Raw genomic sequence first — 55,766 nt, forward strand, 5'->3', positions numbered from 1 at the left:
AAGAAACGATACTAATTCTCAATGATCAATTAAAATTCTCTCGCCTGGTCAAACCACTGCGTTATTTTCTCTTCCTCAATAGCAAAAGACGCTACTTCTGCTAGCTGACATACAGCTTCGTAGGTGTCCTCTCGCTCAGTAGTTTCTATATTAGGCAACCCGTTGATAACTGCGATAAGCCCCTCTAATAGGCTCCTAACTTCTTTTTCCTCTTTAGCTTTTTTTACTGCTTTCAGGGTTTCCTTATAGGCTTTCATTGCCTCTCTACCGTTCTTGCCTTCCCACGAAGCAAAAGGAATGTTGAACTCTGTAGCAAACCAACTCTTAGGGTGCAAGTTAGATACTGAAGCATATTCACTCAACTCTCGCGTTTTCTCCAATTCTTTCAGTTCTTTTCTCAGTGCCTTACCTCTTACCTCTTCCACATTCCAGAAAATACAATAGCTGAAGTCTGCCCAAGTACTCAAAGGGGGTAATCCAGTCATATCAGGGCAATACCGCACCTCAATACCGCTAAGGTTTAGTTTACCCAAAGCCTCCATATTACACATATTTCCATACAATCTCACAGTCTTCAGTTTTTTGAACTGCAACAGGCTCCCGCAGTCAAAGGGTTGTCCCCCTACAGGTGTGCTTATATTGATAGTCGTAAGATCTTTTAGCACTTCAAACTCAGGCAAGAATACAGGGGTGTTGTTCTTCTTTTCAGTACTGATACGAAACGAGATACTCTTCAAAGGAACTGCCATCTCAAGTGTTATCTTATGCGGATTTCCTTCCAAACTAAGCCCCCTCAGCCACTTGTTACCGAGTTTAATATCAAGAGGATAATCATTATTGTCTACCGATAAATATTCAATCTTTGCTTTAGAGAAATCTACTGTTGCAGGAGCCATTAGCCTCCAGTCAAAGCTCTCCATTTCGCGCTGTTCTGTCCATTCTATAAAGCGAGTGTCATTCCCCATATAGTCCATCACACGAGGCCAGTTGCCTCCTGCGGGTACTTTAAAATCGTTGAAAACCTCCCATTGTATAGGGGTGTCAGCATCTACATAAGCATCAGCTTTCTCTCCCGAGGTCTTAGGGGCTATAGTAAAGCGTCCTTGTCCTGGGGTAATATTTACTTTATGACTGTCCTTTCCTGTGAGCGATAGTGTAAATTTTCCGTAAGTTTTTGGCATCTTTTACTTATTTAATTTTTTAATTTTCCCTTTGATCTTAACGGGCGCTTGCTCTCTATCTACCTGATAGTCAACCACACGAGAGGTGCGTATATATACCCTTCTCCCTATAAGCTCTGCTTCTATCTTAGCTGTCTTTTCTGGTTGTTTTAGTAGCAGATAGGGATATCCAGCATTAAAATTCCCTTTTAGAGTAAGCGGTGTTCCTTCACGCAACACACTTATCTGAGTAGGGTCGCCTGCTTTTTTCTTAGCCATATACAGCATTGGCGACATGGGAGAGGTGATACTATCACGCTCCAAGGAGAGAAGTATATCTCCTTGTTTTACTCCTAAGCGCTTGGCTGTTACTGTATCATTTTTGAATCCAGCCACTTTGAGTCCCTTTCCCTGATAAGTATAATCATACTTGAGCCCCAAGTCGGCCTTATTGTTCTCTATACGTACCTTGGGATAAGGAACATGCCAAGAAGCCGGCGCTTGATCCAGCGAAAGAGCAGAGAGCCGCAACCAACCTATGCTATTGATTTTGCTAATATTAGCTGTTTCCCATACAATATGTGTCAGTGGCTTACGTGTATTCTCCTTGATAAAAGTCACCAAGGAGGTCTGCTCTTCTGGTAAATAGCTCAAAAAATGATTCCCTTTGGGAGTTCTAAAGACTATATGAGGGTTATCCCTCTTAAGAAAATCCACCGCAGGAATTATCTGATCCAAAGGATAGAGTATATCCTCAGTCGTATTGAGTATATACAAGGGCTTCTGATTCATATTACAGGGGAAAAGCGCTTCTTCGCCCAACATACTGGCTACCTTTAAGCTCCCATTCATTGCGATAAAACCTGCAAAGGGCTCAGGCTGGGTCATAGAAAAATAATATACCCCTGATCCTCCATCGGAAAAACCAGAGAGAAAAACCTTGTTCGGATCAATCGCATATTGTTTTTTCACCTGAGCAATTTCGTCCATAACCATCTGCTGCCCAACATGATCAAACCAAGTAGCCCCCTGCTGTCCAAAGGGAAAAAGCACATAACAACCCGCAGCATTGGCGAATGACAAGAGCGGTGATTTCTGTACATACTCCTCGGGATGAGCCTTGAGTTCAGGTGAGGAAATGGCTCCATGTAAAAAAACAAGTAATGGCTTAGGCGCCTTGCTCTCCCCCTGAGGGGAGTAGACTACATAGGGACGTACTTTCCCATCAGCACAAGTGTGATCAAAGGTCTTGACAGACTGTGCCTGTAACCCTATACAGAAGAATAGGGAACATATCCATCGGAACATAGTTATTTGTAATTAGTTGTTTTTGCGTTTTTTATAAGTCTATTTAAGGCTTTCAGGTACCTCAAGAATCTCTATACTTTTTACCCTTATGGCATTTTCTACCAAGTGCTTGGTGTACTCTGGATAAGGCTTTCCTGCAGCTGGGGCTCCCATATTACATTCTCCATCAGAGCCTCCTCCTCCGTTAATCCACAGATAGGCATCGGCATGAGCACCCGTAGTTTTGGAGGTACTACGAGGACCTAAAGCGGCATTGAAATTGTTACATGAGTTGTAAGGAGCATTGGCATTCTGATGCTGAGGTCGGTTTATACCACTACGCCCTGTATCTATCACATAGTACTTGTCCTTGAAGCCTTTGGAGGCTAAGTAAGCGACAAACTTCTCCGCTCCTTCCTGTTCCTCAAGCGTTCCTCCCAATCCTGATACATTTAGGGCAAAACCGCGCATATATTGTAAACCTCCGTCTATAATCGCTTGGGCAATCGCTTCGGGGTGATTTGTCGTCAGTACTGCATTGCCTGCATGGATATAAGTGGCTACATTAGGGTTATTTTTTTGTAGGATTCGTCCTACATAGGAGAGCAATTCAGCTCGTTCGTTATAGGCTTGGGTACCCTTTTTATGCCCGCAATAATTAATGGCATCAGGCTCTACGATCACCACAGCACGGCGTTGCCCTATAATGGCACTAACCCTATCTATCCAAGCCTTATAGGAGGCCGCAGTGGGGTGTCCTCCCTTAGAGAAAGAGCCACAATCGCGGTTCGGAATCCCATAAAGCACGACAATAGGTGTCTTCTGAGCCCTCTCTGCGCCCTCTACAAAATTTTTCAGCCAACCCTCATTCTTTGCTGCATTGGGACTTACCCCATCATACCAGCCCCCACAGGGGGTGCCATATACTTGATAATAGAGTTTTTTAAGTTCCGCATTGTGTTCGTTCTTTACCACATTGAGGCGGGAAGGCTCCAAGTAGAAATCCCTGTCATAAGCCGCTGGTTTTTGAGTGGGAGCAGGAGGAGTAACCACCGGTGGAGAGGGGGGTACCACTGGTGGAGTAGGTGTCTGTGTAGTGGAGCCATTGTTGTCTCCTGATTTTTCGCAGGCTACCACAAGCCCTAGAAAAGCTACAAAAAATAGTGATTTATACATATTTTTAGATTTTAGTTGTTTCTTTATATTTTTGTCATAGGTACTTCTCCTATCACAAAGGTATGTTTGCCCTTGTCGGCTATCTTGGTGATCGTTTCCAAATATTGCAAAAACTTAATATTTTCATCTCCTTTTACCAGTTCGGAAGCATTCTTGAGAGCTCGGGCGGTGGCTACTGCTGTACGTGCATTTTCGAGTTCGGAGGTAGCCCGTATTTTACTTTCCAAGACACGAGAAAAGAGCTCTTGTACACTTCGAGGAAACGTAAGGTCTATTAGTTGTGCCTTTATGATCTTGAGTCCCAAAGCAGCGACTTCATTGCAGAAAGCCTCTTCTTTGAAGTTGGTGATATCTTCTCGGCTTTCGTTTAGTTTTTCACTATGAATAGCCGCAATCTTCTGGCGTAATAGCACCTGTGCTATGGCCACCATCTGTTGTTCTGCTATAGCAAAATTATCCGCTCCTACTCCGAAATTATCTACAAACAACTTGGCATTATCCAACTTGTAGGCTATATAAAAGGAAAAGCGCAAAGCAATATTATCAGCCGTTAATACCTCCTGATTGACCACTCTTGTACTTCTCAGTTTCTGCGATAGGGATATGATTTGTACTTTCTCCCATGGGCTAAACTTATAAATACCCGCAGAAAGTTCTTGCTGAAAAACATTCTTTTTGAATAAGAGCCCCACACAACCAGGAGCTACCTCTAATTCTTTGTAAAACATACAGATACAATTAGCAATTAGTAAAATTGAGAAAGAGAAGACCTCTAAACAGAGGGAAAACCAATTAAGTCTCTCAAAAAGTGAAAGGCGGTATCCTCAGCTTTGCAAACTTTGTTTAGAGTGAGCCACAGCCCTGTCTTGTCTTTCTTCCCAATAATGAATACAATGGAGTCATTCCCCTTTATTACTCCGCAATACCTTATTATGAGGGGAAGACAATTTTTATATAATAAGTGGCGGTTTGTTGTTTCTAATATTTTCTCCTTAGAAGTTTAAAACTACGAAATTTCTTCTGTACATCTTGTACAATGTATATATGACACTATCTATTTCTCCTGATAAAGCTTGCCTAAATTCATTGCTTTAGGATATTGCGCCAGTGCAAGGCAAGGGAGAAAAAATAAGAATAAATGGAACATAGGTTTTAATAGTATTATAGTACGTGATTGTTTTGATGAAAAAACTATTTTCTCTGCCATTTTTTCAGTTCTTCCTTTGTAAGAAGATTCTTTAATGTTATATTTTGCTCCCAATTGGTTTTATAGTCACAGTAATTATAGTCATTCACAATGGATTTACTATCTTTCAAATCAAGTTCTATTTCTATATCATCTAAAAGGATATTGGATTTTATTTTTGTTCTTAAGATAGTACCATTATGTCGCCTAACGATACGATGATAGGTTCTTTTACCTATCCCTTTATCTTTGAAAATAGCCTTTTTACGACTGCGAGACATAAAATTATATTTTCCACCCCGCAAATATACAAAAAATACTTTGCTAAAGTCAAGATTTTAGCAAAGTATTTTTATCAATCAGTAAGTCTTGCGACTATTTACTCAAGTACATCTTCCTTCTCGTATAAATCTCATAGAAAGCATCATCTTTAAGGCTATCTATAAACAAAATACTTTCGCCAGTAGATTTCATTTCAGGTCCTAGCTTCTTATCTACATTCGGGAATTTGTTGAATGAGAAGACAGGTTGCTTAATAGCAAAGCCCTCTAAGTGTGGATTGAAATGAAAATCAGTGAGTTTCTTATCGCCAAGCATTACCTTGGTAGCATAGTTCACATACGGCTCTTGGTAGGCTTTAGAGATAAACGGTACCGTACGCGAAGCACGTGGATTGGCCTCGATGATATACACTACATCGTCTTTTACAGCAAACTGTACATTGATAAGCCCTACCGTATTGAGTGCCAAGGCTATTTTATGCGTATGGTCTTTGATCTGTTGGATCACGAACTCACCCAAGTTGAACGGCGGTAAGGTAGCGTTACTATCACCTGAGTGGATACCGCAAGGCTCTATATGCTCCATAATACCAATGATATACACATTTTCGCCATCGCATATCGCATCGGCTTCGGCTTCTATAGCGCCATCGAGATAATGGTCGAGTAAGAGCTTGTTGTTGGGTATCTTGCGCAATAGGTCTACCACATGAGCTTCCAACTCTTCTTTATTGATAACAATCTTCATACCCTGTCCTCCTAATACATACGAAGGACGTACCAATAATGGGAAGTCAAGTTCATCGGCGAGTTTGAGCGCCTCATCAGCCGTTTCAGCTACGCCAAAGCGTGGGTAAGGAATGTTATTCTCTTTCAGTAAGGTAGAGAAACTTCCTCTGTCTTCTGCCAAATCCAAGGATTGGAAGCTGGTACCTATGATCTTAATACCATATTTGTCTAATTTCTCGGCTAACTTCAAGGCTGTTTGTCCGCCGAGCTGTACGATCACTCCTTCGGGCTTTTCGTGTTGGATAATATCGTAGATATACTCCCAGAACACAGGCTCAAAATAGAGCTTATTAGCCGTATCAAAATCGGTAGATACCGTCTCAGGGTTACAGTTGATCATTATGGTTTCATAACCACATTCTTCTGCAGCCAATACCCCATGCACACAGCAGTAGTCAAACTCAATTCCCTGCCCTATACGGTTAGGTCCTGAACCGAGTACTACCACCTTCTTGCGATCGGTTACTACACTGTCGTTAGCTACGTATTCCTTGCCGTCAGCCGTACGGATAGGTGCCTCAAAGGTAGAATAATAGTAAGGAGTTTGTGCTTTGAACTCGGCAGCACAAGTGTCTACTAATTTGAATACACGGCGTATATTGAGTTCTTCACGTTTTTTATGCACCTCACTCTCCCAGCAACCAAGCATATAGGCAATTTGTCGATCGGCAAACCCTTTTTGCTTAGCTTCAAAAAGGAGCTGCTTAGGGAGGGTATCTATTTTATAGTTGGATATTTCTTTCTCAAGCGCACAAAGTTCTTCATATTGTTTGAGGAACCACATATCTATTTTGGTGATCTCATGAATACGGCTTAGCGGAATACCCATCTGTACGGCATCATATATCACAAATACTCTATCCCAGCTGGGGTAAGTAAGTTTTTCAATGATTTGTTCGTAGTTCTTCTCACCCTTACCATCGGCTCCCAAACCATTGCGCTTGATTTCGAGCGATTGGGTAGCTTTCTGTAAGGCTTCTTGGAAAGAACGACCAATACCCATGACCTCTCCTACTGATTTCATTTGCAAGCCAATAGTACGGTCTGAGCCTTCAAACTTATCAAAGTTCCAACGTGGTATCTTCACAATCACATAGTCCAAAGTAGGCTCAAAGAAAGCAGAGGTGGATTTGGTGATTTGGTTTTGCAATTCGTCCAAATGATAGCCAATAGCAAGCTTAGTGGCAATCTTAGCAATAGGATAACCTGTAGCCTTAGAGGCCAAAGCCGAAGAACGCGATACCCGTGGGTTGATTTCAATAGCGATAATATCTTCCTTTTCATCAGGAGATACAGCAAACTGCACATTGCAACCACCAGCAAAATCGCCTATACTACGCATCATCTTAATAGCCATATCGCGCATACGTTGGAAAGTGCGGTCAGATAGAGTCATAGCAGGGGCTACGGTAATAGAATCGCCAGTGTGGATACCCATAGGATCCATATTTTCAATGGTACAGATGATCGCCACATTGTCGTTCTTATCGCGCAAAAGTTCCAGTTCGTACTCCTTCCAGCCTAAAAGCGCCTTATCGATAAGCACCTCGTGGATAGGCGAAGCTTCCAAACCGCGATTAAGCAGCATATCAAAATCTTCTTTTTTATAGACGATAGAAGCCCCTGTACCACCCAAAGTAAAGGACGGACGTATTACAAGTGGAAAACCAAAGCGTTGGGCAATTTCCTTTCCCTTTAGGAAAGAAGTAGCTGTTTCGGACGGTGCCATAGGGATACCGATTTCATCGAGCAACACGCGGAACTTCTCGCGGTCTTCAGTGATTTGTATTGCATCGATATCTACCCCAATGATTTCCACCCCAAAGTCCTTCCAGATGCCTTTTTCGTCAGCCTCAATACAGAGGTTAAGCGCTGTTTGTCCGCCCATAGTAGGGAGTACCGCATCTATTTCGGGGTGTGCTTTAAGGATTTCCACCAATGATTTAGTGGTAAGAGGTTTGAGATAGACGACATCCGCCATAGAGGGGTCGGTCATAATCGTAGCGGGGTTAGAGTTGATAAGGATGGTTTTGATACCATCTTCGCGCAAAGAGCGCAACGATTGCGAGCCTGAGTAATCAAATTCGCAGGCTTGTCCGATGATAATAGGTCCTGACCCGATGAGCAGAACACAATGAAGGTCGTTTCTTTTTGGCATTTTGTTAAGCGCTTTTATTTTTTAATAACTTATCCTGTAACTTTTCAAAATCATTAGCTTTTTATCTATACCATCATAATATAGTTTCTTATAACTAAGCATTCTTACTTATTGAGTTTTAAAAAAATAGCTACATTTTTCAAAAGAAAAATATAGCTATTGTATTAATAATAAAAAATATCGTTGCCCTGCGTATCTCTTGTGAGTACTGCTTAAGGAGGAAAAAGAGTGTGTTTGTGCAATAATGTTACTAAGTATATTCATTGGGTGCTAATGATGGGGCAAAGATACTAATTATTTTTGAGATAAAAGACCTACTTTCCTTAAAAATCTTATTCCCTATGATACTAAGGTGTGTTAAGCAGGGAATCCCTTGCAGAGATTGCTAAAAACAACAAAAATAAGGAAAAGCATTTCATATACTGTAGTTTTACGGATAATACTCTATTTCTCGTTCTTCTATAGTTTTTATACCCTGCGCTTTGATTGTATCAGAGGTATCCTCATATTCTTCTGTTTTGAGGATTACATTTCCTTGCTTGTCAAGCGTGGTGTTGTACGTTGCTAAGCGAATAGGTGTTCCTTTCTGATTATATACCGTTTCTTGCTCTTTTCCATTATCATAGGTAAAAATAGATTTCTCAAACAATTTATTTTGCTCATACCTCTGTGTCTCTATAAGGAGCCCTTTTTTATAAATATCTATTTTCTCAATATCACCTTGTCTGTCATATTCAGTATATTTTCTGAGGTTCCCTGCCGTATCATACTCATATAATTTCATAAAAGATCGCTCTGACAGCCCCATATCAGTTTCAGTTTCTTTTAATGCTTTCATATAAGCAAAATCATACTTTTTAACTAACAATCTCCCCTGACTATCATACTCATACAAATATTTATAGTTTCCATCTCCTTCACTCTCTTCGGATAGTAAGTTTCCTTTGTCATTGTAGATATAATAAAGCGTGGAATTCCCAAAATCACTTTTCCATTCCTGTTTTACAGTATTATTAGGGAGGTAAGTGAAAATAATTTCATCCCTTTCACTGTATATTTTGGTTAGTTTACCTTGCCGATTATAGGATAGTTTCTGGTGCAGACCATTATCTATATGAGTGAGCAATCCTTGCTTGTTGAAATGAAAAGTCTCACTATAATCCCCATTATAGTAATGGAGCGTTTTTATTTTCCCTTTCAAATTGGATTGGGATAGGTAAGGCTTAATGTCGTGTGGATTATCTTGTCCATACACCTGATTCTCTGGAAAATTAGAGGAACAACTATAGAACAATAGAGAAATAACTATACTTTTCAAAAGAAAAATATAATTACTGAGCAAAACGGGTGTTTTTGAAAGATATTTCATATAAATAAGCGCTGTTAATAAGTAAAAATGAGAAAAGGCTTATATCCGCCTGATGTATGTTGTCCATATATAGTAGCAAGAGATAAAAAGATAAGTGATAAGAGTATTTGCTTCATAATGATAAGAAAAGAGCTACATTTTTCAAACGAAAAATATAGCTATGATTATTAAAAAAGAGCGAAAAACGGGTCTCGAACCCGCGACCTCAACCTTGGGAAGGTTGCGCTCTACCAACTGAGCTATTTTCGCTTATCATTTTATGCTGCAAAGATACTAATTATTTTTCAAATAGCCTCCTTCTCATCCCTAAAATCTCACATGTTACAGTGCTAAAATGTGTAAAAAAATAGCTATACTTTTACAAAGAAAAGCATAGCTATTGAGTATATTCTCCAAAGTAAGTTACTACTTATTTTGCAGTATCCTGAGATTGTGTACTATCAGGAGTTTGCGGGTTAGGGTCCTTAGGTTGCTTTTGTGCCTTGATATCCTCTTGAGAAAGAAGTCCAAAGGATACTGCCTTATCCTGAAGGCGATCTATATACTGCTCATATATTTTATACTGCTGGTCATAGAAAGACTTATCTTCAGCTAAAATCGGCAGCATAGCATCATAGCGCCTTAGGTCTCGGCTTACATCCTCATACAGGTTGATAAAGTCACTTGCCGAAAGGGTGAGATAGTACTCTATATTCTCTTGGTATTTCTTGGCTACCTCAAGGAATAGCTTGCGGGCTTTTTCGTTTTCCTTCACCTGATAATATCCTGTGATAAAAGGTTCTACCGTGAAATAATACCCGAAGTGGCTTACTGGAATACGCTTGGTGGCCAGATCAAGGATATCCTTTGCCTTCTGTATTTTCCCTTCATTGATAAGGGTTTCGGTAAGGCGGGCAAGGTTACCACGGAAGACGATACTATTGCGCCGTGTCTCGGGATCATGATAGATATTAGGATCATCCATATTGCCCCAATCCCAGCTCTTTACAATCTTATACATCAGGTCGGAGTCTATACGCCCCATATCATAAGGATTGTCCTTATCAATAGGGGTTCTGATAGGTACCAACTTATAAGCCAATCCGTCGAGCTGTAGGTAATCACGCATCCAAATATATTCGTCGTCACTATAGCTACCTCCAGTGAAGTAGATAGGGCGCTTCCAATCATTATTGGCAATGATATCAAGCATCATCAGGCGGTTTTTACCCATACCAAAAGGCAATTTGATATCGATATAATCCACAATCTTATCAGCATCTTCGGGTTTTACGACACCACTCTTGAGAACATTTTCCTTATTGACAGGAATACGAATCCTATCGGTAGGATAGCTGGAATAAAACTGAGAAGGAGCTCCCTCACGCTCTATCTCCAGCTTGGTACTCGGATCATCACTGCTTACCCACTTCATAAAGTCCTTTATATTCCATATCTTATCGGTTTTCTGATCGAAATAGATCGCATCGCGTACGCCATAGGCATATTGGCTATGAACAAGCTGAGAAGGAATAGGATCACTGGTATAGGCCTTACACTTCATCTGGTCTATATACCAGTCGGTACCCAGAAGAGAGGTATTGATCACCCTGACATCGGTACGATAATGCTCCACTTCCTGCATATACCACATGCCAAAGGTATCATTGTCCCCTATGGAGAAAATCATAGCTCCATTGTCCTTGGAGACAGAATCCAAATAGCTCTTAGCCAAGGCGCGTGCTGTATAGCGGTTAGAGCGATCATGATCATCCCAATTCTCGGCAAGCATTCGAGCAGGTACCGCAAGGGTGCATACTCCAATTACTGCAGGTGCTAAGCCCTTGAACTTGAAAGAGAGTTTTTCCTCCAAAAATACATAAATAGCATATACTCCCATCCCTATCCAAATAGCAAAGGTAAAGAAAGAACCTACCAAGGCATAATCTCTTTCTCGAGGTTCAAAAGGACGTTCGTTCAGGTATACTTTTAGTGCCAATCCTGTAAAAAGGAAGAGGGTAAAGGCGACCCACCACTGGCGCTTACTAGAAGATAACTGGAAGAACATCCCTACCAAGCCCAAAAGGAAAGGTAGGAAGAAATAAGTATTGCGACCTCGGTTGTCCCTTGCATCGGAAGGGAGGTGCTCTTGAGGATAGCCTGTATGCCAATCATCTATGAAAGAAATACCAGAAATCCAGTTGCCATGATTGTTATAGATCTTTCCCTGTATATCATCTTGGCGACCTACAAAGTTCCATAGCAGATAGCGTAAGTACATATAGTTGAACTGGTAGCTGAACATAAAAGAGAGGTTGTCCCAGAAGGATGGCTTCTCTACTATGATTCTGCCTTGTCCTCGGCGGAGGAGGTATGCATATTGTTCGTAATCCCCTGCGGCTAAGGTTCTCTGTAGGGCTTGATTGAGCTGCTGTGTCTGCTCATCATTTCGTTCGGGATTGATATGGTACTTTAGTGGAGAGGTAAGCATCATATAGTTAGCTGCATGTTCCGAGCTCCACATACGGGGCAACAAGCCCACATGCTCCGGATTGGGAGCATCCAAAGCATCCTTGTATTGATTAACGATGATATACTTTTGTTGCTTATAATCTCTTTCGTATTTAGGCTTTTCATCCATATAATCATCCCCTGTAGGCGCAAAAGCATCTGAGTACATAGGCCCTTTGAAGAGATAGGTCTTCTGGTATTGTTCCAAGTTGTAGTAAGCCAGTAACAAACGCGCATCGGTGGGGCTGTTCTCATTGATGACAGTACCTGCATTGGCACGTATTGGGATCATCAGCCAAGAGGAAAAACCTACGAAAACAAAGAGCAGACAGAGAGTAGCAGTCTGTAAGAGACGCTTTTGGTGCTTCTGTGCTTGCCATAGAGTAAATACAAACAAAGCTATAATAGAGATTCCTGTAAAAATAGTTCCAGAGTTAAAAGGCATGCCCAGTTCATTGACAAAAAACACTTCTGTGTAACCGAACAACGCCAAAGTATAAGGAAGTATCAGCTTGAATATCAGTAGCAATATAGATATAGAAATCACATTGGCCAAGATAAAGTTCTTGATATTCTTCTCAAAATGAGATTTAAAAAAGTAGAGCATCCCGATGGCCGGAATAGTAAGCAGTGCCATAAAGTGTACTCCAAAAGAAAGTCCTACTACTAAAGCGATGAGTAGCAACCACTTATCCCCCCGAGGACTATCTAAGTTGTCTGTCCACTTAAGCCCTAACCAAAACATGGCTGACATGAAGAGCATCGCCATGGCATATACCTCCGTCTCGGTGGCATTGAACCAAAAGCTATCTGAGAAAGTATAGGCCAAAGCCCCCACTACCCCACTGCCATACAAGCCTATCACCTGCGCATTGGTAAGGGTCTCTTTGGAGGACAGAGCAATCTTCTTAGTAAAATTGACAATAATGAAATATAAAAATAATATGGTAAAGGCACTGGAGAATACCGAAATAAAGTTTACAAAAAGAGCTGTCTTCTCAGGCGAAGGAGAAAAAGAAGCAAAGAAAGCCCCTACCATCTGGAAAAAAGGTGCTCCAGGTGGGTGACCCACTTCGAGCTTAGCCGAGGTAGCTATATACTCTCCACAGTCCCAGAAACTTACAGTAGGCTCTACTGAGAGCCCATAGGTGAGTAAAGCAATGAGAAATACCCCCCATCCTGTAATGAGATTATACTTATGAAAGTCCTTTTGTAAATCCATTTTTTATCTTTTTAAAAAAACGGAGCGAAGTTACACATTTTTATTGTATCTACCTAATAAAATAAAGAGAAAAAAATTTTTTTTATTTTTTTAAGGCAAACACTTGCAGGTTTGAAAAAAAGTTGTACCTTTGCACCGCAATTGAGAGATGGTCTATGGTGTAATGGTAACACAGCAGATTTTGGTTCTGTTATTCAAGGTTCGAGTCCTTGTAGACCAACTTTTTCAATCCTATTTTTTTGAATTGGGTTAATCATATTATTATAGTTTAAAGTTATTTGGAAAAAGCAACTGTAAAAGGTTGCTTTTTTTATTGCGCATTTCAAAAAAAAGTCGTACCTTTGCCCCTGCAATAAAGCAATGGTCTATGGTGTAATGGTAACACGACAGATTCTGGCTCTGTAATTCAAGGTTCGAGTCCTTGTAGACCAACTTTAAAGAGAAGAGTGAAAAATGATAGGAATATCATTCTTCACTCTTTTAATTTTTCACTATATGCCCACCTTCACTCACTCGGTCAGATACTCGCTCATAGCGACTTTACTTTTGCTCTAAAAGACGGATATTTGTGTCTGCATAGTGAACCCTTCCAAGAATTTTACCCCTCGGTAGGAATTACCTTTTTCATTCAGGCGTGGACTCCATACCGCGATGGCATAGTGACCAGGCATGATGGCCACAATGCCTCCTCCTACCCCACTCTTGCCAGGAAGACCTACTCGGAAGGCAAATTCCCCTGATTCATCATAGAAACCACAAGTCTGCATAATAGCATTGATACGCTTAGTATATATATGGGGGAGAATGCGATTTCCTTCGTGTAGGGTGATCCCATCATTGGCCAAGAAAGTGAATACATAAGCCAAGGACTCACAAGTAAGCTCTATAGAACAAAGCTTAAAGTAGAAGTCCAAAACCCTTTCTGGGTCATTCTCTATATTGCCCAAGGACTTTATATAATAACAGAGGGCAAAGTTGCGATACCCTACCTCCTTCTCTGAAGAAGCTATGGTCTGTGAATACTCTATCGTAGGATCATTGGCAAGCTGACGAACAAACTTAATAAATTCTTCTTCAGCATTCTCAAAGTGAGAAAGCAATATATCACAGATGACAATAGCTCCTGCATTGATCAGCGGGTTACGCGGGATCCCATTGTTGGCTTCAAGCTGTAAGAGCGAGTTAAAAGAGGTTCCCGAAGGCTCCACCGACACCCTCTCCCAAATACTATCCCCAAAGATATTGTATGCCATAGATAAGGAAAGCACCTTGGCAATACTCTGTATAGAAAACTTTTCTTGGTAATCACCTATACCAAATTTTTTTCCTTGTAAAGTATGGATAGCAATTCCAAACTTATCAGGATTTATATTGAGTAGTTCAGGGATGTAAGTGGGTATTTTCCCTACATTTTTTCCCTGATACACCTTGTTATATATACCAGTGATGGTCTTAGCATAGGCCGTTTGCTCGTTCATGGTAGAAAGAATTAGACTTTTTTAGAATGTGTTAATGGTTTTTCGTATTGCTACAAGGCGGGTAAGAAGTCCCTCCAGCAGGTCGAGATGTAGCATATTCGCCCCATCACTCTTGGCATTGGCTGGATCGAAATGTGTTTCCACAAAGATTCCATCTACATTGTTCACCACTCCTGCTCGCGCGATAGTTTCAATCATATCTGGCCTACCTCCTGTTACCCCTGAGCTTTGGTTAGGCTGCTGGAGTGAATGAGTAATATCTAAGACCACAGGAGCATACTGCTTCATGGTAGGAATTCCTCGGAAGTCCACAATCATATCCTGATAACCGAACATAGTTCCTCTATCGGTAATCCAGACTTGATCATTGCCACTATCCAATACCTTCTGTACAGCATGCTTCATACTCTCAGGACTCATGAACTGCCCTTTTTTGAGATTGACTTTTTTTCCTGTTTTTGCGGCAGCCACGACTAAGTCTGTCTGTCGAACCAAAAAAGCAGGAATCTGTAGTACATCGACATACTCCGCCGCCATTTCTGCATCTTTTATCTCATGAATATCCGTTATAGTAGGTATGCCAAAGGTCAGAGATACTTTTTGGAGTATCTTCAATGCCTTCTCATCCCCTATCCCTGTAAAAGAATCTATACGACTGCGATTGGCCTTTTTGAAACTCCCCTTGAAGGTATAAGGAATATCAAGAGCAGTAGTGATTTTTACAATTTTTTCGGCTATACGCATAGCCATATCTTCTCCCTCTATAGCACAAGGCCCCGCCAAAAGAAAGAAATTATCTGAATTTTTCAATGTACTAATATTAATGGTTAACAATTCTTCTTAATCTCTATTACTTCCCATAAGTCTATACACCCAATAAAGAAGTTGTGCGAGAGAACCCAAAGCAGCCACTACATAAGTACGAGCTGCCCACTTAAGCGAGTCCTCTGCTCCTGCATATTCCTGCTGGGAGACGATATTCTTATTCTTAAGCCAAGCCAAAGCACGATTGCTGGCATCATACTCCACAGGTAGGGTAATGAAAGCAAAAGCCGTAGTGACAGCAAAAAGAATCACCCCTATCAAGGCTACCCAATATCCAAAACCTACCTTGGCAGCAGCCCCTAAAAGGAATCCTCCTAAAATAAGCCATTGGGAAAGATTGGAGGAAACATTCACTGCAGGAACCAGTTTGGAACGTAGTGTGAGCCAAGAATAAGCTTGAGCATGTTGCACCGCATGCCCACACTCATGAGCTGCTACTGCAGCGGCAGCGGCATTACGTTGGTTATATACCGCCTCACTGAGGTTCACTGTCTTATCCACAGGATTATAGTGATCAGTGAGCCTTCCTGGAGTTGAAATTACTTTCACATCACGGATGCCATGGTCTTCAAGCATCTTTTGGGCAATCTCCGCCCCACTCATCCCATTGCGCAAATGCACTTTGGAATAATATTCAAACTTGCTCTGTAGGCGGTTGCTCACCAGCCAACTTACTAAGGCTATTGCGCCAAGAATTACATAATAAATCCACATAATTGTCAATTGTTAATTTTTATATTGTATACTACTATAATTTTATAGATAGCCAAAACCATGCCAAGTTTTATAGGCAATGGAAGAGTAATAGTTTGTCGAAAAGAATCCTAAAAATAGCCTCCTTTTTTTCTATCTTCCATAGCCGCTTCGGTGACACGGTCATCGATACGGGTTTCTCCACGTTCGGAGATACGGGAGGCTGCTATTTCTCTCACCACCTCTTCAAGAGTAGCAGCATCACTCTCCACAGCGGCAGTACAGGTCATATCGCCCACGGTACGATAGCGCACCCGCTTATTGACGATTTTATCATTCTCATCTATTTGGATAAAAGGAGAGACGGCTATCAGACGACCTTCGTGCTCAATCACCTCGCGATCATGGGCAAAATAGATAGAAGGTAGCGCTATATTTTCCTGCTCAATATAGCTCCATACGTCCAATTCTGTCCAATTGGAAATAGGAAACACACGCACATTCTCCCCCTTGTGGATACGCCCGTTGTAGATATCCCATAGCTCTGGACGTTGCAACTTAGGATCCCACTGACCAAACTCATCACGTACCGAGAAAAAACGCTCCTTAGCACGTGCTTTCTCCTCATCACGGCGTGCACCTCCTATACAGGCATCAAAGTGAAATTCCTCAATAGTATCCAAAAGAGTATGCGTTTGTAGCCAGTTGCGGGAGGCAAACTTACCTTTGGGTTCAGTCAGCCCCTTCGCCTTGATGGTATCTTCCACTTGGCGTACAATAAGTTCCGCCCCGATGCGCTTGGCTAAGGCATCGCGGTAGGCAATTGCCTCAGGGAAGTTGTGCCCTGTGTCGATATGTACCAAAGGAAAAGGAATCTTCATAGGGGCAAATGCCTTGATAGCTAAATGTACCAAAGTAATAGAGTCCTTACCTCCACTAAAGAGTAGGGCAGGACGCTCAAACTGCGCGGCTACTTCGCGCATAATATAAATACTTTCCGCTTCTAATTGCTTAAGATGGTTCATTCTTAATGATTAATGACAAGTGATTATTCTTTACTTTTCACTCTATTCGGTGATTCTAAATACGATAGGATAGTTATAGAGAATATTTACAGGCTTGCCTCTTAGTAAGGCTGGGGAGAGCTGAGGGAATCCGTCAAATATCCTACAGGCTTCTTCTTCCAAGAGGGGATTACGCCCTATAATTTCTTTTATAGAAAGAATACCCTTTTTATCTATCCTAAGGGCTACTATTACTCTGCCTTGAATCTTTTTTTCTACAGCTTCCTGAGGGTACCTAAGATTCTTTATTACCAATTGATCTAAAAAATTCTTAAAAGGTATTTCCTTTGTTTCTCTTGTAATTGTATCTGTTTGTACGTAATAAGGGTGTTTCTCTATCCGGAAAAAAGGAACCTCCTCCTCTTCTTGGGCATATAAAGAGAAAGCTCCGAAGAGCATTCCTATAAGAAATAAATACCTAATAGCTGTCGTCATATATTTCTGTATTGAAAGGCAAAAGTACAATTTATTTTCTATATAAAGTGGTTAGTAGTCAATTTTGAATCTAATAGGATAGCCAATGGTAATGCTTACAGGCTTACCTCCTTGTAGGGCTGGGAAGAGCTGAGGAAATCCATCAAATACCCTACAAGCTTCTTCTTGTAGGAGAGGATTACCCTCCCTTATTTCTTTTATAGAAAGAATCCCTTTTTCATCTATTGTGAGTATTACAATTACTATGCCTTGAATCTTTTCTTCTATACCTCTTTCTGGATATTTTAATTTTTTTGTCACCCATTGGTGTGCAAAATTACTGAAAGGGATTTCCTTTTTCTCTCCTGTAAGGGTATCGATTTTTAAGTAATAAGGTTGCTTATCTATCCGTGTAGAAGGAATATCCTTCTCCTCTTGGGCATATAATGAGAATGTCCCCAAGATCATTCCTATAAAAAACAAGTTTCGGATTGTTCTCATATTTCTCTCATTAGCGAAGGCAAAAGTACAATTTATTTTCTATATACACAAGTCTGTAATCTGTAATCGGAGGTCAGTATTCAGTGATCATTATAAAAAGATCTCATCAAGGGTAAAAGTATGTACCCCCTCAGTGGCTGTGGCTACTTCACGGCGCATTCTCTGAGCCAAAACGTTCGTTGGCATAGGGCGATACCGCTTGAAAAGTCCTATTTTGTTGAGCAGTACAATCATTTTTAGTCCGAATTGTTCCCCTTTCCTATCCGACCCTTTGCGCACTAAAACTGAGGGTTGGAAGATAAGTAATCGTGTAAACTCAAGGGCTTTCACAGCCTCTTCCAACTGCCCTTTCATTCGATTATAGAACAACTTGGATTGTGCTTTAGCTCCTGCTGCCGAGACGAGTACAAAGGTGGGTACTCCATTGACTTTACACTGCTGGGCAAAGGCGTACTGATAGTCGTAATCTACCCGCCATTGGGCTTCTTTGCTACCTGCAACGGCTAAGGTGGTGCCTAAGCAAGAGAAAGCCACATCGCCTTGCAACAAGTCTGCCCACGCCTCAGGGGTATCAAAATTGACCACGTGAGCGTGTAGCTTGGGGTGGGTGAGGGCTAAGGGTTTGCGCACAAAGCAATGCACTTCGGTATAAGTGTCGTCGTTTAATAGTAGTGTTACTAAATCTTTTCCGGTGGCGCCTGTAGCGCCGATGATAAGTGCTTTCATTTTTAGGTAAGAGATAATTTTCTACTTGTGTTGGCTTAGCAACCAATCGCGTACGGTTTTTAGCTGATAAGCATAGTCAAAGGCATACATGTGTTCACCGGCTTCGGCTTTTTTTGTAAATCCGTTGGGCAATACGGTGCCTTTTATGAATTGTACGATATTTTTATCAGCTCCTTTTTTAAGTAATTCCTTGATGGCTTGTTCTTTTTGCTTTTCAGGAAGATTGGCAGCAAACTTGGTGGTTGCATAAGCGATATTCTCCTGAGTAAAGAAAGTCTCCATTTGTTGCATAATAGGGGCTGCTTTGTCTAATTCGGAGGCTATATAAAAGAACTTTTGTTTGGGTAAAACCTCTTTAAGCTGCTGGAAATCCCAATGCGTGCCTACATACAAAGAGGCTGCGAACAAGTCGGGGTAATGTACATTGAGGTAAAAGGAAATCATTCCTCCCATTGATTGCCCAGTGGCGTATACCCTATTGCGGTCGATAGCATACTTTTTTAGAATCTCTTGCAAAAGGTGATACGTGGTAGGTACTTCATCGGTTACCTCGTAAGCATCATTAGTAGCAGCTTCTTTTCCTTTGTAAGAAGGTACAAGAACGAAACAAGGGTGCTCTTTTTGAGTTTCATCGGTAGCCCAAATAATCCCTCCATAGCCTTGTTTAAGAGGAGCTATCACCCCTTTGCCTACGGTACTTGCATCTGCCATAAAAAGCACTAAAGGATATTGCTTATTAGGGTCGTAATTCTTAGGCGTAAACAGATTATATTGCATAGTTCGCCCAGTAAGAGTGTCGTTAAAAGATAATTGTTTAAACTTAGGCGCAATTTCTTCTCGCAAGGCAAAGAGTGTATCGTCATAACTCTTATCAAATCCGCCGTATTCACCCGTCCAACGACTTACCTCGGGCAAGGTAGGTGAAGTAGAGGTCTGTTTTTGACTATTGCACCCCACAAGGGCAACGGCAAGGCATATCACCAATTTGTTTATCTTTTTCATAAAATACTGTTTTTTTAAATTAGATTGTTATTTGTTGGTGCAAAGATACAAAAAAATATTAGTGATTAGTTTTTAGTTGCTTGCTAACAACTGAAAACTAACCACTAACCAAATAATTCTATTTAAAATTTATTGCCTTACTTTATCCAATTGTTTTCTCGATACCAAGCTATAGTATCTTTTAAGGTTTCAGCAAAAGGACGAAAACTCACTCCTAATTCGCGCGCACTTTTTTCGTGGCTAAACCGTGTGCAATCGTATTCATCTTCAATGCCTTTTACACTGGCACGGCTCAGTAGAATAGGCTTTTTAGTAAGGAAGTGATAGAACTCATTTAGGTAAGCAATCGTCCATAACAAGGCGTTAGGAATTTTTCGTGTAGGCATCGGGACGCCACTCACTTGGGCAAGTGCTACCATAATCTCTCGCATTTCCATATGTCGCCCTGCTGCTAAGTAACGCTCGCCTCGCCTCCCTTTTTCCATTGCTAAAATTTGATGTTCTGCTACATCTCTTGCATCTACCGGACTAAAACTTGCTTTCATTACCCCTGGTAATTTCTTCTGTAAGAAGTCTAAAATGAACTGTCCTGAAGATGTAGGTCCCATATCGGCAGGGGCAAACATCCATCCTGGTAGTACGAAACAAGCAAATATATCGGGGTGTGTATCCAAAAAAGACAAAACAGCTTCATCACTTAGGATTTTACTGCGATAATAATCATTGCTTGTGTTAGAACTGCGCAACATCGTCTCATCTATCACTTGTCCTCGCTTGCCTTCGAGTACACCGATACTCGAGGTGTGTACCACTCGGCGAACTCCTTCCTCATAAGCTACTTGTAATAGATTTTTTGTACCGACGACATTGGTGTTGTATAAGGTTTGCCAGTGCTTGCCTCCTTTGAGTGCATCACGAAAGAATGCCGCCGTATGAAACAAGGCATCGCACCCTTTCAAGCCTGCACGGTAGCTTTCAGGTTGCAAAATATCACCTTCTACAAAATTAATTTTTAAGTTGCCAAACATTTTAGCAGCTTTCTCTCTACTGCGTACCAATGCCGATACTTCAATATTACGTGCTACCAAAGCGCGAACGATTTGTCCACCCAATAACCCTGTAGCACCTGTTACAAATGCGTGTTTTATCATAGTGTTAATAATGATTTAGGATTGTTAATTTTCGGGGGCAAAAGTACGGCGAGTAGGCAACTGCTACCAATGAGGTACATCACTTTTTTGGTGTGAGGTATGTCACAGAAAATTATGAATACAACCTACTGAGGGTCTCGCGCGAGACACCTAAATAAGAGGCTATAAGACTTTTCGGGAGACGTTGTAAAAGGGAAGGATAGAGTTCTAAAAACTGTTCATAACGGGTGCGAGCATCATTGCTCAGGAGCGAGAGAATGCGCTTTTGTAGCGCTATATAGCCCATATTGCTTTTCTTGCGCACAAAAGTATTGATTTTAGGGAGCTCATCGCATAGCTTTTCCTTGTCTTCATAAGAAATAGCCAGTAGTTGGCAGTCCTCCAAACAAGTAATGCTTAAGGTAGCTTCTTTGTGGAGGAAAAAAGCCTGATAATCGCTTACCCACCAGTCTTCCATAGCAAATTGCAGAATATGCTCCTTTCCGCTAGAGTCTATTTGAGAGACTTTTAGCAGTCCACTCACTACCCAATATTCATAAGGTATCAGCGCGTTCTCCCGCACCAAAAACTGATGTTTTTTCAGGGAACGCTCTACAAAGTAGGAGGCGACAAGCGCAAATTCTTCATCGCTTAAAGGAACTATTTTCTCTATATGAGAACGCAATAAATGAATGTTCATAAAATGTTCAATATTTAACGTCAAATCCTGCTGAGGGTGGGGGATAGGGGTCGCAAAGATACAAAAAAAATACTCGTGGGTTATGGGTGAAAAGTATTTTTTACTATTTTTGTTGCCTCATAACTTATAAACTATGGTACAATACTTCCCTTATTTATTACTCCTAATGGTAGTTATTATGCTACTGATAATGTTTGCAAACCGACTTAAAGTGGCTTACCCTATCCTATTGGTTTTAGGAGGTTTAGCGATTAGTCTTATCCCTAATGTACCTACCATTACACTCAACCTCGATTTGGTGCTCATCATCTTCCTGCCTCCACTCTTATATGCTGATGTTTTTTCGCTGTCGCTAAAAGAGATGTGGAAATGGCGACGCATAATCTTTAGTTTTGCTTTTATCGTAGTGTTTATCACAGCGGCTGTGGTGGCTTGGGTAGCCAATATGGTATTCCCTGGGTTTTCATTAGCCTTAGGCTTTCTTTTAGGAGGAGTGATAGGCTCTACTGATGCTGTGAGTGCTTCAGCAATTATGAATTTTGTAAAGGTGCCTAAACGCATCAGTACAATAATAGAAAGCGAGAGTTTGCTCAACGATGCCTCTTCACTGATAGTGTTTAGGTTTGCTGCTTTGGTGGTTACTACCGGTCAGCTGGTGTGGACAGATATGGCATTGAATTTCCTTTGGGTGGTTATTGGGGGAGCTCTTATAGGATTGGCTATTGCTTGGGTGATGAGCAAAATGTACAAATATCTCCCTACCGATGCTAATATGGATGTTATCCTATCTGTTATAGCGCCTTACATAATGTATATTGTGGCAAACGAAATGGGAGCTTCGGGGGTGTTGGCAGTAGTGGCTGGGGGTATGTATATGTCGCTCCACCTTACTAGCATTTTTGCTGCCTCCACACGCAACAAAGGGGTGGCGGTATGGGGTATTTTAGGTTTTATACTCAATGGTCTTGCCTTTATGCTGATAGGACTTGCTTTGCCTGAAGTACTCGAAGGTATAGAAGCCGAAGGTATGAGTCTTGCTACAGCTACAAATTATGGGTTGCTCATTACAGGGGTAGTGGTAGGGGTGCGACTGCTATCATCTTATAGATCATACTCATTACTCAAGTAATGAAACACTTTATCACAGTAGCCGACAGGCGAAACCCTAGTACTCGGGTGCCTTTGGTACTAGGTTGGGCGGGAATGCGCGGGGTGCTTTCACTCGCGGTAGCGCTTTCTATTCCTCTAACTTTAGAGAACGGCGAGCCTTTTCCGCATCGCAGCCTGATTCTCTATATTACTTTTATAGTGATATTGGCAACCCTACTCGTACAAGGGCTTAGTTTGCCAGCCCTTATTCGTTGGGCAAAATACCCTGATTATGAAGACCATATTCCTGAAGCTGAAGCCGAAAGTCTTATTCGGAAATCTTTAGCGCAAGCTGCCTTAGATTATATGCAAAAGCATTACAAAGAAGGAATAACGGATAGTTTTCTATTACAGAATCAGAAAGATATATGGCAATACCAACTCGATTTGCCTAAGTGCAATACTACTCCTGAAGTGCGAAAGAAATACGTCGCTATTTTGCATCATCAGCGGGAGATATTGCACCAACTGAATAAGAACCCACGTATTGATGAGGAGCAAATACGCAATTTCCACCGACAGTTGAATTTAGAAGAAGAGAAATGGGAAGTGTGGGAGGTTTAAATTACATAGAAATATATTTAATAAAAAACTTTGCCAAAGGTCGTGAGGGTCTCTACAACCTTTGGCAAAGTACATAATATTTAAATAGGAGATTCTTATTTTACCATATAGATAAGACCTAAATAGATATCATCCTTTATTTGTAACAGCTGATAATGGAGATGTTTATTAGTATATAGGCTGATATTTCCAAAAGATTCTATTATTTCAGAATCGTTCTCATAATAGGTTGTAGGTTTCTTTGAAAGTTCTTTTTGATTCTTGATGTAAGAAAATCTGGTTTTTAATCGAAAAGTATGAGGCTTGGTTTTTACCTCAAAATACAAAATAGTTTCATATTTATTTCCTTTGGTTTTATAGCTTTCTACATACATAGGTTTAATATCCTTACGCTCAAGAGTTTCTCTCTTAAGGAAATGCTGGGAACTTCCATCAAAGATATCGGGAATATCTTGTTGTACTTCCAAGGTGTCCTTATTCTGCATACGCTCTCCTAAGGAATTGTATTTCTCTATATGGTTAATAACAGATAGCTCGCCGCGTTCCATAGGTATTGATTTATCATAGATGACCAGTTCGTTTTGAGGATTGAGGTAGATACCTCTTGCAAAGTGATGAATATCTTCGGGAAGTCTCATAAGGTATTCAGATCCTTCTATGCGCGATATTCTATGGTCTGATGTAGAATGATAGTTTTTATAGATCTTGGGCAGGGTTAATCTCTCATATACTTTAGAAAAAGTAACTCCCAGAGTCCCCATCATAAATTTAAAGAAAACAATAGTACAGATTACAGCAATGGCTCCTACTATTTTTTGATTATAAGCAAAGGAATAGCATATCCACACCCCCAATAGAAAAGGAACAGGAAAAAATAACAAAGATATTTCTCTATCATAGCTGGATGTAAACTTCGAAACAAGGAAGATATAAAAGGCTGCCAGAGCGATTCCGGCTAGTAGAGAGAAAAAAATAATAAAAAGCATTTTTTTTGTATTTTTTTTCATAATTTATAAACTTCTATATCGGCATTAGGGTTGTATTTTCTGATAAGCCTTTCCAAATAAGGATAAGCGCTGGTATATACCTCAAATTTGGTAGTTTCGGGTGATTGAATCTCTACCAAAAAGCTGCCTCCCCTTGCATAGTGATAGGCTACTTTTTGTACTTTTTTAGGGTCAATTTCTTTGATTTCAAAGAGGGTAAATAAATAGAGCCTGTCACAACAAATTACAAAGGTAGGAGCGTATTTGTAGTAAAAAGATAAGGAAGATTGCGCTTGTAATAAGAACTGAAATTCCTCTTCAGTCATCTGTTCTATGAGTTCTTGTAGCCTTTTAATTCTTTTTTTTATCCGATAAAAGACAAAGCAATATAACAATAATGCTATAATTATTACCGAGAAAAAAGGAGAGCTGGGAATGTCAGATAATGTCTTTTCTTTTATAACTGTTTGATTTACAATAAAAATAGTTAGCACTACTATCGCAATAGCAATCGTGGTGACAACTGAAAACCTCGTATACTTTTGTATACCTTCAATATATTTTAGTCTATCAAGAGAAAGCATCTTAAGAAAAATTATGGGTAGAAAAATAGTTTTTCACTACAAATGTACGTTATTTCTTTGAATCACACAAAGATTCATTTAACTAAATATAGAAAGCCATTCCTCAATGTTATCAGGATTGTTGAAAGATAAGGCTCTTTGTAGGTCGGTGTCATCAGGGGGCATTAGTTCTACGTTGATATACACTTGTTCTCGTGGTTGGTTGAGGGCAAAAATACCCGTCTCGTCAAGTTTTTTCATCGCATATACCATAGCCGCAAGTCGCAAGTCGTATTCCTCATTCCATTGCTCCTCATTGTTGTAATCCATAAGCGAGTCGCGCTGCTCAAACAATTGTACCACCTGCTGAAAATATTCCTCATAACCAAAAGCGTAATAGGGGCTATCGGCAAATGAGTATTTGTAGTATGGTATTTCCTCTTCGGGGATAGATTTTTCATTTACCAATCGCTCTAAGGCTTCCACCGAACACGCCGCAATACAAGGGGGAAGCGCCTCCCCCGTAGTGAGTAACACACAATAGTAATAATGCTCTCCGTTTTCAAAGAGTTTTAAAAATGCTTTTTTGGCAGCCTCAAAAATAGCATCGCCTAATAGTTGTAGTTCGGGGGTCATTTTGTTTATTTAAAAAAATCTTCTACTTCTTCTATTATATCATCTAATTCACTTTTGAAAATCTCTTTATAGCGCTCCTCACTCTGTATCATTTGGAGCAGGCTCCTCAGTTGTACTCCGTCATCAAGTTCATAAGTGCCCATTCCTCAATATACCTTCCGCATTTTAATAGCTTCTTAAATATTTCATCATCAGCACTTTCCATACGATATAAGATATTATTTTGTCGCAAAAATACACTTTTTTTTGCGACAAAACTAATACCTAAAACCTGATGTCTGAACTCTATACTTTCTTCAAAAAAGATTCTTCTTCATCACTTACTACCACTACAAAGTCATCGGTGGAGGGAATACCCAATGATGCCCATTCTTCTTTGAGGCGTTTGGCGCAAGCGACTAATAGTTTCGTGGCGGCACTGCTCTTTTCTTGCATCTCGGTTTCTTGATTGAAAAGGTCAAAGAGAGCAGCGTCTTCTTCGTTGGGTTCTATATCTATCGTATGAGCATATTCGGCTGTGTTCCAAAGGTAGTGTTTTGCCTCTTTGCCATACTTTTGGTATTCTTGTCTTTCGCTTTCAGTACCAAAGCCTATTCTTGTGGGCAGTATATTTTGGTAGTCAAACGATAGGTTGATACAATACAAGGGCTCTTTTACAGGATATGCCTTAATGGTAGGCACCAATAGGGCATAGTAGCGTTCCGCAGCTTTTTCAGAGAGGGCTTTATAACTGATTTTCTTATCCTTCTTCTGATAGCATACATAGCCCGTTCCGCTGGTAATACTATTGAGTTTTCCCAGCATATCATAGGTATAGAGAAGGGCATTATCAATGGGTTTTAAATAATAATCTAATCCCTTTTCCTCCTGACGAATGAGTTTGTCCCCCTCATAGTACATAATCTTTTCTCTCCAAGTTTTACTATTATCGAAAGCAGAGTAAGCAGAGTGGATTGATTGTAAGAGTCCCTCCTTATAGATGAATATGTTCACACTTAAACATTCTTTCTTAACATAAGAATTAAAGTGATAATTGATAATTTGGTTTTCCTCACGGAAATAGAAGTCTTCGTAACATTCGTCTCCATATCCGATATAAGAGCGTTCTAGGATAATCTCGTCATTGGCATTCACGCCATACAAGTATTTATCATCGGTCTTTTCAGGAGTTTCTTTTAGGATTTTACTCTTGGGAAACTTGTGTTCTTCAAAATAAAAAGGCTCTAAAGAAAAGTATCCCACGCCTCCTGCTGCCCAAAACCAACGCACTACTTGTGCCTCTATTTGGGTTTTCAACGTTGGGTAATCCGCTTGGGCTTGTTCGTAAAGTTTTATTGCTTTTTCGTTCATAGGGTTTTATTTGTAAAATGATTAAAGGTTACTAAGTTTTTTCCAGTCTTCAAGGGCTTGTCTGTTTGCCCGATGTTCTGATAGAGGATAGATAAGATCTTCTTCGTTTAGTTTTTTAAGTCGGGTAAGGTACATTTTTTCATATTTTGCCATTAGTTTCTCGTCACCTTTTTGCTTGTATATCTCTTTGAGGTAGAAAAAGGTTCCCAATCCTTATTAGCTACAGTATATTTGCCTGCCTCTACCGCCTTAAGGAACTCTTCTTCAGCTTCTTCTATACGCCCCAAATGGAATAGCGCACCCCCTAAAGCAGTACCATAGTAGGCTTTTTGTTTCTCGTCAATCCACCCATTGCTATTTTTATTGAGCGCTTTTTCGAGCCAAGGAATAGCTTCTTCCCATTTAGCTTGATGAAGATACATATTCCCATAGTTATAGAAGATATAGTTTAGAGTAGTATATCCATTTTCAGTTATGTATTTTAAGGCTTTAGCAGCCATTGCTTCCGCTTTGTCATATTGGGCAACATCTGCCAATACACCAAAATAATCCCCAAAAAACATAGCCCTATCAAAGGTATCCGAGAGTTCTGTCTCTACCTTAGGGCAGAGCGTTTCATAGATAGCTAGTGCCTCTTCATATTGGTTGGCTCTTTTTAGAGACTTAGCTGTGTCCCATTGTTTGATTATTGGATTCATTTTATTTTTAGTTTTTAATTGCCACTATTGAGATTGCTAGAAACCTACTCCAAACAAAGCATTATGCCACCGCTGGCGCGATTCAGATACTCGTACCAACGGTGAATAATTCGCTTGGACTTACTTTAAGAGTTTTATTGCTTGTTATCTCATTATGGAAGTTGCTAAGGCAAGTTTATCTTCTTGAGTTCGCCAGCAGGGGTTAGCAATAGTGCCTCTTTAGCTTTATTTTTATCAGGGCGATTCACACTCATTTTTATTTCATAGACCACTTGTATCATAGGTTCTACGATAATAGGGTTGAGTACCACATCAAAATCTCGATTAGCAATAGGTTGGTAATACTGAGTAGTAGACTTGTTGGCTTGCACCACATTGCCTGCTCGCTTGCCTTGTAAGGATGCACTACTATAGGCTTCGTAGCTACTATATTGTTCGGTAGGGTAAATGTGGAAAAAACCATCAACAACCTTCTTTTCAGCGGAGGCAAAGCTCTCCCCAAGGGTCGTTTCATAGACCTTTTGCTTTTCAGCAAAGGCAGATTTCACCTTGTCCTTAAGTTCTTTTTTTATGGTCTCTAACTGGCTACTGTAGTAGTCCATACGTACAAGGTCATAAATCTCATTATTAGCCAGTAGAGTGATTAACTCATTGAGTCGGGAGGCTTCATTGATTTTGATATGTAAGTTTTGCTTGAGTTCAAAGCCCATAGGCACTTCATTGTAGGTGCGCTTGCTAAAGACTTTCTTCTCGGTCTCGTATTCGTACATAGGCACGAACGAAATCATATCTACAAAGATTTCAAAGTTTTTAGCCTTAAGAGCCGATAGGGCAGACGAAAGACGCTGAACCATCAGTTGCGTAGCTTCTTCAGCCGTTTTGCCTACTTGCACTACGCTAAAAATAGCTACAAAGGCATCGGCTTTGATATTAGCCAGCCCTTTGGCAGAGACCACCATTTCGTAATTGGTAGGGAAATCGAGCGAAAAATTGTTGTTTTCCCTATTACTTTGATTTCTGTTCTGATAATTGAGATTGCCAGAAGCCTGCCCAAAACCGAGCATTGTGCTCATAAGGGCTACGGATAAAAAGAAATGTTTCATATTATTTATTATTTAATATTTAGCGGTATGATAGCTCCTACTGAAAAGCGGAATTTGCCCGTGTCAAAAGGATAGTTGTCACTCATTTTACCCCAAGGGAAGCCGTAGCCTGCTTTTACATAGAAAAAGAGGATTTGGAAACCTGCTTCGGGAGCAAAGTAATAGGGGGAGAAATTCAGCTGAGGGCGAAATAGCAAGACAGGAATATCTACTAAACCACCGTGTGACTCATCCGCTCTGATCCAAGCCGAGAGTTGTGCTTCGGGGATAGCAACTAATCCGTTTTCCGAACGGAAGTTGCCCGCCAATCCCGCAAATAGTGCCAACTTATTGCTGTCGTAATAGGTGAAATGTACTCCTAACTGTCCGTAGCTACTACCTTGTTTGAGGTAACTCGCATCTATAATCAGGATTTTGTCTTTCGAGGTTTGCGCTACAGCAGGGAGTGTTGCCCATACACATAGCAGTAAAAAGAGTTTTTTCATTATATTTCAATTTATTTTTTCAACATAAGTATATTGACCTCTTGAATAAAGAAGTTCAGGTTTTGGTTCAGCGAATGTATCACCGATTGCATTTGGTCAAACATCTCAGCACGAGTATGCAAATCACCCGCATTATAGACGCCTCCATCGCTAAAAACCACTGCTTTTAGCGCCTTCTCTTTGTCATTGTCAAAAAGATGTCTAATCCATCTCTTTTGTGTATTCCGCAAAACAGAACTCTCTCCTGAGTTGGTAAAACGAGGTTCGTTAAGCATATACCATACAAAAGGAGGAAACTCTATGTCATTTTTCTCAGTGATAAAACAACGCAACAGATTGCGAGGGTGTTGTAGCACTACTTTTTTTCCCTTCGGGTTAAGGGTGAGAAAACTCAAGCCTGCCCCCAGCACCCCACTGCCTACAGTGACCCCTTTGTTCCAATTGTCATCGGCTATATAAGCTCCTGCCACCGCCGAGGCCGCTCCTACAAGTATGGAGGCAACTGTAAGGCGCGTAACATTCTTGTCATTGATGTTACTTAGCGTAGTAGCTATTTGGTCTATGCGTTCTTCTTCGCAATCCAATTCCGCAGTTACCGAATTCATTTGTGAGAAAATAGCGTTAATCTTGCTATGGATCTCTATTTTTAAGGTATTGCGTTTTAGTTGTGCCTGCTCAGAAGAATCATCGGCCAAGGCAATTAATGACAATAGAGCCTCATCGGTATCGGAGGCATAAGCAATAAGAATATTTCTAGAGGAAAGTTTTCCTTCAAAAAGTTTTTTGCCCAAAGCAAGCTTTGCTTCATCAACTTCTATAGGAGCCTCTTTTTCCTTTGTCATTGTATACGGCGGAGGAACACAATAGTCATCAGGAACCTTTATCTTCCTGGAAGAAGTACAACCTATACAGAGCAAGAGGATAGGTAAAAAAAGGTATTTGTAACCAATATTCATAAAATCTAATTTTCGTATTTTTCAAGTATATTACTCACCATCAAAGCAATCAAATAAGCTATCACCAAACATGTATCCCCTACAATTGCCAGAGGAAACAAGAGGATTGTCCTCAACGTACCCCAAAAGGTCTTTTGGCGTTTCTCTATCAGATGCAGGGTGATGAATATATTCAAGTTCATAATATCTGAATAATTGGGAGCAAATATACAAAAAATTAGCTAATTAACACTTATGTTAATCAGCTAATTTTCTAATTATTATAGGGAACTACTTTTACCTGTCCTCCATAATATTCTGCTAAGAATATCTCTGGGACACTTTCATAGCCTTGCTTGTGGAGCTCTTCCAGTAGCCATTCTTCTGTTTTATCCACATCTTCTAACACCCCTTTATGGATAATACCATCGGTGATAATGGGATATTTAGGATTCTCCTCACCTGCCAATACAACAATCAGTTCACCGTTCTGTTCCAGTACCGCTCTTTTCACATTCTGGATATAATAGACACCCTCTTTGCGGAGCTTAAAGGCAAGATCGTGTGCCGTGATTTTAGCCTTCTTACAGGCTGCTATGTCTATCTTACCACGATTGATCACAATCACCGCTGTTCCGTCTATAAAATGCCTAAAGGCAAGAATTTTGGTCTTAAGCTTTCGTAATCCTATAATAAGAAATGCCCAAATAACCAGGACAATGGCAAACTGGAAGAGTGTAATGGCAGGACTATAAATCACCCCCCCGATGATACCCCCCAGTACGTAATTCTGTACCTGATCCATGGCGGAAGTAGGCGCCAAGTTTCCCTTACCAGACTTATTGATAACCAGAGCAATAGCCAACAATCCTAAAAGCAATTTTAGAAATACATCCAAGTAGAAGAATTCTTCTCGGGTTTCTATATAAGGAATAGTAAACATAATACTAATGTGTTAATTTGGTTAATTAAAATGAAACTGTAAGCCCTACTTCAACCGAATGGTAGTCCTTTTTTATAGGGACTATGGGGGCTGTATCGTAGATAAGCCTATAGGCACCACGAATACCTATAGCATTAGTAATACTATAATTCAGGTCAAGAGCTCCTCCAAAACGTGCTTCTTTGAAATAAGTTCTATCGGGCTTTCCCTGATGTATAGCTGTAGTAGTAAGTCCCCATTTCTTAGCCAATTGAAGTTTGTAGCTCAGTGACAAATGGGTCTTGAGACTTCGGCTATAGGCGTGCTCAGGAGTATTGGCATCAGGGGTAGGGTGTTGCCATTTTTCATACTCGAAGAACAATCCCAAAGCGACAAACATCAAGGACGAATTGGTGTTCACCAGTCGATAGCGTGATTGCAGCCCAGAAGAAATCTTATGAATCATTCCCCTACTCTCCGCCCACTGTGATTCCACATAAGGGTATACCTCAAAAGCATGATCCAAGAGGTAGCGGTATTCCATATGTACATATCCTCCACTTAGGATCACCTGCTTACCATAAGTAGAAAGTTCAAACTTGTTGATGACATTGATCACCCTATTATGATTGATAAGCAAGTTGAGATTGGCCGTATTTTTAAACGTAAAAATATTTTCTTTCTCGGTTTTAAAATCTATCTCAGGCATCAGACTCCCTTGTAGGGTTTTGGTACTATCTATGGTCATCGTGAGATTTTCAGAGAACAGCATTTGTGAATAGGCAGTAACCGAAGATAGCAGTACTAATAATAGATAAAGTAATTTTTTCATTGCATTAAAAACTTTTCTTTTTCAGGGGGCAAAGATAAAAATTTTTTTAATTATCAAATAGGGTAAATAGGCAATTAAAAATACTGATTTATCCTCAAGCCTTGTATTTGCCTTTTTTCCATATTTCAATAGAGTTGATGATATTCTGCCAAAGAATATAACAACCTGGCCCTACGGTAGAAAGCGGATGCAAATAAGTAGCCGCTATCCATATAGCAAAGGCGGTATTCTTCTGTCCTAAGGCTTGTCCCGATTCTATGGAAGTGCCAAAAAATCTGCCTATATAACGCCCTACAGCATATTGGAGCAGACATAACACTAATCCCGAAAATCCTATGAGCAACAGAAATAATACACTTGTCCCTGCGTGAAAAATGTTCTTGAGGGTAGTGCCGGTAACTATCATCAACGAGCAACCCCAGAGATAAAAAGAGAGGTCTGGGATATGGATAAGCCACTGATGAAACCGACGTAATTGTAGCAAACTTTTAGTAAGAAGTGCCAATAACATCGGTACAACCAGCACCAAACATACCTTCTGCATTATCAGCGAGAAAGCTCCCCAAAAGGTCATTTGCGAGGCTGGTTCTATCAGCGGAAAACACACAGGGATAAGCAATGCACAAAGCAGGTTCGAGAGAAAAGTATAAGTAGTCATCTGCTCCAAATTGCCACCGAGCTTGAGAGTTACTACGGCAGCCGCCGCTGCACACGGACTTATAATACAAGCGAGTATGCTCTCTAAAAGTATTAGTTGCTTCCCACTGATATGGAAAAAGAGAATAGCTCCTACAATGCTTACTACAAAAAGTAACTGACAAGCGGTCGTCCAAAAATGCCACTTCACAGGTGCTAATTTCTTAAAATCGACCTTGCAAAAGGTAACATACAGAATGAGAAACATAAATAGCGGCAATATACTGTTGAACAAGGGAGCAAACCACTGCGAAGCCCCCTCCAAAGCTGGTACATAGTAAAACACCAAATATGCCACTGCTCCTATACCCATAGAGAAGGGGAGCGTCCAAGTACGAGCCACACGGGCTATCAAAAGAAGAATACGATTCATTTGTACTAATTATTCTATCAACCATTGTTCATCGGTAAAACCTTTGCGGTAAGCCTTGCCGTGTACATCAATCACAGCGTGCCATTCTTGACAGGTTTCTAAAGGAATTTCAGCTACTAAGGGCATACATTCTTCGCGGAGGGCTTTATAAGTCTGTGCAGTAGAGAGATTCAGGCGGTTCAAAAGTCGTATAGCGTACTGGTCGGCTATGAACACCTTTCGCTCAAAAATGTACAACAACATTGCATCGGCAGTTTCTTCGCCCACACCTTTGATAGAGAGCAATTCTTTGCGAAGCTCCTCAGTAGGGATAGCCTCAAACTTTTGTAAGGAAGCTCCGTGCGACACGTACCATTCCATCAGGGCTTTGATGTAAGTGCTTTTTTGCTTGTAGAAGCCTGCCGGACGTATATATTCCTGTAAAGTGTTCAGTTCCATAGCGTGTAAAGCCTCTACCGATATGTTACCCTCTAAGTTAGCAAGCGCTTTTTCGGTATTCTGTTGGGTAGTTTGTTGAATGAGAATCATCGAAATCCAGTCGGTAATGCGATTGGGGTCATTCCACCAATGTTGCTTGCCGTAATGGGCTAATAATTTATTGAAAACTTTGGCTTTTTGAGACATAAAAGCTAATGCCTAAGGTGTTTTATAAGTTATTGTAATTACACAAGGATATTTCTTTTAAACCTCTATCGAAAAGAGAAGTTAAGCAAAATTTGCCTGTGATATTTTGGAGTTTGTGTTTTGTCATCCCTTTAGGTAAGAAAATATTGCTATATTCGCGAGTGGTGAGCGAAAAGACTTTTTGGTTACCCTTCCAATCATCTGTTTTAAAAACAGGTGTTAGTATTACATATTCAGAATCAGTGAAACAGCCATTTACACCGCGTTTTTTATGATCGGTATGCAAATTGTCCGATTCGATAATTTTCTCGATTACCTTTCCTTCGGCAGAGATTTGTGCGAGCGCATAATAATCCATTCCCCATTTATTGACCGATGAAGCGCTTTCACCCGGAATGAAGGCGTAGATTTTTTTATCCGATATTTTAAGACTGTCTATTTTTGGAGTATCGGAGGTTCTGTTGTCACAATGCGTAAATGCTTTTTTATCTATTTTTGAAAAAGATTTCCATTTGGCAGTTTTTGCTACCTCATCAAATTCTAAAAGGGCAAAACATCTTGCATTGCCGTAATAAACTTCATTTTCAAAGCAAACGGGAATCGTTTGGCTGTCGGATATATTTTGAAAATACCGCTGTTCAGCTTTCTCTGGTACAATGTTATACCTTAGTAATGATTTATTTTTTATCGGAATGAGTGCTGGTGACGAATGCATATCTGAGTAATACCGCACTTCTTCTGCCGAAATGATGATGGCAAACCCTTCTTTATATCTGAAGAGCATAGGATAATCTCTGTTGGATGTTGGGTTGTATTCAATAGGAATCTTTTTGACGCCTTCGGTTGAAAGGAAAAGGACGTAATATTTATGCCAATCGGTATTATCGGAAGTTAGGATTACGGCAGTGCCATTGGGTAGTAAAGTTGAAGCATAAACAAATGAGAATTCATTGTCAAATTCCCATTTTCTCAAAAGTGTTAGTTTAAAATCGTTCATATCCTTTTCTTTTTTGCTGACAATTTACTTGGCAAAAGTAGTAAATAATTTTCTAATTAGAAAATTAGAAAATTGACTAAATTATTATTATCTTTGTGGCTTAAAAATCACATAGTATGGAATTGGAAGTAGGTAAAAACTATCGCATAAAAAATGATATTTTCAGCTTTAAAGCGGGTGAAGTTTGGTCGTTAGTAGATGAGGGATACCAAGCGTACTTCGGCGAACACAATTTTGTATTCGTTAATGCCGAGAAAAATTGTCACTTTATGGTATTACGAAATACTTCCGATGAAGATATGGAAATAGGATGCCATTTGGATAGGTATTTTGAGGAAATTGAAGAGTAGAATATCGGTAATTGTCAATTATGAAATTATCACTATCTTTGCACCCTTTAAAAAAAGCACTCAAAAAGATGAAGAAAAGATTTTTGATAGCAGCGTTATTCGCGTTATTTTTAGGAGGTATTGCCGTGGCACAATCTCAAGAGCAACCCTCAACCCTTGCCGAGCTACAAGCTGAAAAAGAAAGATTGGAAGCCAAACTTGTTAAAGTCCTCGAAGACAAAGAAAATGCAAAAAATTCTTTAACAGGCAAATACGCAGATGTAGCGTTTGCTTTTAATAGGCATATCAGCAAAAAGCAAAAAAAGTTTGCTAAGACTGTCGAACGAGGTGCCAAACGCCAAGAAAAACAAATCAAAAAGAAATTGAAAAAACTCAACAAACGCATTGAGGAAATAAAGAAAGAGGAAATAGCAAATTAGCAAATGAAAAGACTACTCCCTTTATTATTAGTCCTCCTTTGGGGACAAAATATACTATGGGCGCAAAAAGCATTATTAGTTAGAACACAATACGAAAGCTATGCCACAGACAATGAAACCGATTCACTACTCCCCGAAAGAAAGGAATGCTCATTACAAAAAGTAACTGACAAGCAGTCGTCAAAAAATGCCACTTCACTGGAGCTAATTTCTTAAAATCGACCTTGCAAAAAGTAACATACAGAATGAGGAACATAAACAGCGGCAATATGCTGTTAAAGAAGGGTGCAAACCATTGCGAAGCCTGCTCCAAAGCTGGTACATAATAAAATACCAAATACGCCACTGACCCTATCCCCATTGAGACGGGGAGCGTCCAATCTTTTATAAAATGAAGAATTCTAGACATTGTAATTAAAAAAAACAGATTATATTCGTCTATTAACTTTAAAATGGTTGTAAGAAAAATAAACTTTTCAGTAAAATATAGCTATCTAACTAATACTCATTAAGTTATATCAATTAGGTTACTTGATAGCTCCAATCATCAAGTAATATTACTTTACATTCTTCTATATAAAAACATATTCACTAATTATGAGATTTTTCTATTTTTTTGTGTATCAAGACAAAAGCAGAGATTTTGGTCTTCTAAGTCTTTTTCTATATAACATTCTTTTCGCAAGGGATACTCCCAGTCTCCGTTAGGGGTTTTTACTTTCTGATAAGGAGGGACGTATACAATGCCTTTGTCCCAAAGAATGCGGGCATAGAGCACTCCCTCATAATAGATATAATTCACAAAAGGGTTAACTTCTTTTGAGGGATAAGCACGTGTGAAATGGACTCTGCCATCATAATCGCGTAGCGCACCGGCACCTATAAACTTCTGCGTAAAGCACTCCTCATTTCTGCTAATCTCTTTTTCATATAGTTGGCAGAATGCTTGAGAGTCGTTTTGATATAAGTGATACTCTTCAGCACTTATGCGATAATAGCGGTTATAGTCTACGATCCAAGGAACAAGTACCGCCATTAGGTATGTTTCGAGAGCTTTGCAATATCCTAAAGTAAAGAATTTTTTTTGGTCTACGAGCTCTTGGGTGAGATTTATGTGTTCTATAACTTTTATTTCCATTTTCAAAATCCTTACAAGATAGTATAATTATCTGTTATTTTGACATTGTTGCGAGTAAAAAAAGCCTTTAGTAAAAGATAGTTATCAACGCTGAGTTTGATGCATAGTATGAATGTTCGGCCATTGAAAACCTTCATACGAGGGTGGATTTTGGTTTCTCTTGAGCTTTCTTTCAAAAAAAAATAGACGTAGCGAATACTTTTTAAGTCAATAGTCTGTTGGAGAGTTTCTTTATAGAAAATGTAAAGTATCCCATTTCTTATCTCTATAGCATAGAAAGTATCTCGATACTTTTTTCTCAAGTCATAGGCAAAAAGCACTATGATCCCTATTAAAATGCTAATTGCTATAAACTGATAAAAGTATCTTAGTAGTTCTCCAGTTTCTTTACTTCTAATTTCTTTGTTTATAAACCAGAATACAAGCGTATAAAACGAAACAATCAATACAAATACAATTCCTTGAAAAACTCTATCATTCAAAGCTTTCACTCTAATAACGGGAGGAAGTTCTCCTCTTATATATTGTTCATAATGAATGCGTTTGGAGAGTACCCAGCGATGAAAAAGGAAAAAAACTCCTAGAGATACTGCCATAGGTAAGAAAAATATTATCATCACTCCTATAGAGTCATTGTTAAAAATAAAATGAGGGGTTGTCCATAGGAAGGATAAGAGATAGCACCCCACTAGCACAATTAGGATTATACGCCCTATTTTCAATAACTTTTCTCCAAAAAGAGGCTCTCTTTTGGGTTTCTTTTCCTTCTCTTGTTTAGAGTAGTTTCTCTTAGTGCTGTTCATAGTTTCTATATTTTAAAATTTATGAATCAATTTCTACCTTGATATGTTGTTTTTCCAATAATTGTTGCAAATCTTTTATTTTTTCAGTAAGGGCAGCCTCTGTTTCTGTTACTTTTCCAGATCTAACGCAATAAGAAAGTGAAGTACCTTTACTTTTAGTCACAATACGCATTTCTCCCAAAATATTTTTTTCTTTATGGATCATAAAGACTACTTCTTGAATATCTTTAATAAGATAGCGTTTCCCTACCAAATTGTTGATTCTCAAATATTTTTCATCTAATACAAAAGGGTCTATAGTGATGTTGTATTGCCTAAATATAAAGCGGAAGATATAGCTTAAGATCGTTACTATAATAACCAACCATAAGACAAAGTAGCGCTCCCAAAAGGAAACTGTACGAGTTTTGGCTTTTGCTAATACCTGATACTCTTCAGAGGAAAGGACTTTTTGTTTGATTTTGTCTTCAAATTCTAAAGTAGAGGTATTCTTTAGCAAGCAGATTTCAGTAGAGTAGCCTGTCATCCCTTTATATCTTCTCCCTCTAGCTATGTGAGTTCTCGGTCTAAAAAACAATATATTTTTTTCATTATAAAAATAGCCATTATCCTCTTTTTTATATCCTTTAAAAGGATTGCTATCCATTGCTTTTTTGGCTTCTTTTTCCTCTAAATCATAATAATAAACGCCGTTTTCATTGGTAAAAAACAAATGATTGGTATAACTGTTATCACTTATCAGCAAATGATAGTGAGCCTCGTTGGGCATAAAAGGCTTTCCGTCGATAAATACTTTGCCCCCATTGAGGTGATAGAGATACTCAAAATAGCCGTGATTAGAGAAGATATCGGTAACAAGGTCATCGGTAAAAGTTTCATCTAATAGATGGTTTTTGTAAAACACGTGTTTTCCGTCAGAAAAATAGCAAGAAAAGCTTATTTTTTTGGAATTTTTATCACGTTCTCTCAATTCCAAAATAGGGAAAATAGTATCTTTGGCACCTTCTATTTTTTCGCCTTGGTAATAGAAATAGGTACCATCGGTAGAGAGGTAAGGTGAAGAGTTGAGCGCGGAGAACTTTTGTCCGTTTCTGCCGACTTGCTTTATAGGGGGGTAGTCATTAGTGCCAGCTTTAAAGTCAGGGCGAGAAGCACAAAAGTAAGTGTCTTTTCCATCGGTAAAAAGGTCATTGCCTATAGGGGTAATAGGCGGCTGTAAGGGGACGATTTGGTTGTTATGGAAAACGTGTGCTTTATCCCATCCTATTTGTTGGATTCGCAGACTTTTGGGGAATACTTGAAAAGTAGCCGCATCGGCTTCAGGAATAGCTTTATAACCTTTACCTATTATTTTGGTATATATTTTCCCTTGGTATTTATAAAAAAAGGAATCCTCTAAACAATATTGGTAAGAATTCGAGGAGAAATGCTCATCTACTTGATTGTTATCCTTAAATATTATATAAAAAGAAGTAACAACGAAAACTAAGAGACAAGCTATAGCTATACGTGAAAAGCTTATCATATTTAGCCGCTTTTTGCTTTGTTTCCCTTTTAATAATTTATCCATTAGTATTTTTTGTAGTTTATGCAAAGGTACAAAATAATTGACAATTGACAATTGACAATTGACAATTGACAATTAACAAATTATCATTATCTTTGTACTTTAAAAATCATATTAATTATGAGATTGCAAGTAGGAAAAAGCTATCGAGTGTTAAAAGATATTTTTAACTTCAAGACAAACGAAATTTGGCTATTGGCAGATAAAGGCTATCAAATTTACTACGGAGAACACAATTTTGCATTCGCTAATACCGAAAAATCTTGTAGCCATATAGTATTGCGAGATGCCTCAGAGGAAGATATGGAAATATACAGCCATTTAGATAGATATTTTGAGGAAATTGAAGAGTAGAATATCGGTAATTGTCAATTATGAAATTATCACTATCTTTGCACCCTTTAAAAAATATCATACAAAAAGATGAAGAAAAGATTTTTGATAGCAGCCCTATTCACGCTATTTTTAGGAGGTATTGCCACAGCACAATCTCAAGAGCAACCCTCAACCCTTGCCGAGCTACAAGCTGAAAAAGAAAGATTGGAAGCCAAACTCGCTAAAGTTCTCGAAGACAAAGAAAATGCAAAAAATTCTTTAACAGGCAAATACGCAGATGTAGCGTTTGCTTTTAATAGGCATATCAGCAAAAAGCAAAAAAAGTTTGCTAAGACTGTCGAACGAGGTGCCAAACGCCAAGAAAAACAAATCAAAAAGAAATTGAAAAAACTCAACAAACGCATTGAGGAAATAAAGAAAGAGGAAATAGCAAATTAGCAAATGAAAAGACTACTCCCTTTATTATTAGTCCTCCTTTGGGGGCAAAATATACTATGGGCGCAAAAAGCAGTATTAGTTAGAACACAATACGAAAGCTATGCCACAGACAATGAAACCGATTCACTACTCCCCGAAAGAAAGGAGAGCCGTGAATACTATACCTTTTTGCGCTTCAATCGCAGGAAGGATACTTTATTTGTCCATAAAAAAGATACCCCAAAGGATATAGCGCAAAAAGATGCCTTTTCCTACTTCCTCACTACGAAAAAAATAGCTTCCGATAAGCTACAACTACTTATAGGAGATAGAGATAACACCCATACGTTTTTATTTTACCTTGAAAGTCCCGACCTCATACATATAAATAAAGATAGGTATGTACTAAGTGATGAATACAGTCATTTCTTAAGAAAAAAAATATTCAAAAAGAGGGATATTGCGACTATTTTAGATTTTTTAGACGACCAATTCGGGGATTATTTTATAGATACGGAAGTATTTATGATAAGCACTAAGGACAAATACAAAAAGAACCTAAAAATGTATGGAGGCACTGTCCTCAACGAAGCAGATACCACTGTTTATAGTACTTTATATGCAGCATACGATGATAAAGGTCTTCGAATGTCAGGAAAAGTAAATACCAATGTTCCCGAATTACCTTTTTCACTTGACAAGAAAAGAAAATATATAGATGCTGATAAGCTCGTTTTGGAAATAGAGGGACAAACTCCCAAAAATAACACTACTTACACCCAAGAAATCTATTTCTCAGGCGAAAAGTTTATAGAAAAAGGTGAATATACCCAATACGGACTTAATATAACTACGTTTTATACAGAAACTATAGAGAAAATCAAGAATGAAAGATGTAGAAAATAAACAAGTAAAGGTATACCTAAGTAGAGACAGTGTATGTGCAGCCGATGATGTAAACTGTCCCAATCCAGCTACGTTTTATCTACCCGATACTATAGACGAATTTGTACTAATTATGGACAAGATGTTGCCATTTAGAAAGTGGAGATGTTACTTAGGAGAATATAGGGAAGGTATTGTAGGTGCAGAAGATGGAATACTTGTTTGGAAAGAAATAGATAATCACGTTCTTATCTCAAGTTATAAAACTAACAATGAATTTATTGTAACGCACGATAGTGATTGGTATGAAACAATTAAGTCGCACCCCTATTTATATTTTGAATGGTGTTTGGATTAAGAAAACGAAGAATAAAACCCTCCCCACTTATAGTATTCTCTACCAGTGGGGAGGGTTTATTTTATATTTTTACTGAATAGGTTACTATATCAATATCCATACGTTTATTTTAAATACCCATTATTTCTTTAATTCTTTTCTCTCTTCTGAGAAGAAAATCATCAAAACGAGCTTTTCCGTAGAGAGGAACTAAGACAAGTTCCATTACTTTTAATTGTATAGTGTGTAAGTTTTCGATAGAAAGGTCGTTATAAATAGTTTGGATCGTTCGAATAACAGATTCTTTATCTATATTTTGATATTCCTGATAGGTATTGATTTCTGCAATACTACTGTTGATATACATTTTTGTTTCATAAAACAGAAAAAAGTCGTTGTAAGGAGATAGAATAGAATGATTATCTTCTATAAGTATGGCTATATCATATAACTTTTCTTGCCAAAAGAAAGATTTGGCTCCTAAAAAATCTGTTTGAATAATAAAATCGGTATATTGAATATGTTTCTTACAGATATTTATAATATTTTCAGCAGTAACGAGAGTAGAGTTATTATTTTTTACAAAGTTACTATATGCGAACAAACATTTGTTAAAAGAATCCTTATCAGAGTTTATAAATACTTTCTTTTCCCCTTTATATTGATAATATATATTTCCTGTGGATTCTTCCACTAAGAAATATTCATCTTTACAAGTATCTAAGAGATTTCCTATATCAATAACCGTCATCATCTATTTATTTTAGTCTCCACTTATATATATTTTCTCTATTTCTGGTTGCTCTAATAGTTTTATTATAGGAGAAAGTTCCGGAAGTGAAAGCATTTTAAGGTCTTCAACAAAGTCTGTAAGTGCTTTTCCCATAAAAATAACATCTGTAAGGTAATAATCTTTAATTTTAGAGAGCTCCCTGCATCTACCTTATTTTATAGCATCCTGAGAAAACATCAATTGATGTAGTTTTTCATCAATTGACACATATTCTTTCTCCTTTCCTTGCTTAAAAATAACAATATTCAATGGCATAATAGAAAATAGTATAAATAGTTTTTGAGACTACAAAGGTACAAAACAATTGATAATTGATAAAACCTTCCTCATAAGTAAGGTTTTCTAGCAATGAGGGCAAAACGATTCCGCTAATTTGTCAAAAGTTTGTGCAGTTGAGCGTTGAACGAGGGCTGTTCGATTGTCAAAATACTGAAAAATTCATCGTCGAAAGCCTCGACCTTAGCGACGGCTTGCGCGATGAGTTCGGCACCTTTATCGGTGATAGCAACTACTTTGGCGCGGGTGTCGGTCTTGTGTTCTTCCCTTGTGATGAGGTCTTTGCTCTGCAAAGTGCGCACCACTTGCGAGGTAGTCATTGGGTCTATCTTGGTGAAATTTGCCAAAGACACCTGTGTGATTTCCTTTCCTTGTTGGGCGAACCACTGGGCACTCGCCAAGAGTACAAACTGGGGGTGTGTGAGGTCGAAAGGTTGCAACACTTTTTTGATTCCGCGTTGCCATAACATACTTACCTGCCAAAGTAAAAGCCCTGAGCTTTCTTCGGCTTTCAAATTAAAAATTGAGGGCTGAGAGGTCATTGTGTAACATTTTAGAGGCTATAAGTTTAAAATCGTTCTCGGATATTTCCAAAATACCAAAGCGAAAAGGATATCCCCACACCTTTTTGTTGGGGATAAAGTCCAATAGCTCAATAAGGTCGGCTATGGGTGTTTCTTCGCAGTCTACAAAAGTAATATTTCTCCTAAACGGACAGAAATTTTCACTCATCTGAAAGGCATAGACTTCCTCGTCTTTTACTTTGCCAATAGCCGTGAAGGCTTGGCATTTGTCTTCTTTTCCGAAATAGCGTTTGGAAGAGTAATAGAGAATACCGTCTCCCTCCTGCATACGTTTCAAAGGCTGTGCCTTGCCGTGGCAGGCTTGAGCAAAGCCTGCCGCAACGCCCATTTGTACGTGGTCGCGACTTGCCACTACAATCCAATATTTGATAGGTCTTTTTTTCATTTATAAATGGAATAAAAACCGTGTGACACACTGCCACACGGCGATTTTTATCAATTGCAAACTTAGTTTAATTCTTTGATTTGCGCAACCAATCGAGCGGCGTGCTCTTTGGCTCTTTGTTGCAAGGTGGTAAGTGCTTCTTTGGGCATTACCTCTGGAATGTACTTCATTCCGTAAGAGATTACAGGCTCTTGGAATAGCAGTTTGCAGTGATTGGCAGTTTGGCGGTGAATGTTGAGAAAATCAGTAAACGGATAGTTCTGTGCGCCACCGTGTTGGTAAGCCTCTTCAGGAGCTCCGGTAGTGAAAGAAAGGATGAGTTTCTTGCCCATCAGCTTGTTGTCGCCATAAGCAAAGCCGTGTGAAAATACGTTGTCTAACCATTTTTTCAGCAAGGCAGGAAGCGAATACCAATTCACAGGGAATTGCCATACAATTACATCTGCTTTTACAAGTTTAGCTTGTTCGGCAGTTACATCAATTTGATAGTTAGGGTAGAGAGCTTGCAAGTTACTTACTTCAGCCTCAGGAAGCAAGCGTTTTACTTCTTCTAAAATAGCCTTGTTGGCGTTAGACGTCTCCATTGTAGGATGCCCGTTGATAATTAAAACTTTCATATATAATTTAAATTTACTTCTTTATTCGGGCGCAAAGGTAATATGTTTTTATATAATAAGCAAACTTACTATATATTATTTTATAAATATTTTTTTAAGGTGTAGGTATTACTACGAGTTGGGGATATAAAAACTCCCCGCTGGTAGATTTCTCTACCAGCGGGGAGGGGTTTTGTATTTTATTTTCAATATCTTACTCTGGTGCAGAATAGGTTACTATATCAATACCGATGCCGTTGGGGTCTATAATGGCAAAATGGCGGTCGCCCCAAGGCTCTTCGCGAAGCGCTATGGCAATGGGTACACCCTGCTCTTTTAACTTGTGGTAATACTCGTCTACATTCTCTACTTCAATGGTGAGGTATACGCCCTGTTGGGTAAAAGGTTTTTGGAAAAGAGGTTGTTGTGAAGGGTGGTTAGGTAATAAAAAACTGATTTCTGCCTCCTGATTAGGGGTGTGCAACAGCAAATAAAAGTCGTTTTCAAAAGTAACACCAAATTGCAATACTTGGGTGTAGAAAGCCTTGCTCTCGGCTAATTTCTCGGTGATAATACCTGCGTTTAATTTCATTCTGATAATGTATTTGTTATTCGGCGGCAAAAGTACCGCAAGCGCAGGGAATACGATTGTAAAAAACGGACATTCTTCAGCCTAACACCTTACTCGGCGTATCGCCATAGAATGTTTTAAACGATTTGATAAAGTGGGCTTGGTCGTAATAAGTGTCTAAAAAAGAATGGTTGTGATAGGCTTTTGCACTTAGTATATGCTGAAAACGCACAATATTGCTAAAAGTCTTAGGACTATCACCTATGTAGTAGTCGAAAAGGCGGCGCAACTGTCGGGGGCTGATACCGGTATCTAACTCACTGATGTGTATACTGCCTTTGCTTTGCAATATCTGCAAAAGTGCCGAGAAAAAGCGGTTATCCATCTGCAAAGGGCGTTGTGATAGGTGGCGGAGAAAATAGTTGTCTAAGCATTGTGCTATGGTAGCTAACGAAAGGGGAGTTTCCAACTGCTGAGCTATAAAAGTAGCCAGTGCAGGTACTACCTCGCACAAAGGGATTTCTTGTGCGCTGATTTCAAAAGCATCTTGACCAAAAAGTAGCGGAAAGGCACTGGGTAGAAAGCGTACTCCTACATAATGAAAAGCCCCCGTTATAGGAAACTCTATGTATGTATTGCAATACCCCATAAGGGAACTCATCTGCGGGGCGTTGCAGTCAAAAAATAGGTCTATACAACCATCGGCAACTACTCGGTAAAAGAAAGGCGTGTTACGTGGAGGAGATTTCAGTTCCCAATAGCAATAGATAAATGGACGCAAAGCCTCACACGGAAGAAACTCGGTATAGGTAACCTCTTTTTCTTCTGCAGGAATAACCGATTGCGTAGGGTGATAATAGGGGCGAAGTGATAACACGTTGTTTGCTATTGATAGAGTGCAAAAGTACAAATAATTAGCAAATTAGCAAATGTGTTAATTATAATAAAAATCCCGCTGGTAGGCAAAGCCTACTAGCGGGGATTCTTATAATTTTACTAGGTTTATAAATATTTCCCTGTGATACTATTGGCGTTATTCTTTACTGTTTGAGGAGTGCCTTGAGCTACGATTCTTCCGCCTGCGGCACCGCCACCGGGACCCATATCGATAATATAATGAGCATTGCGAATGACGTCTAAATCGTGTTCAATCACTATCACGGTAGCTCCTAAGCTAAGGAGGCTCTGAAAAACACCGAGCAGCACACATACATCTTGCGGGTGTAGCCCTATGGTGGGTTCATCAAATACGAAAACGGTATCGCTCTGTCCTTTACCCATTTCGCTGGCTAACTTAAGGCGTTGGGCTTCTCCGCCTGAAAGCCCTGGGGTATCTTCGCCAAGCGACAAATAGCCTAATCCTAACTGTTGTAACACTTGTAGTTTTTGATTTACTAACTTCAAATCGGTAGTTACCTCTATTACTTGGTCTATACTCATACTCATCAGCTGGGGTAGACTGTATTTTTCGCCATTCTTGGCGGTGCGAAATACTTTATAGGCTTCGCGCTTGTACCTACTCCCTTTGCAATCAGGGCACACAATATCAACATCGGGGAGGAACTGCACATCTAAGGATATTTGCCCTGTGCCGTCGCAGGTAGGGCAACGGAGGTCGCCTGTATTGTAGGAGAAGTCGCCTGCTTTATAGCCGTACTGTTTGGCATCGAGGGTTTTGGCGTAAATCTTACGGAGTTCGTCGTGAATACCGGCATAGGTAGCTACCGTAGAGCGCACATTGATGCCTATAGGGGTAGCATCGATGAGCTTTACCTGACGAATACCTTCTGCTTTTACCAATTTGATATGCTGAGGTAATTTCTTCCCCATAGCGTTTGCCTCTAAAGCGGGAATTAGGCTCTCTAACACTAAAGTAGTTTTGCCTGAGCCCGAAACCCCTGTAACTACTGTAAGTCTCCCCTTTGGAATTTCCACTTCTAAAGGGTGTACGGTGTGTATAGCATCGGTAGAGAGGTGTATGTTTCCCATAGAAAAGAGTTCGTTTTTTGGGAGTTCTGCTGGCAGTTTGCTCTCTTGCGATAGGTAAGGTGCTATTACCGATTCCTTATTTTGTGCTATTTCATCTACCGTTCCTTGTGCGATGACGGTTCCGCCATTAGTCCCTGCGCCTTTGCCCATTTCTACAATCTCATCGGCGTGAGTAAGTACTTGGGTATCGTGGTCTACCAATATCACCGAATTGCCATCGGCTATGAGGTCGTCCATCACACCTGTTAAGCCTTTGAGGTTGTGAGGGTGTAGCCCGATAGAGGGTTCGTCTAACACATAGAGCACCCCAGTAGTGCGGTTGCGTACAGCGCGTGCAAGCTGTACGCGCTGGCGTTCGCCAGTGGAAAGGGTAGCTGCTGCACGGTCTAAGGAGAGGTATCCCAAGCCTAAATCGATGAGGCGGTGGGCGGTATCGGTAAAGGCTTCGCAGATGTTTTTAGCCATTGGGCGCATAGCTTCTTCTAATGAATCGGGGACGCCTGCTACCCAAACCATTAACTCATCGAGCGTCATAGCTGTAGCTTGGTCTAAGCCAATGCCCCTAAGGCGTGGGGCACGTGCCGCTGGAGAAAGCCTTGTGCCGTGGCAGTCGTGGCAAACGTCTTCTTTTAGGAACTTCTCGAGGCGTTTCATTCCACTATCGTCTTTTACCTTAGCCAAAGCGTTTTGTACGCTATACACAGCACTGTAGTAAGTAAAATCCATTTCGGCAGTTTGTCCTGTTTTGGGGTTTAGGTAGAATATATGTTTCTTTTCAGCAGGCCCGTGGTAGACTATTTCTTTTTCTTCGGGGGTTAAATCCTTGAAAGGCACATCAGTACGCACGCCCATTTCGCGGCATACATCTTTCATAAGCGACCACATCAGGGTACCCCATACCACCACTGCCCCCTCATCAATAGTGAGGTTTTCATCGGGGACTAACTTGCTTTCGTCAACCATTCTGACGGTTCCTATTCCGCCACAGGTAGGGCAAGCACCACGACTGTTGAAAGCCAAATCTTCAGCTCCAGGTCCGTAGAAATGTTCGTGGCACTCGGGGCAGGTGATTTCTTGCATAGCTGCTACAGCAAACGAAGGTTTTACATAGTGTCCGTTAGGGCAACAGTGATTGGCAAGCCTTGAGAACATCAGGCGGAGGCTGTTCAGCAATTCGGTCATTGTGCCGAAAGTACTGCGGATACCAGGTACCGTAGGGCGTTGGTGCAGTGCTAAGGAGGCTGGCACGTAGCGCACATCGTCTACCTCAGCGCGTTCGGCTTGCGTCATTCGTCGCCTTGTGTAGGTGGAAAGCGATTCTAAGTATCTTCGTGAGCCTTCGGCATAGAGAACTCCTAAGGCAAGAGATGATTTGCCTGAGCCCGATACGCCGGCAATCCCTACAATCTTATTGAGGGGTATATCGACGTCTATATTCCTGATGTTGTGTACTTTAGCACCTCGAACTTCAATATTTTTGGGGCTTTTAGGGTTTTCTTTTTTCATAGTTGTCATTATTTTACTAATTTGTTTTTCTGTGAAGAAGCTACTAAATCATACGATTGTTTTACATAAGCCTTGATTTTATCATCGGGCATATCCTCATTGAAACGGATACCCACCCAATATTTTTTGCTTAGGTTAAAAGGGTTTTCTACTGCTTGATAATTTGCTTTGAGTTGTTCTATCTCATCGGGGTTCCATTTGAGCGTGCATTTGTCAAACTTATTGATATCAAAGAAGCAAAACATCTTTGTACCCACATAAAAAACTAAGATTGAATCAGCATTTTTAAAGAACCCCGAAAAGGGCATTTTCTCATACGTATCAGGCAGGGATAGGCAAAAGTCTCTAAATTCTTCTATATTCATAGTGTGAGCCCCACGGGCAGTTTAAGGTTTATAATGTTTTAATCGTAATGGCAAAATCTCACTTGAAAAGTTCTAAAGCAATATGTGCGCAAGCCTCAGCATCGGCTAAAGCGTGGTGATGTTGCTTGAGATCAAAACCAAAATAAGCGGATACAGTGTCTAACTTGTGATTTACAAGCTGAGGGAGGCTCTTGCGCGCTGCTCTCAAAGTGCAAAAGAAAGGATTAGTGTGCTGTGGGAGCGCGTAATAAGCTAATACTTCCCGCAAACAGCCTTCATCAAACATACTATTGTGAGCTACAAGGGGTAAATCTTTTATTTTTGGTAGTATTTCTTTCCATACTTCAGGGAAGAGAGGAGCCTTTTCGGTGTCGTACTGCGAAAGTCCGTGTACTTGGGTACAGAAAGGAGAATAATAGTTAGGAGCTGGTTTTATCAGTTGGTAGTAAGTATCGACAATCTCGTTGTTTTCTACAAAAACAAGTCCAATACTGCAAACACTGCTGCGGTATTGATTAGCGGTTTCAAAGTCTAAGGCTACGAAAGTGTTCATTTTATTTAGGAGATTTATTGAAGAGACAAAGGTACGAAAATAATTGACAAATTAGCTAATGTGTAAATTACAATAAATCCCTGCTTATAGGCTATCCTATAAGCAGGGATTTATCTCTAATGCTTTTTTATAAACTATCGCTTTGTTAAGATATCAAGAGAACACTTGCTTCATCTTCTAACATCGAAAACAATACTCCGTACTGACGCTGTGCAGCTTCTGCATTTTCTTTTGGACAAAGCCCTATGATATAGCTGTCGCCTCCTATATCTATATCATAAAGAGCAAATTCACTTTTTGCTGCTAAGAGCTGAAACACCTTATCGGGAGGCGTGTTGTTGTCTATTTCCAAATCTATTTCTTTGCCTTTTAGCTGTTTACTTAGCAGATTATAGTTATAGATAACATCTTCTGCTTCTGTTTTCCAATCAATTACCTGCAAGTAGTTTGAGGCTATCATCTCGGAAAGGAAAGCATCAGATAGATTTTCTTCGCCTAATACACTCATACATATTCTATTGGCAGCGCAAGAGGGAATGGAGAGTAAGTCAGCCAATGATAGCCATTCTTTCTGGAACTTTTTGGATATTTGAATGTTTTGAGGAGCTATTTCTCCTTTGCCTTCTTGTTTTTTCAACAAGGCGTTTTGTAAATCTATATAAACAGCAAGGCGTTTTTCAAGTCGTTCGATAGTACTACTATCGGTTACAGGATCGTTTTTTCCTATATAATCATACGATCTATGACCTTTTTTGTTGGAGATAAAATAGGCATATCGCACCCACTCGCATTTGTCCTTAACACGACAGATAGCATAGCGTACATTTTCGTTAATATCTTCAAATATAATACTTTGAGGAATAAAATAAGAGTAGTCTTCTGAGAGAGAATTGTTCTGCTCCAAACAAATGGAAATGATCCCTGAGGTATCCTTTTCATGGATTGTCCCAAGCAGTAGTTCGGTATTATGGTCGTTTAGTTGGGTATAGTTATTCATTATTTTTTGGAAGTCTTCCAAAGGATAGGGACTGCCTCCGATGCATTCTTCTTTGGCGTAAAAGACCCAGCAGGAGGTAGGTTTCTTTTTTAGTGTGTTCATACCCAATATATTGGATATTTTTTCTATCATACTTTTTAAAAACATAGCTAAAGTTCTTTCTAATATTTTTTTATAAATTCAGTGATTTCGGTAGCAGTTTTGATGCGGGCTTCTTCAGAAGTAAAGCTGTGGTCTACTTGGGGAAGGAGTATTAATTGACTATTTTTATACCCTTGGTGGTAGCGCTCGCCATAGGTATAAGGGACTACCACATCCCAAGTGCCATGAATAACAAGGGCTGGTCCTTTATACTCTTTGGCAGTTTCGTATATAGGGAGCGTTTGAGCGGTGGCGATATAGTCGTGCCCCATACGCAATCCTCTGGAGCGTAGGGATAAGGCGTTCTTCTACTTGTAATTGATGAGCATCGCCTGCTTGGTAAATAACAATTGCTTTCATTTAATATGCTAATTTGCTAATTTGCTAATTGTTTAACAAACTCATTGGCAGGGTGTTGTTTTATCATTTCGGGGGTGTCGTATTGCTGAATAACACCCTTATCCAGCACTAATACTTTGGTGCCTAGTGTGAGAGCTTCGGTGATGTCGTGGGTAACGAATACTATGGTAACCCCTGTTTGCTGATGTAGCGCTTTGAGCTCGCGCTGTAGCTGCTTGCGGGTGATGCTGTCTAATGCTCCAAATGGCTCGTCCATCAAGATGATAAAGGGGCTTGCAGCTAAGGCACGAGCGATACCTACCCGCTGCTGCTGTCCGCCCGAAAGCTGGTGAGGGAATCGGTTGGCGAGTTCGGGGGGAAGGTTCACCTGTTGTAGTTTTTCGGTGACAATGTGCTCTATATCGGTTTTGGAGTACTTTTTTAGGTGGAGTACATAGGCGATATTCTCGGCAACGGTAAGATGTGGGAAGAGGATATTTCCTTGAATTACATAGCCTATGTTGCGACGTAGGGCAATGAGGTCTTCTGCTAAAATATTCTTGCCGTTAATATGTATTTCGCCTTTATCGGGTAATACCAATCCGTTTATCATTTTTAGCACGGTAGTTTTGCCAGAGCCTGAAGTGCCTATGATAGTGAGGAAAGTACCGCTTTCAATAGTGAGGTTGAAGTCGGAGATGATTTCCTTGCCGTTATAGCTTTTGTATATGTGGGTAAATGTTATCATTGTTGTGGGTGTAAAAGTCCTTTTTGTAGCAGGTAGTTTTTAGCTACTTCTTCAGGTCGTTTCCTCTCGGTTTCTACCAAAAAATTGAGGTGCGCCATCGTGGCATCATCAATGAGGTTGTTGAGTTTTTTTAGGGTGGTGCGCAGGGCGGGGTAAGTGGTGAGCAATTCGGTACGTACGACCGTGCCTGCCTTATAAGAAGGGTAGAGATTGCGGTCGTCCTGGAGTACAACAACCTCACTTACAAAAAGCTGCCCATCAGTAGTAAATACTACCATAGCATCAATCTTCTTATCGCGTATGGCTTGGTATTTTAGTCCGATGTCCATATCTATTACTCTGCCAAAGTGGATGCCATAGACTTCTTGGAGTTGCTTATAGCCGTCCTCACGCTCGAAGAAATCATATTCAGCCCCAAAGATAAGCTGGTGGCTCACCTTAGCCAAATCGGTGAAGGTTTTGAGCTGGTATTGTTGTGCTACTTGTTTGCTGACGGCTAAGCCATAGGTATTGTTGAAGCCGTATAAATTTGCCCATTCTAAACCGTATTGTTTTTTGTAGGCATCTTCTAAGATAGAGAACTTATCATCTTGGTAAGGGTCTTTGTGCTTGAGTACTGCTTCCCACGAGGTGCCGGTATATTCGGGATAGATATCAAAGCCTCCGCGCAGCATTGCAGGGTGAATATTGGAGGTACCACCCCCTACGCCATTGGTGAGGCGTACTGAAAGCCCTGTGTCCTGCTCAATAAGCAAGGCAAGCATTTGCCCTAATATATAACTTTCGGTCATTGGCTTGGTAGCGATGTGAATATCTTTCGTCTTTTTGGGAGAAAGCACAAAGAACAAGGTGATAAGCAGTGCCAATACCCCTACCCCTACCAGCTTTAGAGGGTTGCGCTTATGGGCTACTTCGCGGTTTACTAATCGTTTTTCTATTTTTGCTAAGAAGAAATCGAATCCCAAAGCCAAGAGAGCAATGAGCACACTGCCTACCAGAGTCATCGCGCTATTATTGGTAGTGATTCCGCGATAGATAGCAACCCCCAAGCCACCAGCCCCTACAAAAGAGGCGATACCTGCTAGTGCAATGGTCATCGTAACCATATTGCGAATGCCCGACATTAGCACGGGGAGGGCTAAGGGGAGTTTTATTTTCCAGAGCAACTGCCAGCGGGTGCTACCCATTGCCTCGGCAGCTTCGATAATAAGCGGGTTGATGTGCGTAATGCCCGTATAGGTACTGCGGATAATAGGCAGCAAGGCATAGAGTATCAATGCAATAAGAGCGGTAAGGTTGCCTACCCCTGTAATGGAGATAAAAAAACCTAACAAGGCGATAGAAGGGATAGTATAGAGCATATTTACTGCCCCCAAGAGCCAAGCGGCATACTTGCGGTACTCGCTAATAAAAATACCCAATAGCACTCCTATAAGAGAGGCTACAACTATGGCAGAGAGCGAGATAAGCAGATGCTCGACAGTGAGATGCAGGAAGAAAGGTGCTTCGTCACGGAGAAGAGTACTAAGATTTGTCAATGTGTTGAATTGTTAATCTGTAAGTGAAATTATTTTGGCAAAGATACAAAAATAATTCGTCCAATCTCAAAAGTTCTTATATAATAAAGATAGGGATTCTTTATCTTTGTATCTACAAAAATAAATATCCCTATAACTAATTTTTCTCAAGAAAAGGTGCCGTTATTACTCCTTATTCTTCGCTTTCTTTCATGGTGTGGTAGACATTTTGGACGTCGTCGTCTTCCTCTATTTTCTCCAAAAGTTTTTCCACATCGGCTTGCTCTTCTGGGGTAAGTTCCTTGGTTATCTGAGGAATACGTTCGAAACCTGAAGACAGAATTTCTATATTACGGCTCTCTAATTCCTTTTGTATAGCTCCAAAACTCTCAAAAGGTGCATAGATAAGGATTCCATCGTCATCGACAAAGACCTCTTCTGCTCCGAAGTCGATCATTTCCAACTCCAACTCCTCTGGGTCTATCCCCTCTGCATTGATACGGAAGTTACAAGTATGGTCGAACATGAACTCCACCGATCCGGAAGTACCCAAGGTACCATTGCACTTATTGAAATAGCTACGGATATTAGCTACTGTACGGTTGTTGTTGTCTGTTGCTGTTTCTATAAGAATGGCAATCCCATGGGGAGCATACCCTTCGAAAAGAATTTCTTTATAGTTGGCAGTATCTTTTTCTGTTGCACGCTTGATGGCTCGTTCTACGTTTTCCTTAGGCATATTCGCTGCCTTTGCATTTTGCATAATAGCACGTAAGCGGGCATTCGTCTCAGGATGAGGTCCCCCCTCTTTTACCGCCATTACAATATCTTTTCCTATACGGGTAAATGTTTTTGCCATTGCAGCCCAACGCTTGAATTTACGGGCTTTTCTAAATTCAAATGCTCTTCCCATTTTCTTCTAATTTATCTTTATTAAAAACGCGTGCAAATATACGGCTTTTCCTCGAAAAATTTATCCTTATTCACAAAAAAATATCCTACAAAAAAGGATTTTGCTTTTTAACTTTTTATTTCTGACTTTTTTATGTATTTTTGTCCTTTTAAAAAACACTCTGTTTTCTCCAAAGGAAAACTCCTATCCTTTTAGGGGATATTTTCTCCTTTTAGAGATTATAAAATAATGAATATTAATGATTTACAACGATACACCTTCTCACAACACTACCGCTTATAACTACGGAAGTGTCAAGCTCTCTGTATATGATTGGCTCTCTGATATCCCGCTACCTGCAGGACAAGAGGTCTTCGACTGTGTAGAGGTTCGCTTCAAGAACAGTCGCAAGGAATTTTTTCGCAATGTCCACAGGCTTCCCTTACAAATAGGCGATATGGTAGCTACAGAAGCTATCTCAGGGCACGATATAGGAACCGTTTCCCTCACTGGAGAGCTGGTACGTATCCAGATGCGCAAGAAGAAGGCCGATGCCCTCTCCCCTACCCTGCCCAAGATATATCGCAAGGCTACCGAGCGCGATATAGAAATATGGAGAGATCATCGTGCCAAAGAGGTCGCCCTACAGAAGCGTTCACGTGAGCTGGCTATTGCCTTGGGCTTGGAAATGAAAATCTCCGATGTAGAGTATCAGGGAGATGGCTCTAAAGCAACTTTCTACTATACTGCCGAAGGACGTGTGGACTTCCGCCAGCTGATCAAGGATATGGCCAAAGAGTTCTCCACTCGTATCGAGATGCGCCAGATAGGTTACCGCCAGGAGGCTGCTCGCCTGGGAGGTATCGGCTCCAGCGGACGAGAAATCAGTTGCTCTACTTGGCTTACTGAGTTCCGAAGCGTAACGACTTCTGCCGCTCGCTACCAACAGCTCTCGCTCAACCCTCAGAAACTTGCCGGACAATGTGGAAAACTCAAGTGTGACCTGAATTTCGAACTAGATTGCTACCTCGAGGCCTTGCGCGACTTCCCTCGTACTGACACCAAGCTACTCACCGAAAAGGGAATTGCTTCTTGCCAGAAAGTAGATATTTTTAAGCGCCTGATGTGGTTCACCTATGAGGGCGATTTCATTAACTGGCACAAACTTACTGTGGATCAGGCAAAAGAAATCTTGGAACTGAACAAACAGAAGCAGACAGTACCAAGCCTTGAGGAATATATCACAGAAGAGGAAGATACAACCCAGAAGGTCTCCCCTATCGATAATTCCCAAGAGGGAAGCCTTACCCGCTTTGATGAAAAACCTAAAAAACGTAAAAACAAAAAGAAACAAGGGGGTAAAAATACTGCTGCCAACGACACTGCTCCTGAGGCAAATCCTGACAAAGAAAGAGATGACAACAACAAAGAAAAAGTAGCTCCTGTAGCCAAAGAGAAAAGAAATAATCCTGAGGGACGAAAACCCCAACCTGAAAACAAGAAACCTTTCAATAACAACCCTCAAAAAGCTATCAACAACGCTCAAAAACAGGAAAAGATAGCACCACAAGCTACCAATATTAAGAAAAGTAGCCGAAAACCTTTTAAGAAACCTAACAAAACCACTCCTAAGTCCGATGAATAAGTTTTTCTTTTTCTTAGTAGGGGCTCTCCTTATGGCCAGCTGTGGAGAGAATATACAATACAGTGAATACCAGACTCTCCCCCAAGGGTGGGCTGCTAATAAGCCTATTGCTTTTCGCTATGAGGCCACTGATACGCTACAAAAGCATAACCTTTTTATCATGCTAAGGAATAACAATGACTATCCCTATAGCAATATCTTTCTCATTACCAAGATGGAGTTCCCCAATAACCAAGTCATTGTGGATACTTTGGAATATGAGATGGCTACCGCTGAGGGCAAATGGTTAGGAGAGGGAGCTACTATCAAAGATAGCAAGCTATGGTATAAGGAAGGTGTTACCTTCCCTACCAAGGGAACTTATACTTTCTCCATAGAACAGGCCGATCGCAGCTTAGGAAAGGAAAAAGGTGTGGAGAACCTACAAGGCATCACCGAAGTAGGATTCCAAATAGAGGGCAGTGGTCGGTAATAAGTCTTCAGCAGTAGTAGAGGCTATCATGTTTCCTAGGTATTTAGCACCCAATCACCATGTCTATACGATTCAAAGAGTAGCATTATAGGAATAGCAAAAGTTTCTACAAGGGCTTGTATCCCCTCCCAAGAAAAAGAATGTAGCTCTGGCATTCCTGGTTTCCTTATATAATTGAATACATTATAGAAACAAACCAGTATGATATAGCAAATGACGACAATATAACCATTACGCTTTATATTTTTAGTGAGTAGGTTCATTTTGTATAATTATTTGCTATCTACTAATTTACTAAGAATAAAATCTTCTAACGAATCGAAGAGTTTTTCATACGCTCCAATATCGTGATTATACAAAATCACCTCCCGAGTTGCCGTATCTACGAGTATAGGATTCCCCGTATCATCTACCGAGATAACATATTGTTGTGCCTCTATACTCATTTGCTCTCTAAAATCATTGGTAAGTTCTACAAAAGTCTCATCACCTATTAGTTCAGCATTTTTTAGCCCATAAATGCGAATGTCACCTATTACTACCCCTCCATAATGTAGTAGCAAATATCGGTGAGTTTCGTC

At 40.0% G+C, this 55,766-nt stretch carries 61 protein-coding genes, 3 tRNA genes and 2 pseudogenes (1 of these 66 running past the window's edge); 12 read left to right on the top strand and 54 right to left on the bottom strand.

Annotation, left to right across the window (positions count from 1 at the left end):
• Nucleotides 1-29 precede the first annotated feature (29 nt).
• From CAPGI0001_RS08265 to CAPGI0001_RS08305, 9 genes are all read right to left on the bottom strand, one after another.
• Entirely contained in the window at nt 30-1,181 is a 1,152-nt protein-coding gene (locus tag CAPGI0001_RS08265) for a hypothetical protein (RefSeq protein WP_002668916.1), read from the bottom strand.
• 3 nt (nt 1,182-1,184) lie between these two features.
• A complete protein-coding gene (locus CAPGI0001_RS08270; RefSeq protein ID WP_002669105.1) occupies nt 1,185-2,468 on the bottom strand; it encodes a PHB depolymerase family esterase in 1,284 nt (427 codons plus the stop codon).
• A 39-nt stretch (nt 2,469-2,507) separates the two neighbouring features.
• Entirely contained in the window at nt 2,508-3,623 is a 1,116-nt protein-coding gene (locus CAPGI0001_RS08275; protein WP_002668879.1) for a glycoside hydrolase family 6 protein, read from the bottom strand.
• 23 nt (nt 3,624-3,646) lie between these two features.
• Nucleotides 3,647-4,351 (bottom strand): slipin family protein, encoded by a 705-nt coding sequence (locus CAPGI0001_RS08280; protein WP_002669069.1) that lies wholly within the window; start codon nt 4,349-4,351, stop codon nt 3,647-3,649.
• 463 nt (nt 4,352-4,814) lie between these two features.
• On the bottom strand, nt 4,815-5,090 hold the full coding sequence (locus tag CAPGI0001_RS08285) for a hypothetical protein (RefSeq protein ID WP_002669138.1): 276 nt from the start codon (nt 5,088-5,090) through the stop codon (nt 4,815-4,817).
• 94 nt (nt 5,091-5,184) lie between these two features.
• The gene (gene carB / locus CAPGI0001_RS08290; protein WP_002669001.1) at nt 5,185-8,037 is read right to left on the bottom strand and encodes a carbamoyl-phosphate synthase large subunit; all 2,853 of its coding nucleotides are present in this window, start codon (nt 8,035-8,037) and stop codon (nt 5,185-5,187) included.
• Nucleotides 8,038-8,467: 430 nt separating this feature from the next.
• Nucleotides 8,468-9,355 carry a hypothetical protein gene (locus CAPGI0001_RS08295; RefSeq protein ID WP_040360077.1) on the bottom strand — a complete coding sequence of 296 codons (888 nt, stop codon included), beginning with the start codon at nt 9,353-9,355 and terminating at the stop codon, nt 8,468-8,470.
• A 227-nt stretch (nt 9,356-9,582) separates the two neighbouring features.
• Nucleotides 9,583-9,655 (bottom strand) — tRNA-Gly (locus CAPGI0001_RS08300).
• A gap of 160 nt (nt 9,656-9,815) precedes the next feature.
• Nucleotides 9,816-13,118, bottom strand: coding sequence for a glycosyltransferase family 117 protein (locus tag CAPGI0001_RS08305; RefSeq protein ID WP_002668803.1), 3,303 nt, complete (start codon nt 13,116-13,118; stop codon nt 9,816-9,818).
• Nucleotides 13,119-13,267: 149 nt separating this feature from the next.
• Between CAPGI0001_RS08305 and CAPGI0001_RS08310 the strand changes: the two genes are divergently transcribed.
• Nucleotides 13,268-13,338, top strand: a tRNA-Gln gene (locus CAPGI0001_RS08310).
• A 141-nt stretch (nt 13,339-13,479) separates the two neighbouring features.
• Nucleotides 13,480-13,550: transfer RNA gene (locus tag CAPGI0001_RS08315), tRNA-Gln, on the top strand.
• Between the two features lie 119 nt (nt 13,551-13,669).
• On the opposite strand, the gene CAPGI0001_RS08320 is transcribed toward CAPGI0001_RS08315, so the two are convergent.
• From CAPGI0001_RS08320 to CAPGI0001_RS08365, 10 genes are all read right to left on the bottom strand, one after another.
• Entirely contained in the window at nt 13,670-14,596 is a 927-nt protein-coding gene (locus CAPGI0001_RS08320) for a glutaminase (RefSeq protein WP_002669136.1), read from the bottom strand.
• Between the two features lie 21 nt (nt 14,597-14,617).
• The gene (gene kdsA / locus CAPGI0001_RS08325) at nt 14,618-15,406 is read right to left on the bottom strand and encodes a 3-deoxy-8-phosphooctulonate synthase (RefSeq protein WP_002669057.1); all 789 of its coding nucleotides are present in this window, start codon (nt 15,404-15,406) and stop codon (nt 14,618-14,620) included.
• Nucleotides 15,407-15,436: 30 nt separating this feature from the next.
• Nucleotides 15,437-16,135 (bottom strand): zinc metallopeptidase, encoded by a 699-nt coding sequence (locus tag CAPGI0001_RS08330; protein WP_002668864.1) that lies wholly within the window; start codon nt 16,133-16,135, stop codon nt 15,437-15,439.
• A 110-nt stretch (nt 16,136-16,245) separates the two neighbouring features.
• Nucleotides 16,246-17,139, bottom strand: a complete 894-nt coding sequence (gene cysD / locus CAPGI0001_RS08335; RefSeq protein WP_002668805.1) for a sulfate adenylyltransferase subunit CysD — start codon at nt 17,137-17,139, stop codon at nt 16,246-16,248.
• A 42-nt stretch (nt 17,140-17,181) separates the two neighbouring features.
• Complete coding sequence (locus CAPGI0001_RS08340) at nt 17,182-17,613, bottom strand: energy transducer TonB (RefSeq protein WP_002668933.1); 432 nt, start codon at nt 17,611-17,613, stop codon at nt 17,182-17,184.
• A gap of 51 nt (nt 17,614-17,664) precedes the next feature.
• A complete protein-coding gene (locus tag CAPGI0001_RS08345; RefSeq protein ID WP_040360078.1) occupies nt 17,665-18,093 on the bottom strand; it encodes an energy transducer TonB in 429 nt (142 codons plus the stop codon).
• A gap of 90 nt (nt 18,094-18,183) precedes the next feature.
• On the bottom strand, nt 18,184-18,819 hold the full coding sequence (locus CAPGI0001_RS08350) for an NAD(P)H-binding protein (protein WP_002669046.1): 636 nt from the start codon (nt 18,817-18,819) through the stop codon (nt 18,184-18,186).
• Nucleotides 18,820-18,840: 21 nt separating this feature from the next.
• Nucleotides 18,841-19,821 carry a carboxylesterase family protein gene (locus CAPGI0001_RS08355; protein WP_002668874.1) on the bottom strand — a complete coding sequence of 327 codons (981 nt, stop codon included), beginning with the start codon at nt 19,819-19,821 and terminating at the stop codon, nt 18,841-18,843.
• 137 nt (nt 19,822-19,958) lie between these two features.
• Nucleotides 19,959-20,972, bottom strand: a complete 1,014-nt coding sequence (locus CAPGI0001_RS08360) for an SDR family oxidoreductase (protein WP_002669061.1) — start codon at nt 20,970-20,972, stop codon at nt 19,959-19,961.
• A gap of 112 nt (nt 20,973-21,084) precedes the next feature.
• Nucleotides 21,085-21,651: a Crp/Fnr family transcriptional regulator gene (locus tag CAPGI0001_RS08365; protein WP_002668957.1), complete on the bottom strand. Its 567-nt coding sequence runs from the start codon at nt 21,649-21,651 to the stop codon at nt 21,085-21,087.
• 133 nt (nt 21,652-21,784) lie between these two features.
• Between CAPGI0001_RS08365 and CAPGI0001_RS08370 the strand changes: the two are divergent.
• A pseudogene (locus CAPGI0001_RS08370) lies at nt 21,785-23,364 on the top strand (Na+/H+ antiporter).
• A gap of 95 nt (nt 23,365-23,459) precedes the next feature.
• Here the strand turns inward: CAPGI0001_RS08370 and CAPGI0001_RS08375 are convergent.
• The 14 genes from CAPGI0001_RS08375 to CAPGI0001_RS08435 form a co-directional block, all read right to left on the bottom strand.
• Complete coding sequence (locus tag CAPGI0001_RS08375) at nt 23,460-24,350, bottom strand: hypothetical protein (RefSeq protein ID WP_248601309.1); 891 nt, start codon at nt 24,348-24,350, stop codon at nt 23,460-23,462.
• Between the two features lie 17 nt (nt 24,351-24,367).
• Complete coding sequence (locus CAPGI0001_RS08380) at nt 24,368-24,934, bottom strand: hypothetical protein (protein ID WP_002668985.1); 567 nt, start codon at nt 24,932-24,934, stop codon at nt 24,368-24,370.
• A gap of 78 nt (nt 24,935-25,012) precedes the next feature.
• On the bottom strand, nt 25,013-25,549 hold the full coding sequence (locus CAPGI0001_RS08385) for a DUF4303 domain-containing protein (RefSeq protein ID WP_002669133.1): 537 nt from the start codon (nt 25,547-25,549) through the stop codon (nt 25,013-25,015).
• Nucleotides 25,550-25,834: 285 nt separating this feature from the next.
• The gene (locus CAPGI0001_RS08390) at nt 25,835-26,899 is read right to left on the bottom strand and encodes a hypothetical protein (protein WP_002669142.1); all 1,065 of its coding nucleotides are present in this window, start codon (nt 26,897-26,899) and stop codon (nt 25,835-25,837) included.
• 152 nt (nt 26,900-27,051) lie between these two features.
• Nucleotides 27,052-27,597, bottom strand: coding sequence for a tetratricopeptide repeat protein (locus CAPGI0001_RS08395; protein ID WP_002668799.1), 546 nt, complete (start codon nt 27,595-27,597; stop codon nt 27,052-27,054).
• Between the two features lie 164 nt (nt 27,598-27,761).
• A complete protein-coding gene (locus CAPGI0001_RS08400; protein WP_002668982.1) occupies nt 27,762-28,700 on the bottom strand; it encodes an SIMPL domain-containing protein in 939 nt (312 codons plus the stop codon).
• An 8-nt stretch (nt 28,701-28,708) separates the two neighbouring features.
• Entirely contained in the window at nt 28,709-29,185 is a 477-nt protein-coding gene (locus CAPGI0001_RS08405) for a hypothetical protein (protein ID WP_002668809.1), read from the bottom strand.
• An 11-nt stretch (nt 29,186-29,196) separates the two neighbouring features.
• On the bottom strand, nt 29,197-30,141 hold the full coding sequence (locus tag CAPGI0001_RS08410) for a hypothetical protein (protein WP_002668903.1): 945 nt from the start codon (nt 30,139-30,141) through the stop codon (nt 29,197-29,199).
• A 5-nt stretch (nt 30,142-30,146) separates the two neighbouring features.
• On the bottom strand, nt 30,147-30,323 hold the full coding sequence (locus CAPGI0001_RS13160; RefSeq protein ID WP_002668845.1) for a hypothetical protein: 177 nt from the start codon (nt 30,321-30,323) through the stop codon (nt 30,147-30,149).
• Between the two features lie 71 nt (nt 30,324-30,394).
• The gene (locus CAPGI0001_RS08415; protein WP_002668819.1) at nt 30,395-31,063 is read right to left on the bottom strand and encodes a DUF421 domain-containing protein; all 669 of its coding nucleotides are present in this window, start codon (nt 31,061-31,063) and stop codon (nt 30,395-30,397) included.
• Nucleotides 31,064-31,088: 25 nt separating this feature from the next.
• Nucleotides 31,089-31,874 (bottom strand): DUF481 domain-containing protein, encoded by a 786-nt coding sequence (locus CAPGI0001_RS08420; protein ID WP_002668998.1) that lies wholly within the window; start codon nt 31,872-31,874, stop codon nt 31,089-31,091.
• A gap of 94 nt (nt 31,875-31,968) precedes the next feature.
• Nucleotides 31,969-32,943: a transporter gene (locus CAPGI0001_RS08425; protein WP_002668890.1), complete on the bottom strand. Its 975-nt coding sequence runs from the start codon at nt 32,941-32,943 to the stop codon at nt 31,969-31,971.
• Nucleotides 32,944-32,952: 9 nt separating this feature from the next.
• Nucleotides 32,953-33,567: an endonuclease III domain-containing protein gene (locus CAPGI0001_RS08430; protein WP_002669134.1), complete on the bottom strand. Its 615-nt coding sequence runs from the start codon at nt 33,565-33,567 to the stop codon at nt 32,953-32,955.
• Nucleotides 33,568-33,589: 22 nt separating this feature from the next.
• Nucleotides 33,590-34,564, bottom strand: coding sequence for a hypothetical protein (locus CAPGI0001_RS08435; protein WP_002669015.1), 975 nt, complete (start codon nt 34,562-34,564; stop codon nt 33,590-33,592).
• 116 nt (nt 34,565-34,680) lie between these two features.
• Here CAPGI0001_RS08435 and CAPGI0001_RS08440 point away from each other — a divergent pair, with 116 nt between their 5' ends.
• The 3 genes from CAPGI0001_RS08440 to CAPGI0001_RS12975 all read left to right on the top strand — a co-directional run bounded on the left by CAPGI0001_RS08440 (nt 34,681) and on the right by CAPGI0001_RS12975 (nt 35,549).
• Complete coding sequence (locus CAPGI0001_RS08440) at nt 34,681-34,914, top strand: hypothetical protein (protein ID WP_002668849.1); 234 nt, start codon at nt 34,681-34,683, stop codon at nt 34,912-34,914.
• Between the two features lie 68 nt (nt 34,915-34,982).
• Nucleotides 34,983-35,333: a hypothetical protein gene (locus CAPGI0001_RS08445; RefSeq protein WP_040360083.1), complete on the top strand. Its 351-nt coding sequence runs from the start codon at nt 34,983-34,985 to the stop codon at nt 35,331-35,333.
• Nucleotides 35,334-35,336: 3 nt separating this feature from the next.
• Entirely contained in the window at nt 35,337-35,549 is a 213-nt protein-coding gene (locus tag CAPGI0001_RS12975; protein ID WP_002669062.1) for a hypothetical protein, read from the top strand.
• Here the strand turns inward: CAPGI0001_RS12975 and CAPGI0001_RS13370 are convergent.
• From CAPGI0001_RS13370 to CAPGI0001_RS08465, 4 genes and pseudogenes are all read right to left on the bottom strand, one after another.
• A pseudogene (locus tag CAPGI0001_RS13370) lies at nt 35,479-35,742 on the bottom strand (transporter); the annotation flags it as partial. The gene CAPGI0001_RS12975 and the pseudogene CAPGI0001_RS13370 sit on opposite strands and share 71 nt — an antisense overlap.
• Before the next feature lie 186 nt (nt 35,743-35,928).
• Nucleotides 35,929-36,471 carry a hypothetical protein gene (locus CAPGI0001_RS08455; protein WP_002668951.1) on the bottom strand — a complete coding sequence of 181 codons (543 nt, stop codon included), beginning with the start codon at nt 36,469-36,471 and terminating at the stop codon, nt 35,929-35,931.
• An 11-nt stretch (nt 36,472-36,482) separates the two neighbouring features.
• The gene (locus tag CAPGI0001_RS08460) at nt 36,483-37,274 is read right to left on the bottom strand and encodes a hypothetical protein (protein WP_002669084.1); all 792 of its coding nucleotides are present in this window, start codon (nt 37,272-37,274) and stop codon (nt 36,483-36,485) included.
• A 19-nt stretch (nt 37,275-37,293) separates the two neighbouring features.
• Complete coding sequence (locus CAPGI0001_RS08465; RefSeq protein WP_155813463.1) at nt 37,294-38,799, bottom strand: DKNYY domain-containing protein; 1,506 nt, start codon at nt 38,797-38,799, stop codon at nt 37,294-37,296.
• A gap of 162 nt (nt 38,800-38,961) precedes the next feature.
• Between CAPGI0001_RS08465 and CAPGI0001_RS08470 the strand changes: the two genes are divergently transcribed.
• From CAPGI0001_RS08470 to CAPGI0001_RS08485, 4 genes are all read left to right on the top strand, one after another.
• Nucleotides 38,962-39,195, top strand: coding sequence for a hypothetical protein (locus CAPGI0001_RS08470; RefSeq protein WP_002668939.1), 234 nt, complete (start codon nt 38,962-38,964; stop codon nt 39,193-39,195).
• A 69-nt stretch (nt 39,196-39,264) separates the two neighbouring features.
• Nucleotides 39,265-39,615 carry a hypothetical protein gene (locus CAPGI0001_RS08475; RefSeq protein ID WP_002668868.1) on the top strand — a complete coding sequence of 117 codons (351 nt, stop codon included), beginning with the start codon at nt 39,265-39,267 and terminating at the stop codon, nt 39,613-39,615.
• Between the two features lie 3 nt (nt 39,616-39,618).
• On the top strand, nt 39,619-40,500 hold the full coding sequence (locus CAPGI0001_RS08480; protein ID WP_002668881.1) for a hypothetical protein: 882 nt from the start codon (nt 39,619-39,621) through the stop codon (nt 40,498-40,500).
• Nucleotides 40,481-40,837, top strand: coding sequence for a hypothetical protein (locus CAPGI0001_RS08485; protein WP_002668838.1), 357 nt, complete (start codon nt 40,481-40,483; stop codon nt 40,835-40,837). Before CAPGI0001_RS08480 ends, CAPGI0001_RS08485 begins: the two co-directional genes overlap by 20 nt.
• Before the next feature lie 109 nt (nt 40,838-40,946).
• On the opposite strand, the gene CAPGI0001_RS08490 is transcribed toward CAPGI0001_RS08485, so the two are convergent.
• The 15 genes from CAPGI0001_RS08490 to CAPGI0001_RS08560 form a co-directional block, all read right to left on the bottom strand.
• On the bottom strand, nt 40,947-41,567 hold the full coding sequence (locus CAPGI0001_RS08490; RefSeq protein WP_002668884.1) for a hypothetical protein: 621 nt from the start codon (nt 41,565-41,567) through the stop codon (nt 40,947-40,949).
• 12 nt (nt 41,568-41,579) lie between these two features.
• The gene (locus tag CAPGI0001_RS13445; protein ID WP_002668869.1) at nt 41,580-41,702 is read right to left on the bottom strand and encodes a hypothetical protein; all 123 of its coding nucleotides are present in this window, start codon (nt 41,700-41,702) and stop codon (nt 41,580-41,582) included.
• A gap of 275 nt (nt 41,703-41,977) precedes the next feature.
• A complete protein-coding gene (locus CAPGI0001_RS08500; RefSeq protein ID WP_002669042.1) occupies nt 41,978-42,427 on the bottom strand; it encodes a MarR family winged helix-turn-helix transcriptional regulator in 450 nt (149 codons plus the stop codon).
• Nucleotides 42,402-42,854 carry an EVE domain-containing protein gene (locus CAPGI0001_RS08505; RefSeq protein ID WP_002668908.1) on the bottom strand — a complete coding sequence of 151 codons (453 nt, stop codon included), beginning with the start codon at nt 42,852-42,854 and terminating at the stop codon, nt 42,402-42,404. The genes CAPGI0001_RS08500 and CAPGI0001_RS08505 overlap by 26 nt, the downstream gene beginning before the upstream one ends.
• Before the next feature lie 62 nt (nt 42,855-42,916).
• On the bottom strand, nt 42,917-43,471 hold the full coding sequence (locus CAPGI0001_RS08510; RefSeq protein ID WP_002668840.1) for an NAD(P)H-dependent oxidoreductase: 555 nt from the start codon (nt 43,469-43,471) through the stop codon (nt 42,917-42,919).
• A 193-nt stretch (nt 43,472-43,664) separates the two neighbouring features.
• A complete protein-coding gene (locus tag CAPGI0001_RS08515) occupies nt 43,665-44,042 on the bottom strand; it encodes a VOC family protein (protein WP_002668965.1) in 378 nt (125 codons plus the stop codon).
• 76 nt (nt 44,043-44,118) lie between these two features.
• Complete coding sequence (locus CAPGI0001_RS08520) at nt 44,119-44,898, bottom strand: helix-turn-helix domain-containing protein (RefSeq protein WP_002669094.1); 780 nt, start codon at nt 44,896-44,898, stop codon at nt 44,119-44,121.
• Between the two features lie 125 nt (nt 44,899-45,023).
• Nucleotides 45,024-47,516, bottom strand: a complete 2,493-nt coding sequence (locus tag CAPGI0001_RS08525) for an excinuclease ABC subunit UvrA (protein WP_002668955.1) — start codon at nt 47,514-47,516, stop codon at nt 45,024-45,026.
• 8 nt (nt 47,517-47,524) lie between these two features.
• Nucleotides 47,525-47,881: an MmcQ/YjbR family DNA-binding protein gene (locus CAPGI0001_RS08530; protein WP_002668811.1), complete on the bottom strand. Its 357-nt coding sequence runs from the start codon at nt 47,879-47,881 to the stop codon at nt 47,525-47,527.
• Nucleotides 47,882-47,939: 58 nt separating this feature from the next.
• A complete protein-coding gene (locus CAPGI0001_RS08535) occupies nt 47,940-48,434 on the bottom strand; it encodes a 3'-5' exonuclease (RefSeq protein ID WP_002669003.1) in 495 nt (164 codons plus the stop codon).
• A 145-nt stretch (nt 48,435-48,579) separates the two neighbouring features.
• The gene (locus tag CAPGI0001_RS08540; RefSeq protein ID WP_248601310.1) at nt 48,580-49,563 is read right to left on the bottom strand and encodes a DUF6630 family protein; all 984 of its coding nucleotides are present in this window, start codon (nt 49,561-49,563) and stop codon (nt 48,580-48,582) included.
• 29 nt (nt 49,564-49,592) lie between these two features.
• Nucleotides 49,593-49,844, bottom strand: coding sequence for an alpha/beta fold hydrolase (locus tag CAPGI0001_RS08545; RefSeq protein ID WP_002668866.1), 252 nt, complete (start codon nt 49,842-49,844; stop codon nt 49,593-49,595).
• 104 nt (nt 49,845-49,948) lie between these two features.
• Complete coding sequence (locus CAPGI0001_RS08550) at nt 49,949-50,659, bottom strand: ATP-binding cassette domain-containing protein (protein ID WP_002668981.1); 711 nt, start codon at nt 50,657-50,659, stop codon at nt 49,949-49,951.
• Complete coding sequence (locus CAPGI0001_RS08555; protein WP_002668895.1) at nt 50,656-52,197, bottom strand: ABC transporter permease/substrate-binding protein; 1,542 nt, start codon at nt 52,195-52,197, stop codon at nt 50,656-50,658. Before CAPGI0001_RS08555 ends, CAPGI0001_RS08550 begins: the two co-directional genes overlap by 4 nt.
• 172 nt (nt 52,198-52,369) lie before the next feature.
• Nucleotides 52,370-53,089, bottom strand: a complete 720-nt coding sequence (locus tag CAPGI0001_RS08560) for a YebC/PmpR family DNA-binding transcriptional regulator (protein WP_002669066.1) — start codon at nt 53,087-53,089, stop codon at nt 52,370-52,372.
• Between the two features lie 238 nt (nt 53,090-53,327).
• Between CAPGI0001_RS08560 and CAPGI0001_RS08565 the strand changes: the two genes are divergently transcribed.
• The gene (locus CAPGI0001_RS08565; protein WP_002669007.1) at nt 53,328-54,713 is read left to right on the top strand and encodes a PSP1 domain-containing protein; all 1,386 of its coding nucleotides are present in this window, start codon (nt 53,328-53,330) and stop codon (nt 54,711-54,713) included.
• Nucleotides 54,706-55,185, top strand: coding sequence for a gliding motility lipoprotein GldH (locus tag CAPGI0001_RS08570; protein WP_002668878.1), 480 nt, complete (start codon nt 54,706-54,708; stop codon nt 55,183-55,185). The genes CAPGI0001_RS08565 and CAPGI0001_RS08570 overlap by 8 nt, the downstream gene beginning before the upstream one ends.
• A gap of 35 nt (nt 55,186-55,220) precedes the next feature.
• Here CAPGI0001_RS08570 and CAPGI0001_RS08575 read toward each other — a convergent pair whose 3' ends face one another.
• On the bottom strand, nt 55,221-55,448 hold the full coding sequence (locus CAPGI0001_RS08575) for a hypothetical protein (protein ID WP_002668856.1): 228 nt from the start codon (nt 55,446-55,448) through the stop codon (nt 55,221-55,223).
• Nucleotides 55,449-55,457: 9 nt separating this feature from the next.
• A protein-coding gene (locus tag CAPGI0001_RS08580; RefSeq protein WP_002669128.1) for an SMI1/KNR4 family protein crosses the window boundary here: on the bottom strand, nt 55,458-55,766 show its 3' portion. 120 nt of this gene lie beyond the right edge of the window; 309 of the gene's 429 nt are visible here — the last part of the coding sequence; its start codon lies beyond the right edge, outside the window; its stop codon occupies nt 55,458-55,460.

Source organism: Capnocytophaga gingivalis ATCC 33624 (genome assembly GCF_000174755.1).
Lineage (GTDB): Bacteria > Bacteroidota > Bacteroidia > Flavobacteriales > Flavobacteriaceae > Capnocytophaga > Capnocytophaga gingivalis.

What these genes read in the sequence shown, in the direction of transcription:
- CAPGI0001_RS08265 (WP_002668916.1), bottom strand. Translation starts at nt 1,181, where the DNA reads ATGCCAAAAACTTACGGAAAATTTACACTATCGCTCACAGGAAAGGAC.
- CAPGI0001_RS08270 (WP_002669105.1), bottom strand. Translation starts at nt 2,468, where the DNA reads ATGTTCCGATGGATATGTTCCCTATTCTTCTGTATAGGGTTACAGGCA.
- CAPGI0001_RS08275 (WP_002668879.1), bottom strand. Translation starts at nt 3,623, where the DNA reads ATGTATAAATCACTATTTTTTGTAGCTTTTCTAGGGCTTGTGGTAGCC.
- CAPGI0001_RS08280 (WP_002669069.1), bottom strand. Translation starts at nt 4,351, where the DNA reads ATGTTTTACAAAGAATTAGAGGTAGCTCCTGGTTGTGTGGGGCTCTTA.
- CAPGI0001_RS08285 (WP_002669138.1), bottom strand. Translation starts at nt 5,090, where the DNA reads ATGTCTCGCAGTCGTAAAAAGGCTATTTTCAAAGATAAAGGGATAGGT.
- carB (WP_002669001.1), bottom strand. Translation starts at nt 8,037, where the DNA reads ATGCCAAAAAGAAACGACCTTCATTGTGTTCTGCTCATCGGGTCAGGA.
- CAPGI0001_RS08305 (WP_002668803.1), bottom strand. Translation starts at nt 13,118, where the DNA reads ATGGATTTACAAAAGGACTTTCATAAGTATAATCTCATTACAGGATGG.
- CAPGI0001_RS08320 (WP_002669136.1), bottom strand. Translation starts at nt 14,596, where the DNA reads ATGAACGAGCAAACGGCCTATGCTAAGACCATCACTGGTATATATAAC.
- CAPGI0001_RS08330 (WP_002668864.1), bottom strand. Translation starts at nt 16,135, where the DNA reads ATGTGGATTTATTATGTAATTCTTGGCGCAATAGCCTTAGTAAGTTGG.
- cysD (WP_002668805.1), bottom strand. Translation starts at nt 17,139, where the DNA reads ATGAACCATCTTAAGCAATTAGAAGCGGAAAGTATTTATATTATGCGC.
- CAPGI0001_RS08340 (WP_002668933.1), bottom strand. Translation starts at nt 17,613, where the DNA reads ATGACGACAGCTATTAGGTATTTATTTCTTATAGGAATGCTCTTCGGA.
- CAPGI0001_RS08345 (WP_040360078.1), bottom strand. Translation starts at nt 18,093, where the DNA reads ATGAGAACAATCCGAAACTTGTTTTTTATAGGAATGATCTTGGGGACA.
- CAPGI0001_RS08350 (WP_002669046.1), bottom strand. Translation starts at nt 18,819, where the DNA reads ATGAAAGCACTTATCATCGGCGCTACAGGCGCCACCGGAAAAGATTTA.
- CAPGI0001_RS08355 (WP_002668874.1), bottom strand. Translation starts at nt 19,821, where the DNA reads ATGAAAAAGATAAACAAATTGGTGATATGCCTTGCCGTTGCCCTTGTG.
- CAPGI0001_RS08360 (WP_002669061.1), bottom strand. Translation starts at nt 20,972, where the DNA reads ATGATAAAACACGCATTTGTAACAGGTGCTACAGGGTTATTGGGTGGA.
- CAPGI0001_RS08365 (WP_002668957.1), bottom strand. Translation starts at nt 21,651, where the DNA reads ATGAACATTCATTTATTGCGTTCTCATATAGAGAAAATAGTTCCTTTA.
- CAPGI0001_RS08375 (WP_248601309.1), bottom strand. Translation starts at nt 24,350, where the DNA reads ATGCTTTTTATTATTTTTTTCTCTCTACTAGCCGGAATCGCTCTGGCA.
- CAPGI0001_RS08380 (WP_002668985.1), bottom strand. Translation starts at nt 24,934, where the DNA reads ATGCTTTCTCTTGATAGACTAAAATATATTGAAGGTATACAAAAGTAT.
- CAPGI0001_RS08385 (WP_002669133.1), bottom strand. Translation starts at nt 25,549, where the DNA reads ATGACCCCCGAACTACAACTATTAGGCGATGCTATTTTTGAGGCTGCC.
- CAPGI0001_RS08390 (WP_002669142.1), bottom strand. Translation starts at nt 26,899, where the DNA reads ATGAACGAAAAAGCAATAAAACTTTACGAACAAGCCCAAGCGGATTAC.
- CAPGI0001_RS08395 (WP_002668799.1), bottom strand. Translation starts at nt 27,597, where the DNA reads ATGAATCCAATAATCAAACAATGGGACACAGCTAAGTCTCTAAAAAGA.
- CAPGI0001_RS08400 (WP_002668982.1), bottom strand. Translation starts at nt 28,700, where the DNA reads ATGAAACATTTCTTTTTATCCGTAGCCCTTATGAGCACAATGCTCGGT.
- CAPGI0001_RS08405 (WP_002668809.1), bottom strand. Translation starts at nt 29,185, where the DNA reads ATGAAAAAACTCTTTTTACTGCTATGTGTATGGGCAACACTCCCTGCT.
- CAPGI0001_RS08410 (WP_002668903.1), bottom strand. Translation starts at nt 30,141, where the DNA reads ATGAATATTGGTTACAAATACCTTTTTTTACCTATCCTCTTGCTCTGT.
- CAPGI0001_RS13160 (WP_002668845.1), bottom strand. Translation starts at nt 30,323, where the DNA reads ATGAACTTGAATATATTCATCACCCTGCATCTGATAGAGAAACGCCAA.
- CAPGI0001_RS08415 (WP_002668819.1), bottom strand. Translation starts at nt 31,063, where the DNA reads ATGTTTACTATTCCTTATATAGAAACCCGAGAAGAATTCTTCTACTTG.
- CAPGI0001_RS08420 (WP_002668998.1), bottom strand. Translation starts at nt 31,874, where the DNA reads ATGAAAAAATTACTTTATCTATTATTAGTACTGCTATCTTCGGTTACT.
- CAPGI0001_RS08425 (WP_002668890.1), bottom strand. Translation starts at nt 32,943, where the DNA reads ATGAATCGTATTCTTCTTTTGATAGCCCGTGTGGCTCGTACTTGGACG.
- CAPGI0001_RS08430 (WP_002669134.1), bottom strand. Translation starts at nt 33,567, where the DNA reads ATGTCTCAAAAAGCCAAAGTTTTCAATAAATTATTAGCCCATTACGGC.
- CAPGI0001_RS08435 (WP_002669015.1), bottom strand. Translation starts at nt 34,564, where the DNA reads ATGAACGATTTTAAACTAACACTTTTGAGAAAATGGGAATTTGACAAT.
- CAPGI0001_RS08440 (WP_002668849.1), top strand. Translation starts at nt 34,681, where the DNA reads ATGGAATTGGAAGTAGGTAAAAACTATCGCATAAAAAATGATATTTTC.
- CAPGI0001_RS08445 (WP_040360083.1), top strand. Translation starts at nt 34,983, where the DNA reads ATGAAGAAAAGATTTTTGATAGCAGCGTTATTCGCGTTATTTTTAGGA.
- CAPGI0001_RS12975 (WP_002669062.1), top strand. Translation starts at nt 35,337, where the DNA reads ATGAAAAGACTACTCCCTTTATTATTAGTCCTCCTTTGGGGACAAAAT.
- CAPGI0001_RS08455 (WP_002668951.1), bottom strand. Translation starts at nt 36,471, where the DNA reads ATGGAAATAAAAGTTATAGAACACATAAATCTCACCCAAGAGCTCGTA.
- CAPGI0001_RS08460 (WP_002669084.1), bottom strand. Translation starts at nt 37,274, where the DNA reads ATGAACAGCACTAAGAGAAACTACTCTAAACAAGAGAAGGAAAAGAAA.
- CAPGI0001_RS08465 (WP_155813463.1), bottom strand. Translation starts at nt 38,799, where the DNA reads ATGATAAGCTTTTCACGTATAGCTATAGCTTGTCTCTTAGTTTTCGTT.
- CAPGI0001_RS08470 (WP_002668939.1), top strand. Translation starts at nt 38,962, where the DNA reads ATGAGATTGCAAGTAGGAAAAAGCTATCGAGTGTTAAAAGATATTTTT.
- CAPGI0001_RS08475 (WP_002668868.1), top strand. Translation starts at nt 39,265, where the DNA reads ATGAAGAAAAGATTTTTGATAGCAGCCCTATTCACGCTATTTTTAGGA.
- CAPGI0001_RS08480 (WP_002668881.1), top strand. Translation starts at nt 39,619, where the DNA reads ATGAAAAGACTACTCCCTTTATTATTAGTCCTCCTTTGGGGGCAAAAT.
- CAPGI0001_RS08485 (WP_002668838.1), top strand. Translation starts at nt 40,481, where the DNA reads ATGAAAGATGTAGAAAATAAACAAGTAAAGGTATACCTAAGTAGAGAC.
- CAPGI0001_RS08490 (WP_002668884.1), bottom strand. Translation starts at nt 41,567, where the DNA reads ATGACGGTTATTGATATAGGAAATCTCTTAGATACTTGTAAAGATGAA.
- CAPGI0001_RS13445 (WP_002668869.1), bottom strand. Translation starts at nt 41,702, where the DNA reads ATGGGAAAAGCACTTACAGACTTTGTTGAAGACCTTAAAATGCTTTCA.
- CAPGI0001_RS08500 (WP_002669042.1), bottom strand. Translation starts at nt 42,427, where the DNA reads ATGACCTCTCAGCCCTCAATTTTTAATTTGAAAGCCGAAGAAAGCTCA.
- CAPGI0001_RS08505 (WP_002668908.1), bottom strand. Translation starts at nt 42,854, where the DNA reads ATGAAAAAAAGACCTATCAAATATTGGATTGTAGTGGCAAGTCGCGAC.
- CAPGI0001_RS08510 (WP_002668840.1), bottom strand. Translation starts at nt 43,471, where the DNA reads ATGAAAGTTTTAATTATCAACGGGCATCCTACAATGGAGACGTCTAAC.
- CAPGI0001_RS08515 (WP_002668965.1), bottom strand. Translation starts at nt 44,042, where the DNA reads ATGAAATTAAACGCAGGTATTATCACCGAGAAATTAGCCGAGAGCAAG.
- CAPGI0001_RS08525 (WP_002668955.1), bottom strand. Translation starts at nt 47,516, where the DNA reads ATGAAAAAAGAAAACCCTAAAAGCCCCAAAAATATTGAAGTTCGAGGT.
- CAPGI0001_RS08530 (WP_002668811.1), bottom strand. Translation starts at nt 47,881, where the DNA reads ATGAATATAGAAGAATTTAGAGACTTTTGCCTATCCCTGCCTGATACG.
- CAPGI0001_RS08535 (WP_002669003.1), bottom strand. Translation starts at nt 48,434, where the DNA reads ATGAACACTTTCGTAGCCTTAGACTTTGAAACCGCTAATCAATACCGC.
- CAPGI0001_RS08540 (WP_248601310.1), bottom strand. Translation starts at nt 49,563, where the DNA reads ATGATAGAAAAAATATCCAATATATTGGGTATGAACACACTAAAAAAG.
- CAPGI0001_RS08545 (WP_002668866.1), bottom strand. Translation starts at nt 49,844, where the DNA reads ATGGGGCACGACTATATCGCCACCGCTCAAACGCTCCCTATATACGAA.
- CAPGI0001_RS08550 (WP_002668981.1), bottom strand. Translation starts at nt 50,659, where the DNA reads ATGATAACATTTACCCACATATACAAAAGCTATAACGGCAAGGAAATC.
- CAPGI0001_RS08560 (WP_002669066.1), bottom strand. Translation starts at nt 53,089, where the DNA reads ATGGGAAGAGCATTTGAATTTAGAAAAGCCCGTAAATTCAAGCGTTGG.
- CAPGI0001_RS08565 (WP_002669007.1), top strand. Translation starts at nt 53,328, where the DNA reads ATGATTTACAACGATACACCTTCTCACAACACTACCGCTTATAACTAC.
- CAPGI0001_RS08570 (WP_002668878.1), top strand. Translation starts at nt 54,706, where the DNA reads ATGAATAAGTTTTTCTTTTTCTTAGTAGGGGCTCTCCTTATGGCCAGC.
- CAPGI0001_RS08575 (WP_002668856.1), bottom strand. Translation starts at nt 55,448, where the DNA reads ATGAACCTACTCACTAAAAATATAAAGCGTAATGGTTATATTGTCGTC.